Here is a 55,735-nt window from a genome sequence, read left to right as displayed (position 1 = left end):
GGCACGTGCAGCTGATGTCGCCGACGGTGCGGAAACGCACCAGCGCGGTTTCGCTGGTCTCGCCTTCACGCATCGGCGTGAGTGGCGTGACCGGCACCAGCAGGCCGTTGCGGCGCACGATCTCGCGTTGATGGGCGTAATAGATCGACGGCAGTTCGAGCTGTTCGCGGGCGATGTACTGCCACACGTCGAGTTCGGTCCAGTTCGAGATCGGGAACACGCGCAGGTGTTCGCCATTGTGCAGACGCGCGTTATACAGGCTCCACAGTTCCGGGCGCTGCGCCTTCGGATCCCATTGGCCGAATTCGTCGCGGAATGAGAAGATCCGTTCTTTCGCACGGGCCTTTTCTTCGTCGCGGCGCGCGCCGCCGATCAGCGCGGTGTACTCATGTTCGGCGATCGTTTCGAGCAGCGTGACGGCTTGCGCGGCGTTGCGCGAATCCGTTTCGCGACGCAGACGCACGGTGCCGCGCCTGATCGAATCTTCAACATGACCCACCACCAGCTCAGCGCCGATTTCTGTCGCGCGGCGATCGCGGAAGTCGATCACTTCGTCGTAGTTGTGGCCGGTGTCGATATGCACGAGCGGGAACGGCAGCACGGTCTTGCGGTTCGCGCCGAGGCCGAATGCCTTCAATGCGAGGTGCAGCACCACGACCGAATCCTTGCCGCCCGAAAACAGCAGCGCGGGCTTGCTGCATTCGGCGACCAGTTCGCGCAGGATGTGAATCGACTCGGCTTCGAGCCAGTCGAGGTGATCCATCCGGTTCGCCGTGTTGGCAAGCGGAGCGTTGAGCGTGGAATCGAGCGTGGTGCTCATGTTTGGGTCCTTCGTTGGTTCGCTCGGCGGCGGTTGCTCGCCGAGCGGATGTATTCAAATCGGTATGTGCGGTGTTCAGGCCAAAAGCCAAGGCCTGAATTCACCGAGACTTCATCGTTACGTCAAGCAGAAGCGTTTTCGCTGCTGCTGAAAGGGATCGGCGTAATCGTCGTGATGTGCAGCCCGCATTCCTTCGTATCGCGCGACTCCCACCACCAGCGCCCTGCCCGGCTGTCTTCACCGGGACGGATCGCACGCGTGCAGGGTTCGCAGCCGATGCTCGGATAACCGCGCGCATGCAGCGGATTGACCGGCACGTCGAAGGCTTTCAGGTAGTCCCACACCTCGGTCTCGGTCCAGTCGGTCAGCGGATTGAACTTGGCGATGTTGCGCGCGGCGTCGTGCTCTTCCTCGTGCAATTCGGCACGCGTCACCGACTGCTCGCGGCGTTGGCCCGTCACCCATGCGCTGACGTCCGACAGCGCGCGGTTCAGCGGCTCGACCTTGCGGATCTCGCAGCAGCGCTTGCGCAAATCGACGCTTTCGTAAAACGCGTTCAGACCGTGCGACCCGACATATTCTTCAACCGCGGCAGCCTGCGGATGAAACTGTTCGATCTCGTAGCCGTAGCGCTCTCTCACGCGATCGAGCATGCCGAGCGTTTCCGCATGCAGACGGCCCGTATTCAGCGAGAAGATGCCGATCTTCACGCCTCGCGAGAGGATCGCGTGCGTCAGCAGCATGTCTTCCGCAGCGAGGCTGCTGGCGAGCTTCACGTTCGCGTGACGCGCGGCGATCGAATCGAGCAGCGCGTCGAGCCGCTCGACCTTCGCAACGAGTGCTGGCGTGAGCGATTGGGCGCCGCTCATGCTGAGGCCTTTTCCAAAGCCGCAGCCGCGCGGCGGCGGAACAGCGGCGAAGGATTGTCCACCGCGCCCTGATACTGCACGCTGAATTCGTCGAATGCCTTGAGCGCGTCGTTGAAGTCTTTGTCTTCACGCAGCGCGTAAGCGTCAAAACCGCAGCGGAACATGAACGTCAGCTGATCGCGCAGCACGTCGCCGATCGCGCGCAGTTCGCCCTTGTAGCCATAACGCTCGCGCAACAGGCGGCCGATGCTATAGCCACGGCCGTCGCGGAACACCGGGAAATCCACGCCGATCAGCGCGATTTTGTCGAAGTCGCCGACGATATCCGCCGGTTCGCTGTCCGGCGCGAGCCACACGCCGATCTCAGCCGCGCTGCGCGAAGCGGTCAACGCATCGCGCGCGGCCTGCCACAACGCGAGCGGCACCAGCACCTTGCCGGCCGGCAATGCATCCACTGCGGGCAAACTGCCGTCTTCCGCTGCGCGCACGACCGTCCAGTCATCGTTGACGATCGCGCGATTCTTGATGATAGAAGCCATCTGTTCAGTATCCTTTTTCGCGGTTACGCGTGAGCCGGTTGACGCGAGGCGTACACACGTTCCTTGAACGGGGCGATGCCGATGCGGTTGTACGTTTCGATGAAGCGCTCGCCCTCGAAGCGGTTTTCCACGAACGTATCGATCACTTTGCTCATCACGTCCGGCATCTCTTCCGCCGAGAACGACGGGCCGATCACGCGGCCGAGATGCGCGCCGGTCGCGCCGGTGCCCTGCTCGCCGCCGAGCGTCACCTGATACCACTCGGAGCCGTCCTTATCGACGCCCAGAATGCCGATGTTGCCGACGTGGTGGTGACCGCACGCGTTGATACAACCCGAGATGTTCAGCGACACATCGCCGAGGTCGTACACATAGTCGAGGTCGTTGAAGCGCTCCTGGATCGCCAGCGCAATCGGAATCGACTTCGCATTCGCGAGCGAGCAGAAATCGCCGCCCGGGCACGCGATGATGTCGGTCAGCAAGCCGATGTTCGGCGTCGCAAAACCTTGCGCCTTGGCCTTTTCCCACAGCGCGAACAGATCGCGCTTTTTCACGTTCGCGAGAATCAGGTTCTGTTCGTGCGACACGCGGATTTCGCCGAACGAGTACTCGTCGGCCCAATCGGCGACCGCTTCCATCTGCGCGTCGGTGGCGTCGCCCGGGGCGATCGTGGTGGGCTTCAGCGACAAGGTCACCGAAGCATAGCCCGACACCTTGTGCGGGCGCACATTGCGTTCGACCCAACGGGCGAACGCACGGTTTTCCAGCAGATGATTCTCGAACGATGCATCCGTATCCGGCAGCTTGTCATACACCGGCGGCTGAAAGTATTGCGACACGCGATCGACTTCCGCTTGTGTCAGCGTCGAAGAACCGTCCTTCAGGTGCTGCCATTCTTCTTCGACCTGCGCCGAGAATTTCTCCGGGCTCAACGCCTTCACGAGAATCTTGATGCGCGCCTTGTAAATGTTGTCGCGGCGGCCGTAGCGGTTGTACACACGCAGCACGGCTTCGCAGTACGTCAGCAGGTGTTGCCACGGCAAATCCCGACGGATGATCGCGCCGATGATCGGCGTACGGCCCATGCCGCCGCCGGCCAGAATATCGGCCACCAGCTCGCCCTGCGCGTTCTTCCTCAGATACACGCCCATGTCGTGGACCTGCACCGCCGCGCGGTCTTCCTTCGAGCCCGACACGGCGATCTTGAACTTACGCGGCAGCCACGCGAATTCCGGGTGGAACGTCGACCATTGACGCAGAATTTCAGCCCACGGACGCGGATCGACCACTTCATCGGCCGCCACGCCGGCGAACTGGTCCGCCGTGATGTTGCGGATGCAGTTACCCGAGGTCTGGATGCCGTGCATCTGCACGGCGGCGAGCTTGCGGAGAATTTCCGGCGTTTCTTCGAGCTTGATCCAGTTGTACTGGATGTTCGAGCGCGTCGAAAAATGGCCGTAGCCGCGGTCGTGTTCGCGCGCGATCTGCGCGAGCACGCGCATCTGGTCGCTGCGCAGGTTGCCGTACGGGATCGCTATGCGGTGCATGTACGCGTGACGCTGCATGTACAAGCCGTTCTGCAGGCGCAGCGGACGGAACTCCTCTTCGCTCAATTCGCCCGACAGCCGGCGGCGAACCTGGTCGGCGTATTGCGCGACCCGTTCGTCGACGATGGTCTGGTCGTACTGATCGTATTGGTACATTCGGGGACCCCAATTTTTTGCGTGACACAGCGTTCAGGTGACCGGCGTACCGCTTACGCCGCGCCCTGGATACCCCCTTTGTCAGGTCAGACGAGTCAGGGTTTAGACCCATCTCTCATTTGCTTATGACAAATACAGATATCCATATTGAAAAAGATGGACAGATCGTAATAAACTCCCCTTATATTTCAAACGACTAAAAAATTCTTTTTATATGCGGAGGGGTTATATATGAACCTGCACCAATTCCGCTTCGTCCGCGAGGCCGTGCGGCAGAATTTCAACCTGACCGAAGCGGCCAAAGCCCTATATACAAGCCAGCCGGGCGTCTCCAAGGCGATCATCGAGCTGGAAGACGAGTTGGGCGTCGAAATCTTCACGCGGCACGGCAAGCGCGTGCGCTCGCTGACCGAGCCGGGGCGCATTATCCTGCAGTCGGTCGAGAAAATCTTGCAGGAAGTCGAGAGCCTGAAGCGAGTCGGTAAAGATTACGCCGCCCAGGATCAGGGCAATCTGGTGATCGCGGCCACCCACACCCAGGCGCGCTACTCACTGCCGGCCGCCATCGCCGAATTCAAGAAGCGCTTCCCGAAAGTACACCTTTCGATTTTGCAAGGTAGCCCGACCCAGGTCGCCGAGATGGTGCTCCACGACCAGGCCGATCTCGCCATCGCGACTGAAGCGATCTCCAACTACAAGGAACTGGTCTCGCTGCCGTGCTTCCAGTGGCACCACGTCGCCGTGATGCAGCCGGACCACCCGCTGCTCGACCGCAAGCTTTTGTCGCTGGACGATCTTACCCATTACCCGCTCATTACGTATGACAACGCGTTCGCCGGCCGCACCAAGATCAACGAGGCGTTTCGCCTGCGCGGCCTGCATCCGGACATCGTGCTCGAAGCGATCGACGCCGACGTGATCAAGACCTACGTCGAACTGGGTCTGGGCGTCGGCATCATGGCGGATATCGCGTTCAACGCCGAGCGCGACCGTCAATTGCGCGCGATGCCGGTCGGCCATCTGTTCGGCAGCAACGTGACGCGGGTCGCGCTGAAACAGGGCGCCTACCTGCGCAGCTATGTGTATACGCTCGTCGAACTGCTGTCGCCGAGCATGAACCGCAAGCTGATCGAACAGGCGCTGAAAGGCGAACACGAAACCTACGAGCTTTGACATCACCACGCTTCCCGCCACGGAGACCTTTCGATGACGTCGCATAAAAACAAACCACGGACCACACTACGCGGCCTGGCCGCTCTCGGCGCGCTCCTGCTCGCCACTGCCGCACACGCCGACCTCAAGGTCGGTATCGACCTGTCGAGCACCGGCCCCGCGGCCGTGATCGGCATCACCAGCAAGAACGCGATGCTGATGTGGCCCAGCACGATCGCCGGCCAGAAAGCCGACTATATCTTCCTCGACGACGCGTCCGACCCGGGCGCCGCGGTCCGCAACATCCGCAAGCTGATCAACGAAGACCACGTCGACGTGATCGTCGGCCCGAACATCACGCCGGCGGCGATGGCCGCGCTCGATCCGGTCGCCGAAAGCCAGACGCCGATGATCACGCTGATCGGCTCGGCAAGCGTGGTCGAGCCGCAGGAAGGCAAGAAGGTGTGGGCCTACAAGATGGCGCAGACCGACAGCGCGATGGCCGACGTGATGACGCGCTACATGTCGAACCACAACGTGAAGACGGTGGGCTTCATCGGTTTCGCGGACGGCTACGGCGAAAGCTGGCTCAACGAATTCAGCAAGTTCGCCGCGTTGCGCCACATCCAGATCGTCGCGACCGAGCGCTTTAACCGCACCGACGCCAGCGTCACCGGCCAGGTGCTGAAGCTGATGGCCGCCAAGCCCGACGCGATCCTGATCGCGGGCGCAGGTACGCCGACGGTGCTGCCGCAACGCACGCTGGTCGAGCGCGGCTTCAAGGGCCCGATTTATCAGACGCATGGCATCGCGACGCCCGAGTTCATCAAGCTGGGCGGCAAGGATGTGGAAGGCACGCTGTTCCCGACCCAACCGGTCGTGGTGGCGCGCACGCTGCCGGCAGATCATCCGGCGAAGAAGGCGGCGCTCGCGTTCGTCGGCCAATATGAAGCGAAGTACGGCCCGGGCAGCGTCACGCAGTTTGCCGGCGATGCCGCGGGCGTGTATCCGCGTCTTCAGGACGCCGTTGCGCGCGCGCTGAAGACGGCCCAGCCGGGCACGCCGGCTTTCCGCACGGCGTTGCGCGACGAACTGGAGCATGCGCATGAACTGGTCGTGCCGAACGGCGTGGTGAACACCAGCGCGAAGGACCACGTCGGTCTGGATCAGCGCGCCAGCGTGATGGGCGTGATCAGGAACGGCAAGTTCACGTATCTGAGTCAATGAGCGAGTCGAAAAGCATGCGCGCCACTCGATCAGACCCGTTCGGGCGCCGCGCGGCATGCACGCCGCACGTACCATGCTGGCGGCCCGCTTGCGTGAACGCGGCGAACAACGTGGACCGCTCGGCCAGATGGCGATCGGCGGCGTGACGACATAGTCGATCCTGGCGCTGGCGATGGTGCGAGTGGTGTGCACGGTGCTGGACGATTGGGCGGACTGGCTGCGGCGCACGTTCCGCCGCAGAGCCACCGTGAAGCAATGACGCTTACCGCTTCCGAAGTTGTTACAGTAGAAGTCTTTCCCCGACCCAGCAGTCCCACATCATGCGCACCACCCGAGCCATTCACGCCGTCGAGCGATTGAAAACCCGCAGCGGCAATCCGCTGTTCGCGGCGATCAGCTTGTCCGGCGGCCTGTTCTACCTGGTCGACAAATCGAGCGGTACCGACAGGAAAGTCTCCGATCCGCTGACGCTCGACGACTTCGTCAAGTTCGTCGACGGTTTCGGGCCGCCGAAACCGCGCAAGGCGAGCAAGCTGGATATCGCTTTCGAAGAGCAGATCAGGAAGAGCAAGGGCGGTTGAGTCGCGCTTGTCGTCACGCTTTTTGCGTTCTCCTCAAGGCTCGCCAATGTCCCGCCACTGCCCGTTGGCCGCATGGCTCGCCAGCACCGCGTCGATGAAACGCAAGCCGGCCACGCCGTCGTCTACCGTTGTCAGCAGTCGGCTTTCCTCAGGAAGCGCTTCGCCCGCGTCCAGCGCCTCGATCTGCAACGCCGCATCTTTGTACAACTGCGCAAACGCTTCCAGATAACCTTCCGGGTGTCCGGGCGGCACGCGTGTCGCGTGTGCGGCGATCGCGCTATGCACACGACCGCGTGTCACGCGCTCTGCCGAACCGCCCAACGGTGTGAGCCAAAGCTCATTCGGATCCTCCTGATCGAAACACAATCCCGCCCTGGTTCCATACACCCTCAAGCGCAACGCGTTCTCCGCGCCGCTCGCCACCTGACTCGCCCACAACATGCCGCGCGCGCCGTTCGGATAGCGCAGCATCGCCTGCACGTGATCGTCGATGCGGCGTCCCGGCACGAAGGTATGCAACTCTGCGGATAACGATAACGGCGTCATTCCCGTGACGAATCCGGCGAGGTGATACGCGTGCGTGCCGATGTCGCCGAGACAGCCGGCGGGACCCGCTAACGATGGGTCCGTGCGCCAGCCCGCCTGCTTGTTCATGCCGCTCGTTTCTATCGGCTCGGCGAGCCAGTCCTGCGCATATTCGACTTGCACCACACGTATGTCGCCAAGCTCGCCTCGTTCGACAAGCTCACGAGCGTGACGCACCAGCGGATAGCCGGAGTACGTATGCGTCAATGCAAACAGCTTGTTCTTCTTGCGAGCGAGCTTCGCCAACGCCTCGCCTTCGGCCAGCGATATCGCTAACGGTTTATCGCAGATCACGTGAATCCCGGCTTCGAGAAAAGCCGTCGCCACCGGCGCATGCAGATGGTTCGGCGTGACGATCGCAACCGCGTCGATACCGTCGTCGCGCGCGGCTTCGGCACGCGCCATTTCGCGCCAGTCCACATAGCTGCGAGCGATGCCGGCTTCATCGGCGCTCGCTTGCGCTCGCTGCGGATCGGACGACAACGCACCCGCCACCAGTTCGAAGCGGTCGTCGAGCCGCGCCGCGATCCGATGCACCGCGCCGATAAATGCGCCCTGTCCGCCGCCGACCATGCCTAATCTGAACCTTCTTCGTGGCATCACCCTCGCTCTCCTTTGCGATCGATCGCAATCAAATGCCGAGCACGCGTTTTAACTGGTCCGCGTCCACGCCGCTGCCCGCGAAATCGTCGAACGCATGCTCGGCCACGCGAATGATGTGCCGGCGAATGAACTCCGCGCCCTCGCGTGCGCCGTCCTGCGGATGCTTCAACGCGCACTCCCATTCCAGCACTGCCCAGCCGGGAAAGTCGTACTGCGCCATCTTCGAGAAGATCGCGCCGAAATCGATCTGGCCGTCGCCAAGCGAGCGAAAGCGCCCCGCGCGTTCGACCCAGCCGCTGTAGCCGCCATACACGCCTTGCCTGCCGTTCGGACGAAATTCCGCGTCCTTCACATGAAACGCTTTGATGCGCGCGTGATAGATGTCGATGAACGCGAGATAGTCGAGTTGCTGCAACACGAAGTGGCTCGGATCGTAGAGGATATTCGCGCGCGAGCGCTGCTTCACTGCGTCGAGAAAGCGCTCGAAGGTCACGCCGTCGTGCAGGTCCTCGCCCGGATGCAGTTCATAGCACAAATCGACGCCGGCTTCGTCGAAGGCGTCGAGAATCGGGGTCCAGCGGCGCGCGAGTTCGTCGAATGCGGCTTCGACCAGGCCTGCCGGACGTTGCGGCCACGGGTACAGATACGGCCAGGCCAGCGCGCCGGAAAACGACACATGCGCATTCAATCCTAAACGCTGCGACGCCTTCGCCGCCAGCTTCATCTGCCCGATCGCCCATTGCGTGCGCGCAGCGGGATTGCCGCGCACATGCTGCGCGGCAAAGCCGTCGAACAACGCGTCATAGGCCGGATGCACGGCTACGAGCTGCCCTTGCAGATGCGTCGACAGTTCGGTGATCGTCACGCCCGCATCGTCGACGATCTCCTGCAACTCGTCGCAATACGTCTGGCTCGCCGCCGCCTGTTCGAGATCGATCAGGCGCGCGTCGCACGGCACCTGAATGCCCTTGAAGCCGAGACTCGCGGCCCAGCCGGCCAGATGCGCGAGGTTGTCGAACGGCACCTCGTCACCCATGAACTGAGCCAGAAAAATCGCCGGCCCTTTGATGGTTTTCATCGTACGGCTCCTCGAACGAGGTCACGCTCGCATCGTCCATGCCACTCACCCGATGCGAGCGTGCCCCGGATACCCATCAGAACGGCGAGTCCGGAAAATAGAACTGCTGCGCGTTTTCCTTCGTGATCAGCACGGACGGAATGATCGTCGTCGGCGGCAGCTTGTCGCCCTTCAGACGCGCTTCGGCGGTGAGCTTGATGGCGTCGTAGATGAATTTCGGCGAGTACGACACGTCGGCCTTGATCATCGGAGCGCTGTCCATCACGTTCTTCACCATGCCCTTCGAACCCGCACCGCCGAACACGATCTTGATGTCGGCGCGCTTGGCCTGATCGATCGCCTTCAGGACGCCTACTGCCATATCGTCGTCGGCGGCCCACACGGCGTCGATGTGCTTGAAGCGCGTCAGGTAGTCCTGCATCACCTTGAACGCGTCGTCGCGATTCCAGTTCGCGTACTTGGCGTCGAGTATCCTGATGTTCGGATACGCCTTCAGCACACCGGTAAACGCGGTCCAGCGTTCGTTGTCGAGCGTCGTCGGGATGCCTCGCAACGCGACGATGTCGCCTTTGCCGTCGAGCGCCTTCGCCAGGTATTCGGCGGGAATCTTGCCGAACGCAGTGTTGTCGCCGGCGACATAGGCATCTTGTGCGCTGGTGTCGGTCAGGCCGCGATCGACCACCGTCACGTAGATGCCCTTTTTCTTCACCTGCGCGACCGGCTGCGTCAGCGAAGCCGATTCGAACGGGAAAATCACCAGTGCGTTGATCTTGTTGACCGTCACCAGATCCTGCAACTGGTTCGCCTGTTCGGGCGCGCCCGCCGCGGTCTTCACGATCACTTTCAGATCGGGATGCGCCTTCTCCAGATCGCTCTTCGCCTTGTTCGCCCACCAGACGATGCCGCCAGTGAAGCCATGATCGGCTGTCGGAATCGCGACGCCCAGCGTGACCTTCTCATCGGCACGCGCGACGCCTGCCGTGCCCAGTATTCCCAACGCCAGCATGCCGGCGCTAACCGCTCGAATGATCTGCTTCATGGTTGTGTCTCCTATGTCGATCAGAGTTAGCGCTTTAGCTGTCGACCAGAGTTCGCGCTTTAGCGCGTTACTCTGGTCCCATGCAAAGCACTTACACTGATCCCATGCAACATTGTTGCGTTATGAGGCGTTCATGCGCCCCGATTCTGGAACCAGCCGCTGCCTTTGCTATTCCATCCTTTGAAGCCCACTGCCTACCGCCGTCCGCGCTGCAAGAACGCGACGACGATAATCACCACGCCCTGCACCGCCGCGTTCAGATACACGCTGATGATGCTGGTCAGATTCAGAATGTTCGCGATCACCGAAAGCAGGATCGCGCCGATCACCGTGCCGATCACGCGCCCTTCGCCGCCTTTCAGCGCGGTGCCGCCGACGACTACCGATGCGATTGCCTCGAGCTCCCACAGCAAGCCGGTGGTCGGCGTGGCCGAGCCGAGCCGCGGCACGTACAGCACGGTCGCCACGCCGACGCAGATGCCGAGCAGCACGTAGGTGACGATCTTGACCTGATCGACGCGAATCGCCGCATAACGCGCGACCTGTTCGTTCGAGCCGATCGCCTGCACATGCCGGCCGAACGCGGTGCGATTCAGGATCAACGCGCCGCCCGCCGCAACCACGAGAAACACCCAGATCGGCACAGGCACGCCGAACAGGCTCGCGTAGTAAACCGGCCCATAGAGATCGGACAAGGCGTTATCCAGGGTCAGCGCGCCACCATCGGCGAGCCACGTCAGCACCGCGCGAAAAATGCCTAACGTGCCCAACGTGACGATGAACGGTTCGATCCGTCCTTTGGTAATCAGCAAACCATGCGCGCAGCCGAACAATCCGCCGAGCACCAGCGCGAACGCGATGCCTAGCGCCACGATCAGCAACGGCGCGAACCTATGCCCGCCGACACCGGCCGCCAGCCCGTTCATCAGCCAGATCATGCTGCCCGCGATCAGCGCCGCCATCGAGCCGACCGACAGATCGATACCGCCCGAAATGATCACGAAGGTCATGCCGACCGCGATGATGCCGATGAACGACGTGCGCGTGAGCACGTTCATCAGGTTGTCGAGCGTCGCGAAATCGCGGTTGAGCAGCGTGCCGGCGACGCACAGCACGACCAGCCCGGCGAGCGGCCCAAGCGCATACAGACGATGCGCGAACCGCAACGCGCGGCCGGATGGCGCGGCTTCAGTGGGTGCCGGTCGCATGGGCGATCAACTCCTCTTCGGTCAGATGGTCGAGCGTGAGCGTTGCTTGCAGGCGTCCCGCGCGCATCACGGCGACGCGGTGGCACAAGCCGATCAGCTCGATCAGTTCGGATGAAATGACGATCACCGCGCGGCCCTGCGCGGCGAGACGATGGATCAGAAAATAGATGTCGCGTTTTGCGCCGACGTCGACGCCGCGGGTAGGCTCGTCGAGCACGATCACGTTCGGCTCGGGTTGCAGGAACTTGGCGAGCGCGAGCTTCTGCTGGTTGCCGCCGGAGAGCATGCGCGCGCGGCTCGTCAGATCGCCGGTGCGGATGCCGAAGTCGCTCACGGCTTGGGTCAACGCCGCGCGCCCCGCTTTCAGATCGAGCAATGGATGCGCGTAGCGTTCGAGCGTCATGAGCGTGACGTTGTCCTGCAGGCTCAGGTTCACGTGCAGGCCTTTGCCTTTGCGGTCTTCGCTCAGATACGTGAGGCCGTGGCGCATGGCGTCGCGTGGATCTTTCAGATCGGCGCGGCGGCCCGCGATTTCGATGCGGCCCGCCGTGCGTTTGCGCAAGCCGATGATCGCTTCGAACGCTTCGGTGCGGCCCGCGCCGACAAGTCCCGCAAAGCCGAGCACTTCGCCGGCGCGCACGTCGAAGCTCAGATCCTCGACCCAGTTCGGCACGGCGAGGCCTGCCACTTTCAACGCGATCGGCGTGTCGGCGGGCACTGTGATCTTCTCGGGGAACATATCGGACACGTCGCGCCCGACCATCAGATTCGCCATCTGCTGCCGCGCCAGCGCCGCCGTTTCGCCGCGCGCGACGAAGCGGCCGTCGCGCATCACGATCACTTCATCGGTGATGCGTTCGACTTCGTCGAGCTTGTGTGAGATATAGATGATGGTCACGCCGTCGGCTTTGAGCTTCGCCATCAGCGTGAAGAGGCGTTCGGTTTCGGACGGCGTGAGCGTGGCGGTCGGTTCGTCCATGATCAACAGGCGCGCGCGGCGCGACAAAGCCTTGGCGATCTCCACCATTTGCTTTTCAGCGACGATCAGTTCGCGCACCTTCGTGTCCGGTGCTTTCTCGAGGCCGACTTGCGCAAGATAACGCTTGGCGTCGGCACGCATCGCGGCATCGTCGACGAACCAGCCGCGCCGCTTCTCGTGGCCGAGATACATGTTCTGCGCGATCGTCAGATGCTCGGCGAGATTGAATTCCTGGTGAATCAACACGATGCCGGCGGCTTCCGCATCGCGCGAGCCGATGAACTGCTGCGCGTGGCCGTCGACCAGCAAGGTGCCCGACGTCGCCGTTTCATAACCGGCCAGGATTTTCATCAGCGTCGATTTGCCCGCGCCGTTTTCGCCGAGCAATCCGTAGATACGCCCCGGGCTCAACTCGAACGACACGCCGTGCAGCACGCGCACCGGGCCGAAGTCTTTGCGGATATCGTCGAAGCGGACGGCGAGGCTCATCGCTTACGCGCTCCCGCGAATCACGAGCCGATGCGGCAGCAGCACGCCCGGCACGTTGGCCAATGGATTCGCGAGCCGCTGCAGCAGCAGGCGCGCGGCGGTCTCGCCGAGTTCGCGCATCGGCTGCGCGATGGTGGTGAGCGGCGGATCGATTTGCGCAGCGAGGGAAATATCGTCGAAACCGACTACGGCGATGTCGTCCGGCACACGCTTGCCGACGCTGCGCAAGCCGTGGATCACGCCGATCGCCAGCGTGTCCGACACCGCGAAGATCGCGCTCGGCGGCAGCGCCTGTTGCACCAGCGTCGCCGCGGCCGATGCGCCCGCTTCATAGTCGATACTGTTCAGATTCATGCGCCAGTTCTCGTTCGGCGCGATGCCCGCTTCGCTCAACGCGTCGAGATAACCCTGCTGACGCTGGCGCGCATAGAGATAATCGACATCGGAATTGATCAAACCGATGCGCCGGTGGCCGCGCGCGAGCAGATGCCGCACCGCGTCGCCCGCGGCCCGGTAGTTGTCGATGCCGACGTACGGTACGCCGACCGCCGGATCGAACTCGCAGCACGCGACCCACGGCAGCGCGCTGGATGCCTCGCCGAGCGCCTGCTGGATGGCCGCCGGATCGAGGCAGATCGCGCCGTCCGCGCGGCGGCGCCGCAGCAGATCGAAATAACTGCGCTCGCGGCCCGGGTCGGCGCCCGTGTCGCATAGCAGCATGAAGTAGCCGTGCTGGCGCGCGACGCTGTCGATGCCGCGCACAATTTCAGCGTAGAACGGGTTGCCGACGTCGGGCACCATCGTCAGCAGCAGGCGGCTTTCGGCGGTGCGCAGGTTGCGCGCCAGTTCGTTGACGCGATAGCCGCTCGCGTCGACGGCGGCCAATACCTTGTCTCGCGTGGCGGGCCGGACGTTCTCGTGGCCGTTCAGCACCCGCGACACCGTCGCCACCGACACCCCCGCCTGCTCGGCGACGCCGGCAATCGACATGCCGACGGACGGCTGGAGCGGTTGCGCCTCGCGCGCCTCGCGCGCTTTGGACACCGTCTTGGACAACGCTTTGGACGACGTTTTGGACAAGTCAGCCTGCCTCGAAAATGTAATCGATTACATTCTTGGGCGATGCGAGCGCGAATCGCAAGGACGAATCGCTAGGGATTAACACGGAGAGCGGCAGGCGGTGGCGAGTCGCCGCACTGCCCGCGACGGCGCGTGATCGCACCGCGGTTTGGTACAATCCCGCAGTTACCCTGCCTGCCCCGGCTTCCAACGGATCCCGACAAGCGCTGGGCAGTGGCAAAAATCGCCAAACCAAACCGCCGAACCCACCATGAATATCGAGCAAGCGCGTTTCAACATGATCGAACAGCAGATCCGCCCCTGGGAAGTGCTCGACCAGGACGTGCTGAATCTGCTCTCGATCGTCAAGCGTGAAAACTTCGTCCCCGACGTGTACCGCGATCTGGCCTTCGTCGACTTCGAAGTGCCGCTGCCGGCTGGCCAGCACATGCTGGCGCCGCGCGTCGAGGCGCGCGTGCTGCAGGAACTGGCAGTGAAGAAGCACGAAAGCGTGCTCGAAATCGGCGCCGGCTCGGGTTACATGGCGGCCCTGCTCGCGCATCGCGCGCAGCATGTGCTGACGGTCGATATCGAACCGGAACTGGCGGAACTGGCCAGGCACAACCTGACCGCCAACGGCGTGCTGAACGCCGAAGTCGCCACCGGCGACGCATCGCGCGGCTGGGCCGACGCGGCACCGTACGACGTGATCTGCGTGTCGGGCGGCCTGCCGGTGCTGCCGCAGGACATCCTCGAACAACTGAAGGTGGGCGGCCGTCTGGCGGCTTTCGTCGGCACCGCGCCTGTTATGAAAGCGCAGATCATCACGCGCATCGACGAGACGCAATACCGCATTGCCGACGTATTCGAAATTTACGTCGAGCCGCTGATCAATGCGGTGCAACCGCCGCGCTTCAAGTTCTAAGTCATCTGCAACCTGACGTTTCGCTGGTCCGCCGCAATCTGAACTGGATGTCTTGCTGATGCAAAATCTGTCCGCTCCCGCACTCGCCGAATGGCTCGCCGATCAATCGCGCCCCGCGCCCGTGCTGCTCGACGTGCGCGAGCCGTGGGAAATCCAGACGGCGTCGATCGCCGGCGCCGTGTCGATTCCGATGCGCGAGATTCCCGCGCGCAGCGAAGAACTCGACGACGACGCGCAAATCGTCTGCGTCTGTCACCACGGCGCGCGCAGCGCCCAGGTCGCGATGTTCCTCGAGTCACGCGGCCACACCAACGTCTTCAATCTGCAAGGCGGGATCGACGCGTGGTCGCGTCAGGTCGATCCGTCTGTTCCTGTCTATTGACCGTACGGTCTCGATGAAGCGCCAGCTGGCGCCGGTCGGTGATGGGGCGTTTATCGCGCTGCCGCGGGTGCCGACCGTGCCGCATTCGGGTGTCGCGGCTAAAGGCGCCGCCGGGAAGCCTGGGCGGCAGGCCGTGCAGGACGCTGTCGCGACTCAGTAACGCTCCCTCTGCTTTCCCTTCTTTATGCAAGTGGCTTCTGACGCGGCGCCATTTGGTTGTTCGCCTATGGTGTTGGCCTTTCCTTGCTTTGTTATTGGTCTATTAGCGTTCCCCCTGTGCGGGGGAGCACCTACTTTTCTTTGCCTGCCGCAAAGAAAAGTAGGCAAAAGAAAGCGGCTTCACACCGCTAACTTTTAAGCGGGTCTCCCGGCTTGGAGGGGATAGTGGAACATCTGGAATCGGTGTTTCCGCACACTCCGCGTAAGTGACTAGGCCGTCATTCTTCCGGCGGCGCTGCGCGCGCCGTAGCGGTACTTCACAAAACCGCCAGCCGATTTTGACGCCTGCGTTTTGTCTTGTGCGGGCAATGTTTCATTTGCTAAGGCCACCGCTTCTTCCTGTTCCTTGCCATTTTTGACTCCGCAACCCGGAACAGTTTGCGACAGCCCTAACACCTCGCTTTCATTGGGACGCTTCTCGTAGCCGCCGAGGAAATTTCTTACGGTTTCCTGAGCATCGCCCGGGCACCATGCTCCGACCATTTTTGGGGGAGCAGTGTGATGAGATTTCTGAAGATCGCGATGCTGGCCGCAACGCTGTTGCCGCTCGCCTCGCATGCAACGTTGGGCGGCGCGCCGAGCGCCGGCACATCCGCTCCAACGATGCTGCGCGCCATGCCGCAATCCGCCGCCGGAACAGCCGCGGCTAAAACGACAACTACAGCGCCCTTCACCATGCGCGAGTGGCGCGACACCAACGGCGTCACGATCCGCGAATACGTGCTGCCCAGCAATGTCGTGTTCGCCGTCACCTGGGAAGGACCGATACGCCCCGATATGACGGCGCTGCTCGGCAGCTATTTCCCCAACTTCGTCGCCGCCGGCGAAAGCCGCGCGCGCGGCACCGGTCCGCTGATCGAAGGCAACGGCGACTTCCGCATCGAATCGGCGGGCCGCCTGGGACATTTCTTCGGCATCGCGTATCTGCCACGCCTGATGCCTGCGAACGTCCGTCCGGGCGATCTGCAGTGAACGACGCATCGATTTCGCGGAAAACATCAAGATGAAGACACTCAACAAGACACTCTGGGTCGCGCTGACCACGCTGGGCCTGACACTGTCCGCCTGTGGCGGCGGAGGCGATGGAAACGGCGGCAAAAACGGCGGCGCCATTGGCTGGTCCGCCGATCCCGACTGGATCCAGAAGCCGGACGGCTCAGGCAACGCCGGCAATTCGGAGAATACGTCGAGCGACAACAGCAATACTGTGCCGATTCGCGTCGACAACTCGATGGGCAGCATCAACATGCTTTCCGCGACGATCACCGTGTGCGTCCCCGGCACGCAAGGCGCCAGCCAGTGCACGACGATCGATCGCATGCTGGTCGATACCGGCTCGGTAGGCGTACGCATTATGGCCAGCGCACTCCCGACTCTAGGTTCCCAGTTGCTCACGCAAGCCGGCGCCCTCGACGATGCAACCGGCGTCGCACCGATCGCCGAATGCATGCCGTTCGGCTCCGGCACCACATGGGGCTCGGTGAAACGCGCCGACATCAAAATCGGCAGCCGTACGGCAAGCAATATCCCTATCCAGTTGATAGGCGACGGTGCGTACGCCATCCCGGCGGACTGCGTCGCGCACGGCGGCCCGGACCTCGGCACCGCCGAACGACTTGGCGCCAACGGTATTCTCGGCATCGGCCACGGCACGCATGACTCGAAAGACGCGCTGACGATCCCGCTGCCGGGAAATTACTACTATTGCACGGCTGCGAACGCCTGCTTCAGCACGCGCATGTCGATCAACAAGGAGGTGATGAATCCCGTCGCCGCCTTCTCCAGCGATAACAACGGCACGATCATCCGCCTGCCGAAGCTGCCTGCGGGCGGCCAGGCAAGCGTCGCCGGCGAACTCGTATTTGGCATCAGCACGCAGCAGAACAACAAGCTGCCGGCGAATGTGAACATCCTGGCGGTGGATAAGTTAGGCGAGTTTACAACTCAGTACCAAGGTCGCGTGTTCAACTGGAGCGCGATCGACAGCGGCACTAACGGATTCGCGTTCCAGGACGATTCGATCCCCGTCACGTCGGACTGGTACACGCCGCCAACCGCGCTCAATCTGGTGGCAACAATGGAAGCCACCAACGGAACAGGCACGCCCGTCAACATGCCCTTCACGATCGACAACGCCGTCAACATGGCGGCGAACGGATACGCCGCCTATGACAACGTCGGCCGGCACTACTCCAACTACAGGATGTTCGTTTGGGGTCTGCCGTTCTTCTACGGGCGCAGTGTGTACACGGTGATCGGCAACAGCACGATAGGCAAGCAAACCGGACCGTTCGTCGCGTTCTGACAACTGCGCTTCCGTGGCACAGGAGGCGGCGCCTCGAAGCGCCGCCTCCTGGCGTTATTTCTGATCTCTCGTTGAGACCTCATGGAACGCAAGAAAACGTGAAGACTTTCAATAAGACGCTTTGCTTCGCCATCCTGACTGCTAGCGTGACTATGTCCGCCTGTGGCAGTGGTGGCGGTGGTGGCGGTGATAACAACGACGACGCGAACGCGACACAGAACAACGACAAGCCGGCGCCAGTTACGCCGGCGCCCTCGCCGGCTCCGGGTTCGTCGCCTACTCCTACACCAAGTCCTACGCCGAGTCCGAACCCTGCACCAACTCCGACTCCAACTCCGAGCCCGAGCCCTGCTCCAACACCTACTCCGACACCAACGCCGACTCCGAGCCCGCCCCCCACGCCTACTCCAACGCCCGCGCCAGCGCCGAGCCCGGCTCCGACGCCCACGCCCGTCGCAGATGTCAATACCGTCCCGATCACCGTCGAGCGTTGGACGGGAAACTACGCCAACATGCCGTACGTGAGCGTCACCATCTGCATCCCTGGTATGCAGGGCAGCAACCAATGCGCAACGGTCGATCACATGCAGCTCGATACCGGCTCGGTCGGCGTGCGGGTACTGGCGAGCGCACTGGGTTCGGCGCTTGCCGGCCGCTTGCCGGCACAGTCCGGCGCCACCAATGATCCGACCGGCGGCGCACCGATTGCCGAATGCGCGGCATTCGGCTCGGGGTACACGTGGGGACCGATCAAACGGGCCGACGTAACGATAGGCGGCAAAATGGCGGGCGATCTGCCGGTGCAGGTGATCGCCGACGGCACGTACGCAACGCCGTCAGATTGCGTTTCACGCGGCGTCAACAACCTCGGTACGGCGACTGCGCTCGGCGCCAACGGCGTGCTTGGCATCGGTCCGGCGCAACGCGACTACCCGGCTGCGGCACAAGCCGTCTTACCGGCGGTCTACTACTACTGCACATCCGCGAGTTCGTGCACGAATACGCGGGTGCCGCTCGATACACAAGTGATGAATCCGGTCGCCAACTTCACCTCCGACAACAACGGCACGATTATCCGTCTGCCCGCGTTGCCCGCAGGTGGCCAGGCAAGCGTCACGGGCGAACTGGTGTTCGGCATCGGCACGCAGCAGAACAATGCGATGCCGTCGACCGCGAATATTCTGGCGCTCGACCAGTATGGCTATTTTCCCACCACGTATAAGGGCCGATCGTTTACCAGCGCCATCGACAGCGGCTCCAATGCGAACATCTTCGCGGATTCGACCGTCCCCTACTTGGGCGACTGGTATATGCCGCCGACTACGCTCAGCCTGTCCGCTAACCTGACTGGTGTCGACAAAGCTGCCACGCCAGTCACCGTGCCGTTCTCGCTTGCCAATGGCTGGGGCTTGCTGGCGAACCAGTACGCGGCCTACGACAGCCTTGGTTCGCCGTCGGCGGGGATATTCATCTGGGGACTGCCGTTCTTCTTCGGCCGCAACGTCTACACCGTGCTCAACAACGCGATGATCGGCAAGCAGGCGGGTCCGTTCATCGCGTTCTGATAGTCGACGATCACACGCACACGAACCAAACAGAAGGCCGGCGCCGCGAGGCGCCGGCCTTCCGTCTTTCCAGCAAAAGACTGCGTGCCGCCCAATCGCTAATCCGTCTCCTTCAACACTTCAGCAACGGTCCTGAATATCTCCGCGATCTGCGCCTCCTCGATAATGAGCGGCGGCGAGAACGCCAGAATATCCCCGGTATAGCGCGTCAGCACACCCTTCTCGTAGCACCGCACAAACACATCGTAAGCACGCGCGCCAGGCGCACCATCACGCGGCGCCAACTCCACCCCACCCACCAACCCAAGATTGCGCACGTCGATCACGTGCCGCTCACCTTGCAGCTTGTGAATCGCTGTCTCGAAGATCGGCGCCATCCGCGCGGCCCGTTCGAACAGCTGCTCGCGCTCATACAGATCGATCGTCGCACACGCCGCGGCCGCGGCAATCGGGTGTCCCGAGTACGTATAGCCATGAAACAGTTCGATCCCGCCCGGCGCGCCATTCACGATCGAATCGTGAATCCTTCCGCTGGCGGCGACGGCGCCCATCGGCGCTGCCGCATTGTTGGTGCCCTTGGCCATCGTCAGCAAATCGGGCGTTACGCCGAAATATTGCGCGGCGAATGGGGCGCCCAGACGCCCCCACCCTGTAATCACTTCGTCGAAGATCAACAGGATGCCGTGCTTGTCGCAGATCTCGCGCAGCCGCTGCAAATAGCCTTGCGGCGGAATCAGCACGCCGGTCGAACCCGCCACCGGCTCGACGATCACCGCCGCAATCGTCGACGCGTCGTGCAGCGTGACAAGCCGCTCCAGTTCGTCGGCGAGATGCACGCCCCACACCGGCTGTCCTTTGGAGAACGCCGCCTCCTTGATGTTCAGCGTATGCGGCAAATGATCGACTGACGGCAGCAGCGCGCCTGAAAACGCCTTGCGGTTCGGCGCAATGCCGCCCACCGAAATCCCGCCGAAGCCGACACCGTGATAGCCACGCTCGCGGCCGATGAAGCGTGTGCGCTGCCCTTCGCCACGCGAGCGATAGTAGGCCAACGCGATCTTCAGCGCGGTATCGACGGCCTCCGAACCCGAGTTCGCGAAGAAGATGTGCTTCAGATCGCCCGGCGTATGCCGCGCGATTTTGGTGGCGGCCTCGAAAGCCTTCGGGTGCCCCATCTGGAAAGTCGGCGCGAAATCCATTTCGGCCGCCTGGGCCTGCACCGCCGCCACGATCTCGTCGCGGCAGTGCCCGGCGTTGACGCACCACAGGCCCGCGGTGCCGTCGAGAATGCGCCGGCCGTCGTGCGATGTGTAGTACATGCCCTTCGCGCTTGCGAGCAGCCGTGGCGCGCTCTTGAACTGGCGGTTCGCGGTGAAGGGCATCCAGAACGCGGACATATCGGGTGAGTTGGCGGTGGCGCGCTCTTTCATGTCGGGTCTCCTCGCGTGGGTGGTCTTCCAGTGTAGGCAGAGCGCGACGCATGCACAAAGGGGCGGCGCTCATGCACCGCGCGCGCACGCTGGCGGATCGGCACGCTTCGTTGCAGCGCCACACGCACCGCAACGAGGCGCGCAGGCTACGTGTGCACCACTTTCGCGCCGCAGGACGCATACCACCCATGCCCGGCCGCCGCGCCGCAGCACGCAAGAAGCCGAGTTCACGCCGGATGCGTCGCTTGGCATGTGCCTTGCAGTACACAAGCGGCAAGTCATGCGGGATAAGCCCTGCTGGCTGAAATCGACGCCCATAAACATTCACCATCAATGGCAAGGGGATATACATGAAACGTCGCAGTCTGTTGAAGTTCGGCTCCATGTCGGGCGCACTGGCGCTCGCCGGTCAGGTTCCGTTTGCCAAGGCGCAATCCGGCAGCGGTCCGATCAAAGTAGGCGTTCTGCATTCCTTGTCAGGCACGATGGCGATCTCGGAGACGTCGCTCAAGGACACCGCGCTGATGACCATCGCGGACATCAACAAGAACGGCGGCGTAATGGGCCGTCAACTGGAGCCGGTGGTGGTCGACCCGGCATCGAACTGGCCGCTGTTCGCCGAAAAGGCGCGCCAGCTGATCACCCAGGAGAAGTGCGCAGTCGTGTTCGGCTGCTGGACTTCGGTGTCGCGCAAATCGGTGCTGCCGGTATTCGAAGAACTCAATGGCCTGTTGTTCTATCCGGTGCAGTACGAAGGCGAGGAAATGTCGCGCAACGTGTTCTACACGGGCGCCGCGCCGAATCAGCAAGCGATTCCGGCAACCGAATACCTGATGAGCAAGGAAGGCGGCGGTGCGAAGCGTTTCTTCCTGCTCGGCACCGACTATGTCTATCCGCGCACGACCAACAAGATCCTGCGCGCCTTCCTGAAGTCGAAGGGCGTACAGGAAGCGGACATTCAGGAGGTCTACACGCCGTTCGGCCACAGCGACTATCAGACCATCGTCGCGAACATCAAGACCTTCTCGCAGGGCGGCAAGACCGCGGTGATCTCGACCGTCAACGGCGACTCGAACGTGCCGTTCTACAAGGAACTGGGCAACCAGGGGCTGAAGGCATCCGATGTGCCGGTCGTCGCGTTCTCGGTCGGCGAAGAAGAATTGCGCGGCATCGATACGAAACCGCTGGTCGGCAACCTCGCGGCGTGGAACTACTTCATGTCGCTGCGCAATCCGGCCAACGAGAAGTTCAAGAAACAATGGGCCGCGTGGGTCAAGGAAAACAATCTGCCGGGCGGCACCAAGCGCGTGACCAACGATCCGATGGAAGCGACCTTCGTCGGCATTCATCTGTGGAAGCAGGCTGTCGAGAAGGCGAAGAGCACGGATGTAGACAAGGTGCGTGTGGCGATGGTCGGCCAGACGTTTGCCGCACCATCGGGCTTCACGCTTGAAATGGACGGCAATCACCATTTGCACAAGCCGGTGATGATCGGCGAAGTGCGCGCCGACGGCCAGTTCAACGTGGTGTGGCGCACCAAGACCGCGATCCGCGCGCAGCCGTGGAGCCCGTTCATCGCCGGCAATTCGAGCAAGCCGGATGTGGTCAGTTCGATTCCGGCGTTCCTGAAGCGCTCGCGGGTTGCCTGACGGGACGGCGCGGCCATACGTGTCTATCCACGATGCCGCGCCGCCCTGCCGGTTCTTCTTCAAAGGCCACCATGGCGTTTTCATTCCTGAAGTTCGCACGGCGCAGCATCGGCAGCCTGGGGCTCGTGCTGCTGGCTAGCGCGCCGCTCGCCGCCTTCGCGCTGAGCCCGGCCGATGTCGCGCCGCTCGCCGGCGACGACTTCGACGCGAAATCCGCGGCCATCGACAAGCTGATCGCCAATCACGACAAAGCATCGCTCGCGGTGCTCAAAGCGCTGTCCGACGACAGTGCGCTCGCCACCGATGCCGGCGCCGTGCTCCTGCAAGACGGCGACACCGCACGCGATGCCGTCACCGGCAAGACCGTCGCCGCCGGCGACGCTCAACCGGTCACGCTGAACAATCTGCTGCGCTCGAAGGTGGCAGGCGCGCTGTCGGGTCTGCAACTCGACTCGCCCGATACGGCGACGCGCGCCGCCGCCATTACCGCGCTGTTGCAAAACCCCGATCCGTCGATCAAACCGCTCGTCGACGCCGCTCGTGCGAAGGAAACCGATCCGGCGCTGAAGAAGCGTCTCGACACGCTGTGGGCGATGACCGCCTTGCACGACGCCGATCCGGCCAGGCGGCTCGAAGCCGTGCAACTCGTCGCCGCGCGGCACGATCTCGACATGAACGAGTTGCTGCGCCCGCTCGTCGCGAAGAAGCCGGACGGCACTTTCAACGAAGCCGACGACCGCGTACGCGCCGCCGCGCAAAGCGGCATCGACGAACTCGATGCGATCCAGCGCCGCAGCCAGATCGCCGGCACGCTGTTCGCCGGCTTGTCGCTCGGCAGCGTGCTGTTGCTCGCCGCGCTCGGCCTCGCGATTACCTATGGGTTGATCGGCGTCATCAACATGGCGCACGGCGAATTCCTGATGATCGGCGCGTACGCGACATACGTCGTGCAGAACCTGTTCCAGCGGTACGCACCCGGCGCGTTCGACTGGTATCCGCTGCTCGCGGTGCCCGCGTCGTTCGTGGCCGCCGGGCTGGTCGGCATCGTGCTCGAGCGGCTGGTTCTGAAGCATCTGTACGGCCGCCCGCTCGAGACCCTGCTGACCACCTTCGGTATCAGCCTGATTCTGATTCAGGCCACGCGCATGCTGTTCGGCGCGCAAAACGTGCAGGTGGTCAATCCGGCGTGGATGAGCGGCGGCGTCACCGTGTTGCCGAATCTGATCTTGCCGTACAACCGCCTGGCGATCCTGGCGTTTTCGATGATCGTCGTCGGCATTGCGTGGGCCGTGCTGACCAGGACGCGCCTCGGCCTCTTCGTGCGCGCCGTCACACAGAATCGGCGGATGGCGGCGTGCGTCGGCGTGAAGACGGCGCGGGTCGATTCGTATGCGTTCGCGTTCGGCGCGGGCATTGCCGGTTTGGGCGGCTGTGCGTTGTCGCAGATCGGCAATGTCGGCCCGGACCTCGGCCAGAGCTACATCATCGATTCGTTCATGGCGGTGGTGCTCGGCGGCGTCGGACAACTGGCCGGCACGGTCATCGGCGGCTTCGGACTCGGCCTGGTCAGCAAAGCGATCGAACCGTTCTGGGGCGCGGTGCTCGCGAAGATCGCGGTGCTCGTCCTGATCGTGTTGTTCATCCAGAAGCGTCCGCAGGGCATGTTCGCCCTCAAGGGCCGTAGCGCGGAGGCATGATGACGTCTGCGACTACCCCGGCTCACGTTTCGTCAACGGGCTCGGCCGCGACCGCCGGACGCGAGGCGCAATCCGGCTTCGCGCTCGGCTTGCCGCCGCGTCCCGCGCTGCTGTCGCGGCGTGCGTGGCTCGCGCTGATCGCGCTGATCATCGTGTTCGGCCTCGGCGTGCCGTTCGCCACGCTGGTGGTGCCGGAGACGAGCGCGTTCCATCTGTCCGCGTACGCGATGACGCTGACCGGCAAGTTCATGTGCTACGCGATCGCCGCGCTCGCGCTCGATCTCGTGTGGGGTTACTGCGGCATTCTGAGCCTCGGGCACGCATTGTTCTTTGCATTGGGCGGCTACGCGATCGGCATGTACCTGATGCGCTCGATCGGTCACGAAGGCAAATACGGCAGCGATCTGCCGGATTTCATGGTGTTTCTCGACTGGCATCAGTTGCCCTGGTACTGGCAATGCACCCAGCATCTCGGGTATGCACTGCTGCTGGTGGTGCTGGTGCCGGCAGTGGTCGCGTGGGTGTTCGGCTTCTTCACGTTCCGCTCGCGCGTGAAGGGCGTGTATCTGTCGATCATCACGCAGGCCATGACGTTCGCCGCGATGCTGCTGTTCTACCGCAACGAAACCGGCTTCGGCGGCAACAACGGCTTCACCGATTTCAAGCGCATCGGGGGTTTTCCGATCACGCATCCGGGCACTCGTACTGCTCTCCTGCTGATCACGTTTGCCGTGTTGATTCTCGCGTTTATCGGCGCACGGGCGATCGTCACGTCGAAGCTCGGCCGCGTGGTCACCGCGGTACGCGACGGTGAAACGCGCCTGATGTTCCTCGGCTACAGCCCGTTGGCGTACAAACTGTTCGTGTGGACCGTGTCCGCCGTGTTGTGCGGGATTGCCGGCGCTTTGTATGTGCCGCAGGTCGGCATCATCAATCCGGGCGAGATGTCGCCGGGCAACTCGATTGAAATGGCGATCTGGGTCGCCGTGGGCGGACGCGGCACCTTGATCGGACCGATCATCGGCGCGTTCGCGGTGAATGGCGCGAAGAGCTTTTTTACGGCGAACTTCCCCGAGTATTGGCTGTTCTTTCTTGGCCTGATCTTCGTGTTGGTGCCGTTGCTGTTGCCGAACGGCATCATGGGGTTGATCGAACTCGTGACGCGCAAGAGGAACCGCTCATGAACGAAAACCCGATGGTTCCCGATCTTGCCTTGCCTGAAGCACCTGCTGAACGGTCGTTGAGCGGCGTCGCCAGCATGGGACACGCGGTGGTGCCGGGCGAGATCGATATTTCGCACGGGACGATTCTGTACCTCGAGGATGTGACCGTCAGTTTTGATGGTTTTCGCGCGCTGAATGCGCTGACGTTGTCGATCGATGCCGGTGAATTGCGTTGCATCATCGGGCCTAACGGCGCGGGTAAGACGACGATGATGGATGTCATCACCGGGAAAACGGAACCGGATTCGGGCAAGGTTTTCCTGGGGCAGTCGATTGATTTGACGCGGATGAACGAGCCTTCTATTGCGCGTGCGGGAATTGGGCGGAAGTTTCAGAAGCCTACTGTGTTCGAGCAGCATCCCGTGTGGGAGAACCTTGAGTTGGCGATGAAGGCTGACAAGGGTTGGTGGGCTTCTTTACGCGCCCGGTTGGATCGCGAGGCCCAAGCTCGCATTGAAGAGACCTTGGCTTTGATTGGACTTGAGAGTGAGGCTCGACGGCTTGCCGGCGAGTTGTCGCATGGGCAGAAGCAGCGGCTCGAGATTGGGATGTTGCTGATGCAGCAACCGGCACTGCTTTTGCTCGATGAGCCTGCGGCGGGGATGACCGATGACGAGACCATGCAGTTGGCTAATTTGCTCAATCAATTGCGGGGAACGTGCTCGATGATGGTTGTGGAGCACGATATGGAGTTTGTTGCGGCTCTGTCTGGCGACACCGGGAAAGTTACCGTCATGGCCGAAGGGCGGGTTCTTGCTCACGGCACGCTTGAGGAAGTCAAGAAGGATGAGACGGTTATCGAGTCGTACCTGGGGAGGTGATCTGGTTTTTTGCCATCGGCGGCGGCATGGTTGTGTGCCTACGGCGTTGCCAAAGGTAAAAAAGCAAAAGCCTCGCAGAATCAGAGGAACGGTCCAAATGTTAGAAGTAGAAAACCTGAACCAATACTACGGCGGCAGCCACATCCTGCGAGATGTGAAACTGACCGTGCCGGACGGCAAACTAACCGTCCTGCTGGGCCGCAACGGCGTAGGCAAAACCACGCTTCTAAGATGCCTGATGGGCGTCGTCCAAACCAGGAGCGGTTCAATCGCCTGGCGTGGAACGCCAATCACAAAACTCCCGACTTACTCGCGAGTAGAGCAAGGCCTGGCCTACGTCCCGCAAGGCCGTGACATCTTCCCACGGCTGACTGTCGAAGAAAACCTGTTGGTAGGCGCCGCCAGCAAAAAAGCCCCCAAAAAAATCCCCGACCGCATCTACGACCTCTTCCCGGTACTAAAAGACATGCGCACCCGTCGCGGCGGCGACCTCTCCGGCGGACAGCAGCAACAACTCGCCATCGGCCGAGCCCTCATGAGCGATCCGCAATTGCTCATCCTCGATGAACCCACCGAAGGTATTCAGCCATCGATCATTCAGGACATCGGTCGCACACTGCGTCAACTGGTCGAAGAAATGGGCATGACCGTCCTGCTCGTCGAACAGTATTACGATTTCGCCAAGGAAATCGCCGATCGGTATTGGGTGATGAGCCGCGGTGAAATCGTCGCGGGCGGCGAAGGCGCTAACATGGATACGGATGGGGTGCGCGCACTCATCGCCGTCTGACGAAGACGGTCACCGCAGCGTGCTATTCTCGCCGCATCACTACGGCAATGCGTCGGCCGTTGCTTGACGCGCGCCAGCACGCTCGGCCTCTATACGTCCATTCGCATGTCGCTTCACGAAAATCACGCCACGCTCGCCACCGCACACTCCGCCGCGCAAAATACCGCGCACTCGCAATGGCGCGCACGTCTCGAACTCGGCTTCGTCAAAGATGGCGAGCGGACCACGCTCAAGCATCGGCGGCATGAAGGGCCGTTGCGCGTGCAACGGCCGCTCTATCCGGAAGGCAATGCGATCTGTCATGCGGTGATCGTGCATCCGCCAGGCGGGATCGCGGGCGGCGATCAGCTGGATATCGATGTCGCGGTTGGCGACGGCGCGCATGCCGTTATTACTACGCCTGGGGCGACCAAGTGGTACAAGTCCAATGGACGCGTGGCGCGGCAGAATATTTCCGTGCGCGTCGGCGAGCATGCGAAGCTCGATTGGCTACCGCAGAACAATATCGTGTTCGATAGTGCGAACGCTCAGCTTGAATTCACGCTGACACTTGCTGAAGGGGCTACCGCGATTGGGTGGGATGCGACGCAGCTTGGACGGCAAGCGGCCGGTGAACGGTGGTCGGATGGGCAGTTGCGCGCGGTTTCGCGGATCGTTGGCGCGAGTGGCGAGTTGTTGTGGCTCGAACGCGCGAGTCTTGGTGCGGATGATCCGCTAAGGTATGCCGCACAAGGGCTTGCCGGATTTCCTGCGTATGGGACGTTGTGGGCCGTTGGACCTGCTTGTGATGATGCGCTTGCTGAGGAGCTGACTGCCCAGTTGCCGTTCGACGATGCGCTGCGGGCGGCGGCTTCTTGTGTCACTTCCGGGGTTTTGATTGTGCGGGCTGTTTCCCGGTCTATGGAAACGCTGCAGCGGGCTTTGACTCAGTGCTGGTTGCAGCTGCGGCCCGTCGTGCATGGGGTCGAGGCGGTGCCGCTGCGGATCTGGTCGACTTGATCTGCGCGCCGCGACCATGCATTGATTGCAACGGTGATGAATGCACCGCCGCAATGAGAAAAATCCGATTTTTGCAAAACGTCGTGCGAGCGCATCACTTTTGCAATCCTTACCATTTTTGAGACATTGCTTTCAGCTAGATTTCTCAGCTATTACAAATAGCTGAGAAAAAAATGAACAATCGAGCTTACCGGCTGGTCTTCAGCCGGTTCCGGAACATGCTCGTCGCTGTGGAAGAGACGGCGAGCGGTGCCGGCAAGACCCGTCAGGGAGAGACAACGGGCGCAGCGCCGGCCGTCTCATCCGGCGATCGGGCCACAACCCAGTTCACGCTGCGTCACGCCGCCTTCGGCGTGTTCGTGCTGGGCGGCGCCATGTCGGTTCATGCGCAGATCGTGGCGGGCGGTGCCAATGCGCCGTCCGTGATCCAGACACAAAATGGCATCCCGCAGGTCAACATTTCAAGACCGTCCGGGGCTGGCGTTTCGCTGAATACGTACGGACAGTTCGATGTCCAGAAAAACGGCGCAATCCTGAACAACTCGCCGACGATTGTCAGCACGCAGCAGGCTGGGCAGATCAACGGCAACCCGAATTTCGGGGCGGGCGAGTCCGCGCGCATCATCGTCAACCAGGTCAACAGCAGCGCAGCGAGCCAGATCAACGGCTATCTCGAAGTTGCGGGGCGACGCGCCGAGGTTGTGATTGCCAACGGCTCTGGCATTTCGGTCAATGGTGGCGGCTTTCTGAATACCTCGCGCGCCATCCTGACGACGGGCACGCCGAACTTCGCCCCCGATGGTTCGCTCGTGGGTTTGAATGTGACGGGTGGCAACATCACCGTGCAAGGTGCGGGGCTGGACGGTTCGACCGTCGATCAGGTTGACCTGCTCGCTCGCGCGGTGCAGGTCAATGCGGCGATCTACGCCGGAAACGCCCTCAATGTAGTGGCGGGCGCAAACAGCGTCAACCATGACACGCTCAACGCAACGCCGATCGCAGGCGACGGACCCGCGCCGGACGCATCGATTGACGTGAGCCAGCTGGGCGGAATGTATGCAAATCGCATACGCCTGGCCTCAAATGAGTTTGGCGTCGGCGTTTCGACCCGTGGCGTGATCGCCGCGCAGGCGGGCGATCTCGAACTGCTCGCGGATGGGCGGGTGGTACTGGCTGGCAGCACGAGCGCGAGCGGCAACCTGACCGTGCAGGCCCGTGAGGGCATCACGAACAGCGGCACGACGTACGCCCAGCAGTCGCTAGCGGCCACCACCGCAGGGGACCTTAGTAACAGCGGCACGCTCGCCGCGCAGCAGCACCTGACGGGCCACGCAGCCAGCGTGGCGTCAACCGGCACGCTCGGCGCCGGGATGAACAGTGACGGCTCGCTCGCGCAGGCGGGCGACCTGAACCTCACGGCTGACGATGTGCTATCGGCGCACGGCAACAACGTGGCAGGCGGCAACGCCACGCTTTCGGGCGCGGCGCTGGACCTCGCCGGCAGCCAGACGCAGGCGCGCGGCAATGTGGCGCTCACCGCGGGAAGCGGGAACATGAATCTCGCCTATGCGACGACGGGCGCAGGCGGCACGCTGACAGCGAACGCGAGTAGCGCGCTTGTCAACGATGGCGGCAACCTGTCGAGCCAGGGGGCGATGCAACTGACCGGGGCCAGTGTTTCCAATGCAGGAGGCCAGATCGTTTCGCAGTCCACGCTTGACGCGGGCTCGGATGGCGCAATCAACAATCGCCAGGGCGTGATACAGGCGGCCGGTCGCGAGAGCGTGAAGGGTGCCTCGCTGGACAATACGGCGGGCCGTATCGTCTCGCTGAACGGCGATGGCCTTTCGGTTGTCACGACGGGCGCGCTCGTCAATGCCACCGGCACCACCGCGACCGGAGAAACCGGTGGCGTGGTCGGTTCGAACGGCGGGCTCGATGTTGGGGCTGGAATCCTGTCGAACCAGGGCCAGCTCACGGCGCAGGGCGATGCGAGCGTGCGTGCGCAGACCTTCGACAATCACGACGGCAGCGTCAGCGCGGGCGGCAGCCTCACCACGACGGTGGCTGGTGCGCTCAGCAACCAGCGCGGCACGCTGACAGGCGCAGCAACAGCGGTGTCGGCTGCCTCGCTCGAGAACAGCAGTGGCGACATTGACGGCGACCAGGTGAGCGTGAGAACGACCGGCGATCTGGTGAACCGTGGCGGCACGATCCGCCAGTTCTCGCAGTCCGGCCAGACGATTATCGCAGGCGGCGCGCTGGACAATACCGGCGGCACGATCGCCAGCAATGCATCGAACCTGAACGTATCGGCGCACACGCTGACCAACGACAGCGGCGCGATCCAGCATGCAGGTAGCAGTGGGAGCACAGCCTAACGACGGCACGGACTGGCAGCCCTACGGCATCAATCAGGCAGGACAGCAGGTATGGGCGCAGAGTCTGCCGGCGGGTGATCCAGATCTTCAGGCGTTCATCGCGAGCAATACGAACGGCAGGAGCGCCCCGAACGGAATGACCTATCAGGCCACGACAACGGGTTCCAATACGGGACTGGTGAGAGCGCCGGACTTCGTGAACTTCCAGATTGATTACTTCGTGGGCAGTGCGTGGGGCACATTCTCGCGGGACGGGAATTCATTCTTCGGTTACGGTGTAAATATGGCGTTACCAAACACAGTTAACGCTGCGGCGAGTGTTCAATTCGGCTGGCTAAATCAAGCGACAGTTAGGCCGGGTCAGACGAATAATTTCTTGTCCGGATATGCGGGTAATGGAACCGCGGCATTTGGTGCTGTGGGCGGCGGCGTTGTTTATTCGCCTGGTAATGGAACTGCAACAACTGTCGGCGCGGGCGTTGGTGTGAACGTTGGAAAATCAAACAATCCAGCGAGTACCGGTATGGGCTACACAGTGGATCAGGGCAAAACAGGGATCAGGTGGTAACTATGCCAAGCTTCCCAGGACAGACTCCAAAGACGCGAGCCCAGAAAATCGTCTGGTGGTGCGTCTTCACGGCGATGATGAGTTTTATCGTGTACGTGGTATTCAAAAACATCTTCTTCCGTTAAAACAACAACCCCGGCCGCGGCCGGGGTTGTTGTTTGCGGAGTAGTTCAATCCGGCGTGATGACGAGCCTGCCGTGCTGGACCTCGATCCTCACGCGCTGGCCGGGTGGGAAGCCGGCCTGTTCACGCATCCAGAAAATTATCTGGTGGTGCGTCTTCACTGCGATGATGGGTTTTATTGTGTATGTGGTGCTGAAAAATATCTTCTTCCGTTAAAGCAACAAACCCGGCGCTGGCCGGGTTTGTTGTTTGTGGGTTGTTCAGTTGCGTTTGCTGCGTCTTTGAAGCATGGCGTCGGCCTCTGGCGCGATCATGTACCGGCCGGCGACCCTGTAGTCATAGTCCGGGATGATGGTGATGTGGCCGCAGCGGTGATCGACGCTGAACATGACCTGCTGTCCGGGCAGGAAGCCTGCCTGTTCGAGCAGCGTATCGGTGATCTTCATCCACGGAAAGGCGGAATGTTTGCCGTGTTCCTGCGTGCTGTCTGTGGCAGGCCCTTCCTCAAGTGCACGTCATGGCGCGATTTCCGGTGTGTTCTGAATCGCCCGACACTCGCTGAGTGATGGGGTGAGTGGGTTTCACCGTCGCAAGCCCGCACGCGCACCACAATAAGGCACAAAAACGCCCCACTGCGGTGCGAGCCCCGTCTCCCTCCCGGCTACTCCCCACCGCACCGCCATGGCACAAACCTTGCTTCAAAACCTCCCACGATGCTGCCGCGTCCTGACGGCAGCCGACCGCTCGCCGCCACCACCGCTCAACCACTATGACCCGATCGACCCTCCGTCCCGCGCGCCGCGCCTGGCTCGCCGCACTGTTGCTCTCGCCCGTTCTCGCACTCAACGCACCCGCCGCTCACGCGGATACGCTCGATAACATCGCCAAAGCCGGGGTACTCAAGGTCGCCGTGCCGGAAGACTATCCGCCGTTCGGCTCGGTCGGCGCGGACATGAAGCCGCAAGGCTATGACATCGATACCGCCACCCTGCTCGCGAAATCGATGAACGTGAAGCTCGAACTCGTGCCGGTCAACAGCGCGAACCGCATTCCGTATCTGCAAACAGGCAAGGTCGATCTGGTCATCTCGTCGCTCGGTAAAACGCCGGATCGCGAGAAGGTCATCGATTTCTCAACCGCCTATGCGCCGTACTATCAAGGCGTGTTCGGTCCCGCCGACATCAAGGTCGCAAGCCCCGCCGATCTCACCGGCAAAACGGTCGGCGCCACGCGCGGCGCACTCGAGGAAATCGGTCTCACGCAAATGGCGCCAAACGCCACCATCAAACGTTTCGAAGACAACAACGCAACCATCGCCGCGTTCCTCTCGGGTCAGGTGCAGTTGATCGCCGCCGGTAACATCGTGGCCGCCGCGATCCTCGCGAAGAATCCGCCGCGTCGTCCGGAACCGAAGTTCGTCATCAAGAACTCGCCGTGCTTCGTCGGCATGAACAAGAACGAAGGCCGCCTGCAGCAGAAGGTCAACGCCGCTATCGCGCAAGCGAAACAGGACGGCACACTCAACTCGATGTCGAAAAAATGGTTCGGCGCACCACTGCCGACAGATCTGTAAGCGCATCGTTAGCTGGCCTTGATACCGTGGTCGGCTAATCCGGCATTGCACCTGTCGTGGACGCATCCCGTGTGCAGCACACAATGCGTCCACGACTTGCAGCGCCTGTCACTGTCGCCGCCTGCCCCTCGGGACAGGCGCAACCCTAAGCACATAATCGATGAAGCTGACACCTCGCGAGAAGGACAAGCTGCTGATTTTCACCGCCGCGCTGCTCGCCGAACGGCGCCGCGCGCGCGGTCTCAAACTGAATTATCCGGAGGCGATCGCCTTCATCACCGCCGCGCTGATGGAAGCCGCCCGCGACGGCAAAACCGTCGCCGAGGTCATGCACTACGGCACCACGCTGCTGACGCGCGCCGACGTGATGGAAGGCGTGCCCGAGATGATCCCTGACATCCAGGTCGAAGCCACCTTCCCCGACGGCACCAAGCTCGTCACCGTTCACCATCCGATCCCGTAAGGCAGGCCCCATGATTCCCGGCGAACTCCTCGTCGACGACGGCGAACACGAACTCAACGCGGGCCGCGCCACCGTCACGGTGGTCGTATCGAATACCGGCGACCGGCCGGTGCAGATCGGCTCGCACTATCATTTCCACGAAGTGAACGCGGCCCTGTCGTTCGATCGCGAAGCAGCACGCGGCTTCCGGCTGAACATCGCGGCAGGCACCGCCGTGCGCTTCGAGCCCGGCCAGGAACGCACCGTCGAACTGGTCGAACTGGCGGGCGAGCGCGTCGTCTACGGCTTCAACGGCAAGGTAATGGGCAAGCTTTGACGCGTCACTCACGCGCACCTGCTTCGACCGCCCTGCTCTTTCCCGGACCCACACCATGACATTACGCATTGGCCGCCGCGCATACGCGGAAATGTTCGGCCCCACCACCGGCGACCGCGTGCGCCTCGCCGATACCGAACTGCTGATCGAAGTCGAGCGCGACTTCACGACCTACGGCGAAGAAGTGAAATTCGGCGGCGGCAAAGTGATTCGCGACGGCATGGGCCAGTCGCAGCGCGTGCACGCCGAGGTGGTCGATACCGTCGTCACGAACGCGGTGATTCTCGATCACTGGGGCATCGTCAAAGCCGACATCGGCGTCAAGAACGGCCGCATCGCCGCGATCGGCAAAGCCGGCAACCCGGACATCCAGCCGAACGTGACGATCGCGATCGGCGCGTCCACCGAAGTGATCGCCGGCGAAGGGTTGATCGTGACGGCGGGCGGCATCGATACGCACATTCACTTCATCAGCCCGCAGCAGATCGAAGAAGCACTCGCGAGCGGCGTGACGACGATGCTCGGCGGCGGCACCGGTCCAGCCACAGGCACGAACGCGACGACCTGCACGCCGGGTCCGTGGCATCTCGAACGGATGCTGCAAGCGGCCGATGGTTATCCGATGAATCTCGGCTTCCTCGGCAAGGGCAACGTGAGCCAGCCGCAGCCCGCTTTGGAGCAGATCGCGGCGGGCGCGATCGGTCTGAAGCTGCACGAAGACTGGGGCACGACGCCCGCCGCCATCGACAATTGTCTCTCTGTCGCCGACGACACCGACACGCAGGTCGCGATTCACACGGATACGTTGAACGAAGCGGGTTTCGTCGAAGCGACGGTTGCCGCGTTCAAGGGCCGCACGATCCACACGTATCACACGGAAGGCGCGGGCGGCGGCCATGCCCCGGACATCATCAAGGTGTGCGGCGAAGCGAACGTGCTGCCCTCGTCCACCAATCCGACGCGCCCGTACACCGTCAACACGCTCGACGAACATCTCGACATGCTGATGGTCTGCCATCACCTGGACCCGTCGATCGCGGAAGACATTGCGTTCGCCGAATCGCGCATCCGCCGCGAGACCATCGCGGCCGAAGATATCCTGCACGACCTCGGCGCGCTGTCGATGCTGTCGTCGGACTCGCAGGCGATGGGCCGTGTCGGCGAAGTGATCATCCGCACGTGGCAAACCGCGCACAAGATGAAGGTGCAACGCGGCGCGCTGCCTGAAGACAATGCGGACAACGCGCGCCACGACAATTTCCGCGCGAAGCGTTATGTCGCGAAGTACACGATCAACCCGGCGATCACGCACGGCATTTCGCATGAAGTCGGCTCGATCGAGCCGGGCAAGTGGGCCGACCTGGTGTTCTGGGAGCCGGCGTTTTTCGGCATCAAGCCGTCGCTGATTCTGAAGGGCGGCATGATCGCGATGGCGCAGATGGGCGACCCGAACGCGTCGATTCCGACGCCGCAGCCGGTGCATTATCGCGAGATGTTCGCGACGCGCGGCGGGGCGTTGGGCCGTACATCGCTGACCTTCGTCTCGCAGATGGCCGCCGATGCGGGCGTCGGCGAACGCTACGGCCTGAATAAGCGTATCGTTGCGGTGAAGAACTGCCGCAACATCACGAAGGCCGACATGATTCATAACGCGTGGCGCCCGGCGATCAGCGTCGATCCGGAAACGTATCAGGTGATCGCCGACGGTCAGTTGCTGACCTGCGAACCCGCGACGGTGCTGCCGATGGCGCAACGCTACTTCCTGTTCTAAACCATGCGCACTATCGACAAACTGATCGCGCCGCATCTGAAGCTCGCACCGGTTCTGGTGAAGCGCGCGCCGACCTTGACGCTCGCTTTCGACGACCGCCGCAAGAGCCGTCTCGCGGCAACGCTCGATAACGGCGAAGAAGTCGCGTTGCTGCTGCCGCGCGGCACGGTGCTGCGCGACGGCGATGTTCTGGTCGCCGACGACGGCGGGTTGGTTCGCATCGTGGCCGCGCCCGAGACGGTGCTTTACGTTCGCGCAAAAGATGCGCTGACGCTGACGCGCGCCGCCTATCACCTCGGCAATCGCCACACGCCGGTCGAAGTCGGCGCGGATTATCTGAAACTCGAATACGATCCGGTGCTGGCCGATATGCTCAAGCGCATCGGCGCGACGGTCGACCAGATGTCGATGCAGTTCCAGCCGGAATCCGGTGCATATGGCGGCGGCCACAAGCACGGTCACGACGAGACCTTCGCCGAAGACTATGCGCTCGCGCAGCAGGTGTTCGGCGAGCATCACGGGCACGAGCACTCGCACGATGATGAGCATGGTCACGCACATGATCACGCGCATGGTCATGAACACGGTCACAGCCACGCGCAGGGTCACTTGCATGAGCATGACCACGGCAGCGACCATTCGCACGATCACGGCGATCACGATCACGTCCACGACGAATCATGCGGCCACGGGCATCACAATCATCATGCGCATCGCTGAACTCACGGCGCTGCTGCATCTCGCGTCGCCGGCGCTGCCGATCGGCGCGTTCAGCTACTCGCAGGGTCTCGAAGCCGCCATCGAAGCGCAACTGGTCACCGATGCCGATTCCGCTCGCGACTGGATCGCCAGCGGTTTAACGGACGTGCTAGCGCACGGCGAGCTGCCGTTTCTAGCGCATCAGATCGAACGCTGGCGCGTGCACGATGCTGCGGGTCTCACTGAAGCGAATAGCGAATTTCTGGCCAGTCGGGAATCGGCCGAACTAAGGCGCGAAACGGAGCAGATGGGCTGGTCGCTGCGGCAGTTGTGCGTGTCCCTGGAATGGGGCGATGCATCGAGGCGCACGACGCTGGCTTCGATGACGCCTTTGGCCCAACCCACGGCTTTTGCGTTCGCAGCGTATGCACACGACGCAGCCGTCGACGCCGCCCTCGCCGCCTACGCGTTCAGCTGGGTGGAGAACCAGGCCGCCGCCGCGCTGAAAGCGGTGCCGCTCGGCCAGCTCGCCGGCCAACGGATCATCGTCGCGTTGCGCGGACCGATCGACGCCGCCGTCACGCGTGCACTCGCCACGTCACCCGAAAACATCAACACCTTCGCGCCGCAATTAGGCATTCTGTCGGCGCGTCATGAGTCACAATACTCGCGGCTCTTTCGCTCATAACAAAGATCCATCATGAACGCACCTCATCACCCCGCGCTTCGTACGAAGAAACTGCCGCCGCTGCGCGTGGGCGTCGGCGGCCCGGTCGGCTCGGGCAAGACCACGCTGCTCGAAATGCTCTGCAAGGCGATGCGCGAACAGTACGACCTCGTCGCGATCACCAACGACATCTATACGAAAGAAGATCAACGTCTGTTGACGGTAGCGGGCGCATTGCCGGCCGAACGGATCATGGGTGTGGAGACGGGCGGCTGCCCGCACACGGCGATTCGTGAAGACGCGTCGATCAACCTCGAAGCCGTCGACCGCATGCTGACGCGCTTTCCCGACGCGGACATCGTGTTCATCGAATCGGGCGGCGATAACCTGGCGGCGACGTTCAGCCCGGAGTTGTCGGACCTGACGATCTATGTGATCGACGTCGCCGGCGGCGAGAAGATTCCGCGCAAAGGCGGACCGGGGATCACGAAGTCGGACCTGCTGGTGATCAACAAGACGGATCTGGCGCCGATGGTCGGCGCGAATCTCGACGTGATGGCGTCCGACGCGAAGAAGATGCGCGGCGAGCGCCCCTTCGTGATGTGCAATCTGAAGGCGCTCGATGGGCTGGATGAGGTGGTGAAGTTTATCGAGAAGAAGGGATTGTTGAAGGTTTGAGCTTCACTCACCCGGATGGCATTCGAGCAGGAATGCCATCATTTCGGTCCCATCCTTCGACAGATAGAAGCGCACCATCTTTTCGTTGAAGTCGCCCGCGCGCTGCGCCGGGACGCTGATGGCGTCGATGCCGTTCGACATGAGCACGCCGTTCATCATGAAGCGTGACGTGCGCTTGTTGCCGTCGAAGAAGAATTGCTGCAACGCGCCGAACAGGAAGAACGCGCAGCCACGTTCGAAGGCATTCGAGACCTGATCGGTCAACGCGCGGGTTCCCGCAGCAAAAACCCGGTTAAGTTCGGGAGCACCCGCCACGGTCGGCAGCGGCGTATATCGCCCTGCCTCACCCAACGCTACGTCGGGCGTGTACCGGGTTTCATCTCCTTCACCGCGGAACACGCCCCACTCCAACGCCTCGTTACGTGCAACCAGACGATGCAGATCGCAAAACGTCGCTTTGTCGAGCGCAAAACTACCGTTCTGTACGATCGCCAGCAAACGTTTCGAACTCTCCGCGAGGTTCAGGACTTGCTCCTGATCAGAGATCTTCCGTCCGCCCACCGTTACGCCATCGAGCAGTGTCTTGACCTCGGGGAACGTAAAAGGATTACCTTCGAGCACGCTCGCATCCCACACGAATTCCGGCAGCATCCGATGAAAACGGAAGCACACCCGTTTGATCGAATGGGTCGGCATGTCTTGCGGAATCGCGGCGCGGTCCCATTGGAAGCCGAGGTCGGTGAAAAGCGTCATGGCAGATCGTGAAGAATGCGGTTCGAGTCACAGGGCGGTCGGCGCTCAAGCCCGGTGTTGGCAGAATATACGATTTATCGGCACACAAAGCGATAACGCGAGCGCCACAATTTGCGGCGCTCGAATCGCTACTCCGGCAACACCGCCATCAACACATCCACCGTCCGCGCCGTGGCCCCGCGATGGCGCGCGGCAAACGCCGAGGCCGCCCCACCCATCGCCAGCCGCCGTGCCTTGTCGCCGAATAGTTCGCGCAGCACGCGCGCCAGATCGGCCGGGTCTTGCACCTGCACCGCCGCGCCGGCCGCGACCGCATCGGCGGTGGCTTGCGTGAAGTTGAACACGTGCGGCCCGATCAGCACCGGCACGCCCACGGCGCACGCCTCGATCAGATTCTGGCCACCCAGCGGCAGCAGACTTCCGCCGATGAACGCCAGATCCGAAGCGGCATAGTAAGCGCCCAACTCGCCCATCGAATCGCCGAGCAGCACGTTCACGTCTGACGGCAAAGCAGACGTACCACCCGCTGCGGCGCCAGCAGCAGAAGCCACAGCAGCAGCCGGTGCCCACATCGAACGCCGCTCCATGCGCAACCCAGCCTTCTCGACCAGCGCCGCCACTTCGTTAAACCGCTGCGGATGACGCGGTACCAGAATCAGCAACGCATTGTCGACGCCGAGCGCCGCGAACGCCTGCAGCACCAGCGCCTCTTCGCCTTCGCGCGTACTCGCCGCGACCCACACCGGCCGCGCACCGATCGCCGCGCGCCACGCATGACCGCGCGCCGCCAGTTCGGGCGGCGTGTTCATATCGAACTTGAGATTGCCGAGCACCGCGACATTGCGCGCACCCAACGCCGTGAGCCGCTCCGCATCCGACGGACTCTGCGCCAGCACACGCGCAAAACCGCCGAACACGTCCTTGGTCGCATTGCCGAACTTGGCCGCCCGCTTGAACGAACGCGCTGACATCCGCGCATTGGTGAGCACCAGCGGCACATCCGCGCGACGGCATTCATCGATCAGCGTCGGCCACACTTCGGTTTCCATCACCAGCCCGAGCGATGGCCGCCACGTCCGCAAAAACCGCCGCACCGCGTGCGGCATGTCGTACGGCAAATAGCTGCGCAACACGCGGTCGCCGAAAATCTGCTCGCCGGTTGCACGCCCGCTCGGCGTCATATGCGTAAGAAGAATCCGCGCGTCGGGCCGCGCCTTCATCAGCGCGTCGATCAGCGGTTGCGCGGCGCGCGTCTCGCCCACGGATACCGCATGCACCCAGATCAGCGGCGCGTTGTCTTCCTGCAGCCGGCCACGCGCGTAACCGAAACGCTCGCCAATATGCTCGCGATAGCCGCGCTCCTTGCGCGAGCGGATCAGCAAACGCAACACGGCAAGCGGCGCGACGATCCACCAGAGCGCGTTATAAATCGCCCTCAGCATCGGCGCTCCGCTTTTCGCCGCGTGTGTTTCAGCCCGCCTGGCAAGGAGAGAGCGGCGCTCAAACCAGCGCCCTGCCCTTCAGGCGCTCGAGAATGCCGAGCGGCGCGCATTCCGGCTGCGCCATCGCCTTGACCGGCAGGAAGAAAGTCTGTTCCAGCATGAACTGGCCGGACATCACCGCATGCGACGTGTGGTCGGAGAAACACACCCACACGCTGCCCGGCGGAAACGGCATGGTCTCTTGCGGGCACGACTTCTGATACGCGAGGTCGGCCTTCATGCCGTCGTGCAGATTCAGCATCAGGTGGTCGTATTCGCTGCGCGGCGATTTGGTCACGTGCAGCAGATTCAAAAGCCATGCGGAGCCGGGCATCTGCGGTTTGATGCGCGGCAGGAACCGTTTGGCCATGTCCTCGAACGGCTCGCCGACGCGCCACACGCGCGGCACGCCTTGCGGATTGACGTTGGTGAACACCCGCAGGATGCGCTCGCCGTAGTTCGGCCGCGACGGGAATGCGTCCACATGCAAACGGCTATCGTCCTTGCGCCAGGAGGTCTGGCGCGTTTCCACTTTATGCAGCCGCAGGCTCGTCGGCGCGACGCGCAGCTTGCCGTTGTATTCGGGAAAAAGTCCATCGACCAGCGTGCGCGCATTGGCCTGATAACGCGCGATCAACGCGCGTACCGCCGATTGCGTGACGGCGTCGCCGGCCACGCCGTGCAGCGCGCCGCCATTCGGTTCGAGGCTGATGTTCTTGCGGTTCGGATCGGCGAGCGCCGGATCGAGCAGCGCCTGCTCGCCGCCTTCGACCGCAAAGCGCAGATTCGGGAAATACAGCACTTTGCCGCGTTCGACGGCGGCCAGCAGCGTCTCGCGCGGCACGGACAGGTTGCGCCCGTGCCAGTCAGCGGTGGCAACTTCGATGATCTGGGTTTCGTTCATGGTCGCCCTTGAAAACGGATGAAGCGTGAGGCGAAGCGCACGCCGCGTTACAGCAGGCCGAAACCGGCCAGTGCGGACTTCACCTGTTGCAGCGTGGGCGGCTGCCCGGCCGTGCCGAGATTGACGACGTTCGGCGACCAGTAGCCGCCGGTACGCCACGCGGTGGCGAAATTGTACAACTCGACCGTCGGCCGCTTCAGCGCCGCCGCGATATGAACTAGACCTGTGTCAACCCCGACCGTCGCGGCCGCGCCTTCGATCAGGCCGACCACCGCCGGCAACGACAGGCGCGGCGGCACGATCGCCGCGGCGCCGAATTCCCTGGCCAGACGTTCGCTGGTGGCGCGCTCTTCTTCGCTGCCCCACGGCAACACGATCGACGCGCCGCGCCGCACCAGCGACTGGCCCAGTTCGATCCACGCGGTATCGGGCCATTGCTTGTCGGCGCGGGAGGTGGCGTGGACGAACACCACGTACGGCACCGGCAGGTTCAGATTCGCCTCCGACAACGCCAGCGCCGCGCGCCCGGTGTCGAGACCGAAATCGATATCGTCGGTGGGTTGCGGCTGCGGGTCGTTCAGCGCCGCGGCCACCAGCTGGCGCGTGCGTTCGACCACGTGCGTGCGCGGCTCGATCGGCACGCGCTTGTCGTAGAAGAAACGCACCGGCCATTCGAAGCCCGCGCCGTCGGTGCGGTTCGCGAGGCCGACCAGCGACCCGCGCGCCATCCGCGCGACCCATGCGGTCTTGATGAGCCCCTGGCAGTCGATCACCAGATCGTAGTTCTCGGCGGCGAGCGCGCGGCGGAACGCGCCGATCTCGCGCCAGTTGTCAGCCGAAAAGAGGCGCTTGCGCCAGCGCCGCAGCGACACGGGAATCGCCCGGTGCACGCCGCCCACGAGCTGCACGAGCCCCACGAAGCTCTCTTCGACGAGCCAGTCGATCTGCGCTTGCGGATGGCGGCGCAGGATGTCGGCGATCACCGGCATGTTGTGAACGACGTCGCCCAGTGACGACACCCTCACTATTAGTATCTTTTGCACGCTCAAGTGTGGGAAAACCGGCTATCCGGCCCGAAGATGCGTTGAGAGAGAGCCCCCGAACCTGTCGCTTCGCGCCAGGCCCCCGAGGGGGCGAGTAAACTTTGGATGGCAATTCTAGCGCGCCACGGGTCGATGGCATGAAAAAACGCGGCGCGGTAAGTGAAACCCGCGCCGCGTTCGACAGCGGCCTGCGGTTCAATTCGAACCGCGCCGCCGCTGGAGCCTTTAGAACGGCAGCTTCGCGTCGGCCTTCTCCGCGAGGATCACGCGGCGGAAGTCTTCCTGGATGCGCTTGAGCGCTGCGTCGTTATCGGCCTCGAAACGCATCACGACCACCGGCGTGGTGTTCGACGAACGCGCGAGACCAAAGCCGTCCGGATACTCGACGCGCAGGCCGTCGATCTTCACGACGTCGTCCGCGCCGGTGAACTTCGCGTTCTGCTGCAAGCGCGCGATCAGTGCGAAGTTTTCGCCTTCTTCGAGCTTCAGCTGCAGTTCCGGCGTGGAATGCGAGTTCGGCAGCGAGTTCAGCAGTTGGCTCGGATCGGCCACGCGCGTGAGGATTTCCAGCAAACGCGCGCCGGTGTACAGGCCGTCGTCGAAGCCGTACCAGCGGTCCTTGAAGAACACGTGACCGCTCATTTCGCCTGCCAGCGGCGCGCCGGTTTCGCGCAGCTTCGCCTTCACGAGCGAGTGGCCGGTCTTCCACATCAGCGGTTCGCCGCCCTTGTCCTTCACCCACTTGGCCAGGTTGCGCGTGCACTTCACGTCGTAAATGATCTGCGCGCCCTTGTTGCGCGACAGCACTTCTTCGGCGAACAGCATCAGTTGGCGGTCCGGATAAATGATCTGGCCGTCTTTGGTGACGACGCCGAGGCGGTCGCCGTCGCCGTCGAACGCGAAACCGATTTCAGCGTCGGTTTCCTTCAGCGCGCGGATCACGTCCTGGAGATTCTCCGGGTGTGCCGGGTCCGGGTGGTGATTCGGGAAGTTGCCGTCGATCTCGGTGAACAGTTCGACCAGTTCGCAGCCGAGCTTCCGGAAGAGCCTGGGCGCCAGGCCGCCCGCCACGCCGTTGCCGGTGTCGACCACGATCTTGATCGGGCGCGCGAGCTTGACGTCGCTCGCGATGCGGTCGAGATAGGCATCGGCGATGTCGTACTCGGTGTAGGTGCCGCTGCCGGTAGCGAAGTTATCGTCGACGATGCGCTGATGCAGCGCGAGAATCTGCTCGCCGTAAATGGCCGCGCCGCGCAGCACCATCTTGAAGCCGTTGTAGTCCGGCGGATTGTGGCTGCCCGTCACGACGATGCACGAATCGACGCGGCGTTCGCCGCCTTCGAGCTGCAACGGCACGCTGGCCGCGAAGTAGCCGACCGGCGTGGGCACCATGCCGACGTTGACCACGTCGACGCCCGCCGCGCGCAAACCGTCCGATAGCGCCTGGATCAGCTCGGGACCCGACAGGCGGCCGTCACGCGCGACCACCACGGCGTCGCCGCCTTGCGCCCGCACTTCGCTGCCGAACGCGCGGCCGATCGACCGGGCTGTGTCGGCATCGAGCGTCTTGCCGATCACACCGCGAATGTCATACGCCTTGAAAATAGATTTGGAGATCATGTTGGCTCACTTGCGTGCAATGGAAAATTTTGACCGACACTTCGCCTATTGATCGGTAAATTGCTCGTTAACCGATCGGTACAACTTCGCGAAGCGCCCTTGCCGGAAGCGATCCGGTTCCAACTTATAATTGCGCTTTTCGGACTTGCCTTATAGACGCCTATTCTAATGCTTAGACGCCCTCCTTTTGGAAAGTTGCCGCGACAGTCGGCCAGGTGGGCAACGGCGCGCGCTGCCGCCGCGCGGCTTGCGACGCTCGCGCCACGCAGGCAATTCGCGCAACCGGATTGGCGAGCGTCGACCGGATGCTGACGCTCAAACGCTTCGCCAACCCCGACGTCACGCGCGCCTTTACCAATATCGTCTGGCTCGGGCTGGAGCGGCTCACGCAGATCGGCGTCGCGATCGTAATCAGCGGCATGCTGGCGCGCTACTTCGGACCGGACATCTTCGGCAAATGGCAGTATGCGAACACGCTGCTGCTGGTGCTTGCGCCGGTCACCTGGGTGTGCGGTGCGGAGATTCTGGTCCCCACCATCGTCAACCGGCCGCCGGCTCAGCTCGGCACCGTGCTCGGCAGCGCCTTCGCGCTACGCATTGCCGTTTCCGTGGCGGCGCTGCTGCTGACGTGGCTCGGCATCGCGTTGCACTTCTTCGAGCCGCTGGTTGGCGCCATGCTCGCCGGCCTCGCGGTGACCATGCTGTTTCGCGAACCGTTCGTCGGCGTGATCAATGCGTGGCTGCAAAGCATGACGTACAGCAAGCCGCAGTTGCTCACCAGCATGAGCACCGCGGTGCTGAAGGCAGGCTTCGTCTATCTGCTGGTGCGCGCCGCGGCGGCGCCTGCGCGCTTCGGCTGGCTGTGGGCACTCGAATCCGCGGCGATCGGCGCCGTTCTGCTGATCTACTACGTCCGCCGGCATGGCGGCAAGCTCGGCTGGCACCTCGACCGTTCGCTGTTTCGCCACTTCGCGAGCGCGGGCACGGTGTTCTGGCTCGGGCTGATCTGTATGTATCTGTTCCTGAAACTGGACCGGCTGATGCTCGAACGAGCGATCTCCTTCGCCGACCTCGGACGCTATTCGGCCGCACAACAGTTGAACGAAAACTGGATCACGCTCGCACTGATGCTCGCGCAGACGATTGCGCCCGCCTTCGTCTATCGCGTGCAGGACGCCGCGCAACTGCGCCGTAACATGTGGCGGCTCACCGCGATGACCGCCGCGTTGATGGTGAGCGGCGCGATCGTGCTCGATCTGCTGGCGGGCGTCATCATCCGCCGCGTGTTCGGGCCGGACTTTGAAGGCGCGATCGAGATCTTCCGCTGGGCCGTGTGGCTCTCCGTGCCCGCCGGGATCGAAGCGATCGGCAATCTGATCGTGCTGAAATATCAGGCCAAATTCGTGTTGCTGTCGAAGTGGCTGCTGGCGCTGGCGGTCGCCTTCGTCGTCAATCTGCTGGCGATTCCCCGGCTGGGCCCATATGGCGCGCTGGTGGGTCTCGCGGTCGGTTATCTGGCTGCTGCGTCGGTCAATCTCTACTACATCCGCTTCAAATTGCGCTCATGACGAATTCATCCGCCGCCGCGCAGATTTCCCTCGACGACGTCGCGGTCCTGATGCCCGCATACAACGGCCAGGCCGACGTCGATCTCACGCTGGCCTCGTTCAGCGAAAGCGCCCCGGTGCACGTGCTGATCGTCGACGACGGCAGCACGCCGCCGATCTCCGCGCCGGCGATCGCCAACATGCATATCGAAGTGCTGCGCATGGCGCAGAACGGCGGTATCGAACGCGCGCTGCAAACCGGTATCGACGCCCTCGCCCAACGCGGTTTCCGCTACGCCGCGCGCATCGACGCGGGCGATCGCAGCGTGCCGCAACGCCTCGCCAAACAGCGCATGTTCATGGAACTGCATCCGCAGGTGGCGGGCCTCGGCATGTGGACGCAGGTCGTTACGCGTGAAGGCAAGCCGCTGTTCATGCTGAGCCCGCCCGCCGAGCCGAAGGCGATTCGTCGTCTGCGATTTTTCCGCTCGTGCCTCGCTCACCCTTCGATGATGCTGCGTATCGACGCGGTCCGCGCGGTCGGCAACTATCGCGCGCAATACCGCTCGGCGGAAGACCTCGATCTGTTCGTGCGTTTGATGGAGCGTTACGACTGCGCGAATCTGCCGGAACTCGGGCTCTACTACGAGCTGAACGAAGGCGGCATCAGCGCGACCAGACGGCGCCGTCAGGTGAGCTCGACGCTGCGGCTGCAACTACGCTACTTCAACCCCGCCAATCTGTACGACTGGCTCGGCCTCGCCAAAAATCTGCTGCATCTGGTCACGCCTTACCACGCGTTACAGCGGGTCAAGCGCACGCTGCTCGCAGCGCGTGCGAGTCATTAATCCCTTCCACCGTCGAGCCCGTTCCCGCATGAAGCTTGCCTTGAAGTCGACGCCCGCGCTGCGCATTACACTCGTCTGTAACACCGCGTGGGCAATCTATACGTATCGGCAAGGGCTGATCCGCGTGCTGGTTGGACGCGGCATCGACGTGACGGTGCTTGCGCCGCGCGATCGCACCTTCGAACTGCTGACCGCGATGGGGTGCCGCTGCATCGAATTGCCGGTGGCGTCGAAAGGCACCAGTCCGCGCGAAGACCTGCGGACGCTTTTGGTGCTGTATCGTTTGTATCGAAGCATCCGCCCGCACGTCGTGTTTCATTACACGATCAAGCCGAATATCTACGGCTCGATTGCGGCGAAACTGGCAGGCGTACAATCGGTGGCGGTGACGACCGGGCTCGGCTACGTGTTCATCCAGCAGAGCCGCGCTGCGCAAGTCGCCAAAAAACTGTACCGTTTCGCCTTCCGTTTCCCGCGCGAAATCTGGTTTTTGAATCGCGACGACCAGGCAGCGTTTGTCGAGCAGAATTTGTTGGTGCATCCTGAACGTGCGCGTCTGTTGCACGGCGAAGGCGTCGATCTCGAACAGTTCGCGTTCACGCCGCTGCCCGAGCGGGCGGAATTCAAGTTTGTGCTGATCGGGCGGCTCCTGTGGGACAAGGGCGTCGGCGAATATATCGAAGCTGCGCGGCGTTTGCGTGAACGTTATCCTCAGGCGCGCTTCCAACTGCTCGGACCGGTCGGCGTCGACAACCCGAGCGCGATCACGCGCGAAGAAGTCGCCGCCTGGGAACGGGAAGGCATCGTCGAGTATCTCGGAGAGGCACACGACGTGCGGCCTTTCATCGCCGATGCGGATTGCATCGTGCTGCCGTCGTATCGTGAAGGTGTGCCGCGCACGTTGATGGAAGCCTCGGCGATGGGCCGGCCGATCGTCGCGGCCGATGTGCCGGGCTGCCGCGAAGTGGTGGCCGACGGCGTCAATGGCTGGCTGTGCGAAGTGCGCAATGCGGACAGCCTCGCAGCGAAACTGGCGCAGATGCTCGACATGAGCAGCGCCGAGCGCCGCGCAATGGCAGAACGCGGCCGACAGAAAGTCGCAGAAGAATTCGACGAACGCGTGGTCGTCGAAACATATAAAGACCTGGTGCAGAAAATGACGGGTGTTTTACTCTAACGGAGCAACGGCATGACCACGAAGGGCACGATTCTGGTAACGGGCGGCGCGGGATTTATCGGCTCGCACACTTGTGTCGAACTGCTGAGCGGCGGTTTCGACGTCGTGGTAATCGACAATCTCGTGAACAGCAATCGCGAATCGCTGCGGCGCGTAGAGAAGATCACCGGCAAGGCGTTGGCCTTCTACGAAGCCGACGCGCGCGATGAAGCCGCGCTCAACCGTATCTTCGACGCGCATCCGATTACGGGCGCGATTCACTTCGCTGCCTTGAAGGCGGTGGGCGAATCGGTCGCCAAGCCGATCGAGTACTACAGCAATAACGTCGGCAGCGTGCTGACCTTGCTCGGCGTGATGCGCGATCGCAACGTGAAGCAGTTCGTGTTCAGTTCTTCCGCGACGGTTTATGGCGTGCCGAAGAGTTCGCCGATCGACGAATCGTTTCCGCTTTCCGCGACCAATCCTTATGGGCAGTCGAAGCTGATTGCCGAGCAGGTTTTGCGCGATCTGGAGATTGCGGATCCTTCGTGGCGGATCGCGACGCTACGCTATTTCAATCCGGTTGGCGCGCACGAGAGCGGCTTGATCGGTGAAGATCCGGCTGGCATTCCTAACAATCTGATGCCATATGTGGCACAGGTTGCCGTGGGCAAGCTCGAGAAGCTGCGGGTGTTCGGCGGCGATTATGAAACGCCTGACGGCACCGGCGTGCGCGATTACATTCACGTGGTGGATCTGGCGCGCGGGCATCTGGCGGCGCTCGATGCGCTGGTCACGCGCGATGCGAGTTTCGTCGTGAATCTTGGAACGGGGCAAGGGTACAGCGTGCTGGACGTGGTCCGCTCGTTCGAAAAGGCGTCAGGCAAACCCGTGCCGTACGAGATCGTGGCGCGCCGTCCGGGCGATGTGGCTTCGTGTTTTGCCGATCCGGCGGCGGCTGAGCGGATCATCGGCTGGCGCGCGGCGTTCGGTATCGAGCGGATGTGCGCCGATCACTGGCGCTGGCAGTCGACGAATCCGAACGGGTTTGTATGACCTGCACCATCGCTAGCACCGCTGTCGCCGGAACCTGATAACACGGGACATATGCCGGGCAGCCCGGGCATCGGCGTTCAGCGCCGCCAGGCAGCCGACTGCTTCAGTGCGCCCTTCAGCGTCAGCGTCGCCGCGAGGCCGCCGCTGGCGCGGTTATGCAGCGATAGCGTTGCGTCCATCGCCTGGGTCAGCTGGCGCGCGATCGCCAGCCCCAGCCCGGTGCCACCGGTATGGCGATTGCGCGACGTTTCCAGCCGGTAGAACGGTTCGAATACCGCGTCGAGCGATTCCGCCGGTATGCCGGGGCCATGGTCGAGCACCGCGATGCTGACGCCGCCGTCCGGTAGCCCCGTGACTTCGATTGCCGCCGATCCGCCGAACTTCAGCGCGTTGTCGATCAGGTTGCCGACGACCCGGCGCAATGCCTGCGGCCGCGTGACCACGGCGATCGGCAGGCGGCTCGCGAACGCGACGTCCTTGCCGGCATCGACATAGTCGCAAACGAGGCTATCGAGCAACGCGTCGAGATCGATACGGCACGGCGCCTCCGCGGTGCCGTGCAGCGTTCGCGCGTATGCGACGCCCTCCCTCACCAGCTCTTCCATTTCCAGCAGATCCTGACGCAGCTTCGCGCTTTGCGCGCTGTCGTCCATCACGTCGACGCGCAGCCGCATGCGCGTGATCGGCGTCTGCAGATCGTGCGAAATGGCGGCGAGAATCTGCATGCGTTCGGCGGTGTACGTCGCGATGCGGTCCTGCATCGCATTGAACGCCCTCGCCGCGCGCGCTACTTCGGACGGGCCGTCTTCGGACAGGCGCACAGCCTTCAGGTCGGGCCCGAGCGTATCCGCCGCCTGCGCGAGCTGATGCAACGGACGCGTGGCGAGCCGCACCGCGAGCCAGCAGCACGTGGCGAGCACCGCCAACTGCAACGCGAGCACGAGCGGTAGCCAGCCCGACAATGGCACACCGGACATCGGATGAATGTCGATGGTCAACGGCGTGCCGTCGCTCAGTTTCAAATGCGCCTGCAGATGCTCCGGTTTGCCGGGAATAGTATTCGCCGTCACGGGATACGCTTTGCCGACGCCATCCGCGATCGATTGGGCGACGCGTTCGGAGAGCTGCGCATCGACCGGGGTGCCGGCAACGCCGGGCCCGAGGATGAACCGGTAGCTGCGCCGCGCGAGCCGCGGTAGCCATTCGGCACGCTCGCCGGCGGGCAGATGATCGAGCAGTGCCACCGAACTGACCACCTCGCGTTCGATGTAACCCATCATCATGTTCGTGGTGGCCTGATCGCGTTCTGTCATCGTGAGCCAGAACGACAGCGTCTGCGCAAGCGCCAGGCCGACGCAGAGTATCAACGCAAGGCGCGCGAACAGCGTGCGGGGCCAGTGCCATCCCCGAAGCGGCTTCATTGCGGCACCTCGACGGCGGTCACCGCCGCCGAGAACACATATCCTTCGTTGCGCAGCGTCTTGATGTAACGCGGCTCTCGCGCAACGTCCTGCAGCCGCTGACGCAGCCGGCTGACCAGCAAGTCGATCGAGCGGTCGAATGCATCGGCTTGCCGGCCCTGGGTCAGATTGAGCAGTTGATCCCGCGTCAATACCCGCTGCGGATGGTCGAGGAATACGCGCAGCAGACGGTACTCTGCCCCGCTTAGCGCGACCATCGTGCCGTCCGCATCGAGCAGATGGCGCGCCGTGGTATCGAGCCGCCAATCCCCGAAGGCCAGCATATGAGCCGCCTCCGCGACCTGCATGCCGGGCGGCAGCATGCGCGCGCGGCGCAGCACGGCCCGGATGCGCGCGAACAGTTCGCGCACCGCAAAGGGCTTGGCGAGGTAATCGTCGGCGCCCATTTCCAGCCCGACAATGCGGTCCGTCTCCTCGCTGCGCGCGGTCAGCATCAACACCGGCACCGAGCGGAATTTGCCTGCACGCAGCTCGCGGCAGAGCACGAGTCCGTCCTCGCCCGGGAGCATCAGGTCCAGCACGATCAGATCAGGCGCGCCGTACTCGAGAGCGTTGCGCATCTCGCGGCCGTTGGCAGCCAGCGAGACGCGCATGCCGTTCTTCTCCAGGTAGGCGGCAACCAACTCGCGGATGCCGCGGTCATCGTCCACGATCAGGATGTGGTCGGTCTTTTCGGACATGGGTTTATTCCTTGCGGCGCTTTCCGCGTTGAGGCGACGTCCGCTTTATAGCGCAACGCCCGCGTCGGTTTGTGTCGCAGTGTATCTGGGCGCTGTGCAGATACAAAACATTGCACACGCCCGGCATGACGGACACAAGCCAGATACGTCCGGACGTTCCAATGCAGTCATTGCCAATCACAGGAACGCCCATCGTGCACAACCTCCTCGAAACGCCGCTCGCGTTGCTGGCCGGGCTGCTCACCATTGCTTCGCCCTGCATCCTCCCGGTGATGCCGATTCTGCTCGGCACCTCCGTCGACCGTCCCGACCGTACGCGGCCTCTTTTCATCATGGCCGGCTTCATCCTCACGTTCGCGTCCTTCGCGATGATGCTCGGCGCCGTCTCCAGCGCGGTTCACGTGGCGCAGCAGGCGCTACGCGACACTGCCCTCGCGCTGTTGGCACTGTTTGGCCTGCTGCGCCTGTGGCCTCGTCCCTACGAATGGCTGGTGGCGCGCATCGTGCAGCCCATGTACGAAAAGCTGGTCAGCGCAACCGGCGTTCAGCCCCCTGGCGGCAATACGGGTGGCTTCGTGCTCGGCATGTCGCTGGGCGCGGTATGGACGCCCTGCGCGGGGCCGGTGCTCGCATCGATCCTGGTCCTCGTGGTCAAGGCGCAGGATCTCAAATGGTCCGCCCTGCTACTGACGTTATATGCCGTCGGCGCGGCCATTCCGATGCTCGCCATCATCTACGGCGGACAGTACATGACCCGTCACATTCGTCTGGTAGCGCGCCACGCGCAACGTCTGCAGCAACTGTTCGGCGTACTGGTGATGCTGACCGCGCTTGCGATCTACCTGCAGTACGACGTCCTCGCCTACGCCTGGATTTCCGCTTTCCTCCCTTCCCTGAAAGGACTTTGACATGCTCTCGCGAATCAAGACCCTCACTGCCTCAGCAATGTTTCTCGCCATCGCGGCCACGAGCAGTGCCGCAATCGCCGCTACGCCGGGCGTCGGCAATATCGCCCCGGAATTCACCGGCATCGGGAAGTGGCTCAACAGCGACCCGCTGACCATGCAGCAATTGCGGGGCAAAGTGGTACTGGTCGATTTCTGGACCTACACGTGTATCAACTGCATTCATACCCTACCCTACGTCAAGAGCTGGTATCAGAAATACAAGGATCAAGGTCTGGCAGTGGTCGGTGTGCACACGCCGGAGTACCCGTTCGAGCGCGACACCGACAACGTCAGGACTGCAATCAAGCGTTTCGACATACGTTTTCCCGTCGCGCAGGACAATCAGTACGCGACGTGGAACGCCTACACGAACCAGTACTGGCCGGCGTTCTATCTGATCGACAAGAAAGGACAGGTGGTCTACAGCCACTTCGGCGAAGGCGATTATGCACAGACCGAAGCGGCAATCCAGAAGCTGCTCGCGCAGAAGGAATGACGTCTGCGGCCGGACAGGGTGTCGAACCGTTCGGCATCAGGGGTGCGCCACTGAGGCGGTGCCGGCGCGAGCCTCACGCCGCACCTCCTGCGGCGGTAGGCCAAACCCGCGCATGAATGCTTCGCGCATATGCCGACGATCGCGAAACCCCGTCTCTTTCGCGATCACTTCCAGCGAGTGCCGGCTCTTCTCGATCATCAGCCGCGCGGCTTCGAGCCGCAGCCCTTCGATCGCCTTCGCAGGCGACTGCCCCGTCTCCAGGGTGAACACGCGGCTGAACTGCCGCGGGCTCAGATGTGCCGTATTCGCGAGCTCCTCGACGGTGAGCGGCCGGCTCAGGTTCTTGCGTGCATAGTTCAGTGCGTTCTGGATGCGGTCGGATTTCGGCGCGAGATCGAGCATTTCCGAATGCTGCGACTGGCCGCCCGAGCGCCGCTGATGCATCACAAGCTTGTGCGCGACCGAACGCGCCACATCGGCGCCGAGGTCCTTCTCGACCATCCCGAGCGCGAGGTCGAGCCCCGCGGTCATGCCCGCCGATGTCCAGATCGGCCCGTCGACAATGTAGATGCGATCTTCCTCGACGCGGATGTCCGGAAACCGGCTCATCATCTCGCGGGCATAGGCCCAATGCGTGGTTGCGCGCCGGTTTGCGAGCAGTCCCGCTTCAGCCAGTACAAAACCGCCAGTGCAGATGCCGGCGATGCGCCGCGCGCGCATAGCCGCCTTGCGCAGGAACGCTAGCACTTCGGCGGGTGCCGGCGAGGTGAGCGGTATGTTGACGCCCGCCGCGATCCACGTGTCGATCGCGGTGCGCCCACCGAGCGGCCGCGTGCCTACGGACATGCCGAGCGAGGAGCGCACCTCGCCGCCCGCCACCGAAAAGTTCTCGATCCGGTAAAAGGCTTCGCCCGCCACAACATTCGCGTATTCGAAAACCGACTGTGACGCAAGCGCCATGACCTGGAACCCATCGCTCAACAAATATCCGATCCGGTGCATGTCCGCCCTCCGCTGTTCATCAAGTCGAACATTCGCTGCGAAGAAATGTCCTTAATCACGACCATATACGTCATTTGCGTCGGCGTCAATCCGGACCACAATTGATTCACGCAATCACCGACGAACTTCCAACCGGAGCACATCATGACGCAAGCACATCAAGGTACGGCGCTTATTACGGGAGCATCCACGGGCATCGGCGCGGTCTATGCCGAGCGGCTCGCAGAACGCGGCTACGATCTGATTCTCGTGGCGCGCAGCCGCGACCGACTCGTGAGTCTCGCCGAGCGCATCACGGACGGAACGCGCCGGTCCGTCGAGATCATCGACGCCGATCTCAATGACCCGACTTCACTCGCCACGGTGGAAGCGAAGCTGACGGAAGACGCGAGCATCGCGCTGCTCGTGAACAACGCGGGTGTCGGCACGCATACGCCGTTGCTCGACAGCGATGTCGACGCCATGACGCGGATGATCGATCTGAACGTTACCGCACTCACCCGCCTCACGTACGCCGCAGTGCCGGGCTTCGTCTCCCGTGGCAAGGGCGCGATCATCAACATCTCGTCGATCGTCAGCATCGCACCGGAGACCCTGAACGGCGTGTATGGCGGCACCAAGGCTTTCGTGCTTGCGTTCAGCCAGTCGCTGCATCACGAGCTCGCCGTCAAGGGCGTGAAGGTACAGGCGGTGCTGCCCGGCGCCACGGCTACCGATTTCTGGCAGACCGGCGGCTTGCCGCTCGAGAACCTCAATCCGGCCATCGTCATGTCCGCAGGCGACATGGTTGACGCGGCGCTCACCGGCTTCGATCGGGGCGAGTTGGTCACGATTCCATCCCTGCACGACGGCGCGAAGTGGGATGCCTTCGAAGCCGCGCGCCAGGCGATGTTGCCGGAACTGTCGACCAACACACCCGCACGCCGCTACACCGCTGACAGCTAAAAAGACCATCCAGGACGCACAGAAACGAGCGAGCGAACAAAGCGTTATCGACGCGATACGCAAACGGTGCATGTAACCGTGGGCGCCGCAAAGTCGTGCACTCTTCTTCAAAGAGAATCACCACGGCGTACGCGGGCCCTTCGTATCGCAATGTATCCACGAAGCCGCCGATACACAGGCTTACGAAACGCCCGGTTCACGACACACGCCAGATACGCCGACGCGCTCAAATGCATCAACGACGGATCGCGACGGGCTGCCACGAAGCCGATGCGTCCCGGGCGTTTCCCAAACCTTCATCGTTTCAAGGAGAACAGCATGAAAACTTCGATCATCGCTTTGGCTTTTGCCGCATTCGCCGCTTCGGGCGCAGTTCAGGCCGCCGAGAGCGCCACTATCTCCACTGTCGCGCAGACGGAGCAAGCCGGTACGAGCCGCATCGGTGCGCCGCCGAAGACGCGTGCCGACGTGCGCCACGAATTGGTGCGAGCGCAGCAGGACGGCCAGCTCGCCAGTCTCCGCACGCTCTATCGCGGAAGCTGAACCTGCTCATTGACATACTTATCCGAGGTTCCATCATGACTCGAATCGACAAAGTGCTGTACACGGGCAAGACCCACACCACGGGCGGACGCGACGGCGCATCGCGCAGTTCCGACGGACGCCTCGACGTCAGGCTCTCGGCACCAGGATCGACGGAAAGCGGGACGAATCCCGAGCAGATGTTCGCGGCCGGCTGGTCCGCCTGTTTCATCGGCGCGATGGGACTGGCGGCCGCGAAGATGAAGGTCGCGCTGCCTGCCGATACCGCCGTCGACGCCGAGGTCGATCTGCGCACCACCGATGGCGCCTACTTTCTGCAGGCTCGGCTGAACGTCAGCCTGCCGGGTGTGGAGCGAGAAGTCGCCGAGGCGCTGGCGCGCACCGCACACGAGACCTGCCCGTATTCGAAGGCGACGCGCGGGAACATCGATGTGGTCATCAGTGTGGTCTGAATGCGGCGATGCGGGCGGTGAAACTTCCGCCTGACGCATGAACGGCGGCCGGCGTGATCTGTGGGGCCCATTCGCGCCGACTTTCAGCCGATTGCCGAAGCATCCGCGTGCGTCCCATGACTCAGCCGTTCCACGTGCTGCGCCCCATCAAATACTGATCGACCCAATCTCAAAGGAGAAACAGCCAAGCCGGACGAGATGAATCCTCGACGTCGCCGCCTGCTGCAGACGACTATTGCAGGCGTCGGGCTGCTGGAACTTGGACTCAGCGGACTCGCCAACGCGCAATCGGCCGGAAACACGAGCTACGCCAAGGCCAGTGCCTCTACCCGCGTCGCTTCATTCGACACTATTCGCCAGGTCAACGCCGGAGCGCTCAGCATCGGCTATGCGGAAGTGGGACCGAACAACGGCCCGGTCGTCATCCTGCTGCACGGATGGCCCTACGACATCTATAGCTTCGTCGACGTCACGCCACTGCTCGCAGCCGCCGGCTATCGCGTGATCGTGCCGTATCTGCGCGGCTACGGCTCGACGCGCTTCCTGTCCGCCGATACGCCGCGCAACGGGCCGGAACATCAGCGGTGGTATCGGGCACAACCTTCCACAGGAAGCGCCGAAAGCGTTCGCCGATGCGGTCATCGGCGTCGCGCGCATGGCGTCCTGATGGCGGCATCATCGAACAGACCGCTTCCTGTCGAACGCTTGGCAGCATTCCGCGCGACCGGGCTCAGGGGTCGGCGAATAACGGGCTTGTCTGTCGCCAAGGTCGCCTTGCAAATTTACCGGGTGGCGTAAATGTTGCCAGTCCGCATGTGCCGAATCGGCGCACAGTCGCGCCTGTATTCACGCGCATGCGGCACCTGGCGGACCTTTGCGCCAGCGGCATGGAGGTTGCTCAGACACTGATGCTCGACTGTGCTGGCCGCATGGAACGTACGGTTGAACGCCCCGTGATCTGAAAAGGAACGGGCAGGCAACCTCGGCAAAGGGTGTGTAACGGTGAGGATCAGACGCGCAATTCTTGCTGTACGTGGCGGCCATCATGTCCGAGCGACCCCGGGATCGATGGAAACGTTCAGCATGGCAAAACAACCGGCGAATCGGGGTTTCCACGGAGTCGCAAAGGAGAAGTTCCATGTTGGAAACGCTTTTGATCGTCGTGCTGGTGCTCGTGTTGATCGGCGCCATACCGGCCTGGCCGCACAGCCGTTCGTGGGGCTATATGCCCAGCGGCGTATTGGGCGTGCTGTTAGTCGTCGTGCTTGTGTTGCTGCTTCTGGGCCAGATATAAGCGCGAAAGTTCTTGTTGGGGGCTTCCTGTGCGCGACAATCGTTGCCGGGGGCTTGATCTGAACAAGCGCGACCGATCCGGGTCAGCGAGCGTGGTTACCTATCCTTTTTCAAGGAGCTTTGTCATGAACAAGGGTCAAGTGAAAGGGCGCATCGAAGAGGCAAAAGGTAAGCTGAAGGAAGTTGTCGGCGAGGCCACCGGAAATGAAACGACCAAGGTGAAGGGCAAGGTCGAACAGGTCGTCGGCAAGACACATGCATTGTACGGCGATGCGAAAGAGCAATTCAGGAAGTCCAGGAAGCGTCCATAGGG

The 55,735-nt window shown here is 62.8% G+C and carries 57 protein-coding genes and 1 pseudogene (1 of these 58 running past the window's edge); 37 read left to right on the top strand and 21 right to left on the bottom strand.

The window, feature by feature from the left end; translation table 11 throughout:
* The 4 genes from cysD to SB772_RS29775 form a co-directional block, all read right to left on the bottom strand.
* A protein-coding gene (gene cysD / locus SB772_RS29790) for a sulfate adenylyltransferase subunit CysD (protein ID WP_410836737.1) crosses the window boundary here: on the bottom strand, positions 1-820 show its 5' portion. Its footprint begins 143 nt before the window's first position; only the first 820 of its 963 coding nucleotides appear in the window; the start codon lies at positions 818-820; its stop codon lies beyond the left edge, outside the window.
* Between the two features lie 122 nt (positions 821-942).
* Positions 943-1,689, bottom strand: a complete 747-nt coding sequence (locus SB772_RS29785; RefSeq protein WP_410836736.1) for a phosphoadenylyl-sulfate reductase — start codon at positions 1,687-1,689, stop codon at positions 943-945.
* Entirely contained in the window at positions 1,686-2,228 is a 543-nt protein-coding gene (locus SB772_RS29780) for a DUF934 domain-containing protein (protein WP_410836735.1), read from the bottom strand. The genes SB772_RS29785 and SB772_RS29780 overlap by 4 nt, the downstream gene beginning before the upstream one ends.
* Before the next feature lie 23 nt (positions 2,229-2,251).
* Entirely contained in the window at positions 2,252-3,931 is a 1,680-nt protein-coding gene (locus SB772_RS29775; protein ID WP_410836734.1) for a nitrite/sulfite reductase, read from the bottom strand.
* Positions 3,932-4,162: 231 nt separating this feature from the next.
* Here SB772_RS29775 and SB772_RS29770 point away from each other — a divergent pair, with 231 nt between their 5' ends.
* The 3 genes from SB772_RS29770 (at position 4,163) to SB772_RS29760 (ending at position 6,891) form a co-directional block, all read left to right on the top strand.
* A complete protein-coding gene (locus tag SB772_RS29770) occupies positions 4,163-5,104 on the top strand; it encodes a CysB family HTH-type transcriptional regulator (protein ID WP_410836733.1) in 942 nt (313 codons plus the stop codon).
* Between the two features lie 33 nt (positions 5,105-5,137).
* The gene (locus SB772_RS29765) at positions 5,138-6,310 is read left to right on the top strand and encodes an ABC transporter substrate-binding protein (protein ID WP_410836732.1); all 1,173 of its coding nucleotides are present in this window, start codon (positions 5,138-5,140) and stop codon (positions 6,308-6,310) included.
* A gap of 320 nt (positions 6,311-6,630) precedes the next feature.
* Positions 6,631-6,891 carry a hypothetical protein gene (locus tag SB772_RS29760; RefSeq protein WP_410836731.1) on the top strand — a complete coding sequence of 87 codons (261 nt, stop codon included), beginning with the start codon at positions 6,631-6,633 and terminating at the stop codon, positions 6,889-6,891.
* Positions 6,892-6,924: 33 nt separating this feature from the next.
* Here SB772_RS29760 and SB772_RS29755 read toward each other — a convergent pair whose 3' ends face one another.
* From SB772_RS29755 to SB772_RS29730, 6 genes are all read right to left on the bottom strand, one after another.
* Positions 6,925-8,076 carry a Gfo/Idh/MocA family protein gene (locus SB772_RS29755; protein ID WP_410836730.1) on the bottom strand — a complete coding sequence of 384 codons (1,152 nt, stop codon included), beginning with the start codon at positions 8,074-8,076 and terminating at the stop codon, positions 6,925-6,927.
* Positions 8,077-8,107: 31 nt separating this feature from the next.
* Complete coding sequence (locus tag SB772_RS29750) at positions 8,108-9,157, bottom strand: sugar phosphate isomerase/epimerase family protein (protein WP_410836729.1); 1,050 nt, start codon at positions 9,155-9,157, stop codon at positions 8,108-8,110.
* 76 nt (positions 9,158-9,233) lie between these two features.
* Positions 9,234-10,196, bottom strand: a complete 963-nt coding sequence (locus SB772_RS29745; RefSeq protein ID WP_410836728.1) for a substrate-binding domain-containing protein — start codon at positions 10,194-10,196, stop codon at positions 9,234-9,236.
* Positions 10,197-10,390: 194 nt separating this feature from the next.
* A complete protein-coding gene (locus SB772_RS29740; RefSeq protein WP_410836727.1) occupies positions 10,391-11,404 on the bottom strand; it encodes an ABC transporter permease in 1,014 nt (337 codons plus the stop codon).
* A complete protein-coding gene (locus SB772_RS29735) occupies positions 11,385-12,872 on the bottom strand; it encodes a sugar ABC transporter ATP-binding protein (RefSeq protein ID WP_410836726.1) in 1,488 nt (495 codons plus the stop codon). Before SB772_RS29735 ends, SB772_RS29740 begins: the two co-directional genes overlap by 20 nt.
* 3 nt (positions 12,873-12,875) lie before the next feature.
* The gene (locus SB772_RS29730) at positions 12,876-13,862 is read right to left on the bottom strand and encodes a LacI family DNA-binding transcriptional regulator (protein ID WP_410836805.1); all 987 of its coding nucleotides are present in this window, start codon (positions 13,860-13,862) and stop codon (positions 12,876-12,878) included.
* A 340-nt stretch (positions 13,863-14,202) separates the two neighbouring features.
* Here SB772_RS29730 and SB772_RS29725 point away from each other — a divergent pair, with 340 nt between their 5' ends.
* From SB772_RS29725 to SB772_RS29715, 3 genes are read left to right on the top strand one after another with little or no spacing between them, the layout of a single operon-like run.
* Positions 14,203-14,856, top strand: a complete 654-nt coding sequence (locus SB772_RS29725) for a protein-L-isoaspartate O-methyltransferase family protein (protein ID WP_410836725.1) — start codon at positions 14,203-14,205, stop codon at positions 14,854-14,856.
* Positions 14,857-14,914: 58 nt separating this feature from the next.
* Complete coding sequence (locus SB772_RS29720; RefSeq protein WP_410836724.1) at positions 14,915-15,238, top strand: rhodanese-like domain-containing protein; 324 nt, start codon at positions 14,915-14,917, stop codon at positions 15,236-15,238.
* A 13-nt stretch (positions 15,239-15,251) separates the two neighbouring features.
* Positions 15,252-15,398 carry a hypothetical protein gene (locus SB772_RS29715; RefSeq protein WP_410836723.1) on the top strand — a complete coding sequence of 49 codons (147 nt, stop codon included), beginning with the start codon at positions 15,252-15,254 and terminating at the stop codon, positions 15,396-15,398.
* Between the two features lie 269 nt (positions 15,399-15,667).
* On the opposite strand, the gene SB772_RS29710 is transcribed toward SB772_RS29715, so the two are convergent.
* The gene (locus SB772_RS29710) at positions 15,668-15,940 is read right to left on the bottom strand and encodes a hypothetical protein (protein ID WP_410836722.1); all 273 of its coding nucleotides are present in this window, start codon (positions 15,938-15,940) and stop codon (positions 15,668-15,670) included.
* 18 nt (positions 15,941-15,958) lie between these two features.
* On the opposite strand from SB772_RS29710, the gene SB772_RS29705 reads away from it, so the two are divergent.
* The 3 genes from SB772_RS29705 to SB772_RS29695 all read left to right on the top strand — a co-directional run bounded on the left by SB772_RS29705 (position 15,959) and on the right by SB772_RS29695 (position 19,327).
* Positions 15,959-16,429 (top strand): DUF2844 domain-containing protein, encoded by a 471-nt coding sequence (locus SB772_RS29705; RefSeq protein ID WP_410836721.1) that lies wholly within the window; start codon positions 15,959-15,961, stop codon positions 16,427-16,429.
* Positions 16,430-16,460: 31 nt separating this feature from the next.
* Positions 16,461-17,762, top strand: a complete 1,302-nt coding sequence (locus tag SB772_RS29700) for a DUF3443 domain-containing protein (RefSeq protein WP_410836720.1) — start codon at positions 16,461-16,463, stop codon at positions 17,760-17,762.
* A gap of 152 nt (positions 17,763-17,914) precedes the next feature.
* Complete coding sequence (locus tag SB772_RS29695; RefSeq protein WP_410836804.1) at positions 17,915-19,327, top strand: DUF3443 domain-containing protein; 1,413 nt, start codon at positions 17,915-17,917, stop codon at positions 19,325-19,327.
* 98 nt (positions 19,328-19,425) lie between these two features.
* Here the strand turns inward: SB772_RS29695 and SB772_RS29690 are convergent, their stop codons facing one another.
* Positions 19,426-20,757: an aspartate aminotransferase family protein gene (locus SB772_RS29690; protein ID WP_410836719.1), complete on the bottom strand. Its 1,332-nt coding sequence runs from the start codon at positions 20,755-20,757 to the stop codon at positions 19,426-19,428.
* A 350-nt stretch (positions 20,758-21,107) separates the two neighbouring features.
* Between SB772_RS29690 and urtA the strand changes: the two genes are divergently transcribed.
* The 8 genes from urtA (at position 21,108) to SB772_RS29650 (ending at position 30,885) form a co-directional block, all read left to right on the top strand.
* Entirely contained in the window at positions 21,108-22,406 is a 1,299-nt protein-coding gene (urtA, locus tag SB772_RS29685; protein WP_410836718.1) for an urea ABC transporter substrate-binding protein, read from the top strand.
* A 71-nt stretch (positions 22,407-22,477) separates the two neighbouring features.
* A complete protein-coding gene (urtB, locus tag SB772_RS29680) occupies positions 22,478-24,103 on the top strand; it encodes an urea ABC transporter permease subunit UrtB (protein ID WP_410836717.1) in 1,626 nt (541 codons plus the stop codon).
* Complete coding sequence (urtC, locus tag SB772_RS29675) at positions 24,103-25,287, top strand: urea ABC transporter permease subunit UrtC (protein ID WP_410836803.1); 1,185 nt, start codon at positions 24,103-24,105, stop codon at positions 25,285-25,287. The genes urtB and urtC overlap by 1 nt, the downstream gene beginning before the upstream one ends.
* A complete protein-coding gene (gene urtD / locus SB772_RS29670; RefSeq protein ID WP_410836716.1) occupies positions 25,284-26,147 on the top strand; it encodes an urea ABC transporter ATP-binding protein UrtD in 864 nt (287 codons plus the stop codon). The genes urtC and urtD overlap by 4 nt, the downstream gene beginning before the upstream one ends.
* A 97-nt stretch (positions 26,148-26,244) precedes the next feature.
* Entirely contained in the window at positions 26,245-26,937 is a 693-nt protein-coding gene (urtE, locus tag SB772_RS29665; protein ID WP_410836715.1) for an urea ABC transporter ATP-binding subunit UrtE, read from the top strand.
* A 105-nt stretch (positions 26,938-27,042) separates the two neighbouring features.
* Entirely contained in the window at positions 27,043-27,936 is an 894-nt protein-coding gene (locus tag SB772_RS29660) for an urease accessory protein UreD (RefSeq protein WP_410836802.1), read from the top strand.
* Positions 27,937-28,109: 173 nt separating this feature from the next.
* Positions 28,110-30,317, top strand: coding sequence for a filamentous hemagglutinin N-terminal domain-containing protein (locus SB772_RS29655; protein ID WP_410836714.1), 2,208 nt, complete (start codon positions 28,110-28,112; stop codon positions 30,315-30,317).
* On the top strand, positions 30,289-30,885 hold the full coding sequence (locus SB772_RS29650; RefSeq protein ID WP_410836713.1) for a hypothetical protein: 597 nt from the start codon (positions 30,289-30,291) through the stop codon (positions 30,883-30,885). Before SB772_RS29655 ends, SB772_RS29650 begins: the two co-directional genes overlap by 29 nt.
* A 170-nt stretch (positions 30,886-31,055) precedes the next feature.
* Here SB772_RS29650 and SB772_RS29645 read toward each other — a convergent pair whose 3' ends face one another.
* Positions 31,056-31,103 (bottom strand): hypothetical protein, encoded by a 48-nt coding sequence (locus SB772_RS29645; RefSeq protein WP_410836801.1) that lies wholly within the window; start codon positions 31,101-31,103, stop codon positions 31,056-31,058.
* On the opposite strand from SB772_RS29645, the gene SB772_RS29640 reads away from it, so the two are divergent.
* From SB772_RS29640 to ureG, 8 genes are all read left to right on the top strand, one after another.
* Complete coding sequence (locus tag SB772_RS29640) at positions 31,083-31,574, top strand: hypothetical protein (protein WP_410836812.1); 492 nt, start codon at positions 31,083-31,085, stop codon at positions 31,572-31,574. The two genes, SB772_RS29645 and SB772_RS29640, sit on opposite strands and share 21 nt — an antisense overlap.
* Before the next feature lie 203 nt (positions 31,575-31,777).
* A complete protein-coding gene (locus tag SB772_RS29635) occupies positions 31,778-32,581 on the top strand; it encodes a transporter substrate-binding domain-containing protein (protein ID WP_410836712.1) in 804 nt (267 codons plus the stop codon).
* A 160-nt stretch (positions 32,582-32,741) separates the two neighbouring features.
* Positions 32,742-33,044, top strand: a complete 303-nt coding sequence (ureA, locus tag SB772_RS29630; RefSeq protein WP_054041799.1) for an urease subunit gamma — start codon at positions 32,742-32,744, stop codon at positions 33,042-33,044.
* A gap of 10 nt (positions 33,045-33,054) precedes the next feature.
* The gene (locus tag SB772_RS29625) at positions 33,055-33,360 is read left to right on the top strand and encodes an urease subunit beta (RefSeq protein WP_410836711.1); all 306 of its coding nucleotides are present in this window, start codon (positions 33,055-33,057) and stop codon (positions 33,358-33,360) included.
* 55 nt (positions 33,361-33,415) lie between these two features.
* A complete protein-coding gene (gene ureC, locus SB772_RS29620; protein ID WP_410836710.1) occupies positions 33,416-35,131 on the top strand; it encodes an urease subunit alpha in 1,716 nt (571 codons plus the stop codon).
* A gap of 3 nt (positions 35,132-35,134) precedes the next feature.
* Complete coding sequence (ureE, locus tag SB772_RS29615; RefSeq protein WP_410836709.1) at positions 35,135-35,851, top strand: urease accessory protein UreE; 717 nt, start codon at positions 35,135-35,137, stop codon at positions 35,849-35,851.
* Positions 35,838-36,518, top strand: coding sequence for an urease accessory protein UreF (locus tag SB772_RS29610; RefSeq protein ID WP_410836800.1), 681 nt, complete (start codon positions 35,838-35,840; stop codon positions 36,516-36,518). The genes ureE and SB772_RS29610 overlap by 14 nt, the downstream gene beginning before the upstream one ends.
* A gap of 12 nt (positions 36,519-36,530) precedes the next feature.
* Positions 36,531-37,175 carry an urease accessory protein UreG gene (gene ureG, locus SB772_RS29605; protein ID WP_341312988.1) on the top strand — a complete coding sequence of 215 codons (645 nt, stop codon included), beginning with the start codon at positions 36,531-36,533 and terminating at the stop codon, positions 37,173-37,175.
* A 3-nt stretch (positions 37,176-37,178) separates the two neighbouring features.
* Here the strand turns inward: ureG and SB772_RS29600 are convergent, their stop codons facing one another.
* The 5 genes from SB772_RS29600 to SB772_RS29580 form a co-directional block, all read right to left on the bottom strand.
* Positions 37,179-37,928 (bottom strand): Fic family protein, encoded by a 750-nt coding sequence (locus tag SB772_RS29600; protein WP_410836708.1) that lies wholly within the window; start codon positions 37,926-37,928, stop codon positions 37,179-37,181.
* Positions 37,929-38,056: 128 nt separating this feature from the next.
* Positions 38,057-39,370 (bottom strand): lipid IV(A) 3-deoxy-D-manno-octulosonic acid transferase, encoded by a 1,314-nt coding sequence (gene waaA / locus SB772_RS29595; protein WP_410836707.1) that lies wholly within the window; start codon positions 39,368-39,370, stop codon positions 38,057-38,059.
* Between the two features lie 58 nt (positions 39,371-39,428).
* Entirely contained in the window at positions 39,429-40,313 is an 885-nt protein-coding gene (locus SB772_RS29590; RefSeq protein WP_410836706.1) for a Kdo hydroxylase family protein, read from the bottom strand.
* A 47-nt stretch (positions 40,314-40,360) separates the two neighbouring features.
* A complete protein-coding gene (gene waaC / locus SB772_RS29585) occupies positions 40,361-41,362 on the bottom strand; it encodes a lipopolysaccharide heptosyltransferase I (RefSeq protein WP_410836705.1) in 1,002 nt (333 codons plus the stop codon).
* Between the two features lie 219 nt (positions 41,363-41,581).
* A complete protein-coding gene (locus SB772_RS29580; protein WP_410836704.1) occupies positions 41,582-42,976 on the bottom strand; it encodes a phosphomannomutase/phosphoglucomutase in 1,395 nt (464 codons plus the stop codon).
* 305 nt (positions 42,977-43,281) lie between these two features.
* Here SB772_RS29580 and SB772_RS29575 point away from each other — a divergent pair, with 305 nt between their 5' ends.
* Genes SB772_RS29575 through galE form a run of 4 tightly spaced genes read left to right on the top strand, consistent with a single transcriptional unit; the run spans position 43,282 to position 47,583 of the window.
* Positions 43,282-44,544 (top strand): oligosaccharide flippase family protein, encoded by a 1,263-nt coding sequence (locus tag SB772_RS29575; RefSeq protein ID WP_410836799.1) that lies wholly within the window; start codon positions 43,282-43,284, stop codon positions 44,542-44,544.
* Positions 44,541-45,371, top strand: coding sequence for a glycosyltransferase (locus tag SB772_RS29570; protein ID WP_410836703.1), 831 nt, complete (start codon positions 44,541-44,543; stop codon positions 45,369-45,371). The genes SB772_RS29575 and SB772_RS29570 overlap by 4 nt, the downstream gene beginning before the upstream one ends.
* 28 nt (positions 45,372-45,399) lie before the next feature.
* On the top strand, positions 45,400-46,548 hold the full coding sequence (locus SB772_RS29565; RefSeq protein ID WP_410836702.1) for a glycosyltransferase family 4 protein: 1,149 nt from the start codon (positions 45,400-45,402) through the stop codon (positions 46,546-46,548).
* A 12-nt stretch (positions 46,549-46,560) separates the two neighbouring features.
* Complete coding sequence (gene galE / locus SB772_RS29560; protein ID WP_410836701.1) at positions 46,561-47,583, top strand: UDP-glucose 4-epimerase GalE; 1,023 nt, start codon at positions 46,561-46,563, stop codon at positions 47,581-47,583.
* A gap of 77 nt (positions 47,584-47,660) precedes the next feature.
* Here galE and SB772_RS29555 read toward each other — a convergent pair whose 3' ends face one another.
* On the bottom strand, positions 47,661-49,004 hold the full coding sequence (locus tag SB772_RS29555) for a sensor histidine kinase (RefSeq protein WP_410836700.1): 1,344 nt from the start codon (positions 49,002-49,004) through the stop codon (positions 47,661-47,663).
* On the bottom strand, positions 49,001-49,744 hold the full coding sequence (locus tag SB772_RS29550; protein WP_410836699.1) for a response regulator: 744 nt from the start codon (positions 49,742-49,744) through the stop codon (positions 49,001-49,003). The genes SB772_RS29555 and SB772_RS29550 overlap by 4 nt, the downstream gene beginning before the upstream one ends.
* A gap of 194 nt (positions 49,745-49,938) precedes the next feature.
* Between SB772_RS29550 and SB772_RS29545 the strand changes: the two genes are divergently transcribed.
* Both SB772_RS29545 and SB772_RS29540 read left to right on the top strand, forming a co-directional pair.
* Complete coding sequence (locus tag SB772_RS29545) at positions 49,939-50,652, top strand: cytochrome c biogenesis CcdA family protein (protein ID WP_410836698.1); 714 nt, start codon at positions 49,939-49,941, stop codon at positions 50,650-50,652.
* A gap of 1 nt (position 50,653) precedes the next feature.
* Positions 50,654-51,187: a thioredoxin family protein gene (locus SB772_RS29540; protein ID WP_410836697.1), complete on the top strand. Its 534-nt coding sequence runs from the start codon at positions 50,654-50,656 to the stop codon at positions 51,185-51,187.
* Positions 51,188-51,223: 36 nt separating this feature from the next.
* On the opposite strand, the gene SB772_RS29535 is transcribed toward SB772_RS29540, so the two are convergent.
* Positions 51,224-52,189 (bottom strand): GlxA family transcriptional regulator, encoded by a 966-nt coding sequence (locus SB772_RS29535; protein ID WP_410836696.1) that lies wholly within the window; start codon positions 52,187-52,189, stop codon positions 51,224-51,226.
* 144 nt (positions 52,190-52,333) lie between these two features.
* Here SB772_RS29535 and SB772_RS29530 point away from each other — a divergent pair, with 144 nt between their 5' ends.
* The 6 genes and pseudogenes from SB772_RS29530 (at position 52,334) to SB772_RS29505 (ending at position 55,733) form a co-directional block, all read left to right on the top strand.
* Positions 52,334-53,134, top strand: a complete 801-nt coding sequence (locus SB772_RS29530; RefSeq protein ID WP_410836695.1) for an SDR family NAD(P)-dependent oxidoreductase — start codon at positions 52,334-52,336, stop codon at positions 53,132-53,134.
* 318 nt (positions 53,135-53,452) lie between these two features.
* Complete coding sequence (locus SB772_RS29525; RefSeq protein WP_410836694.1) at positions 53,453-53,677, top strand: DUF4148 domain-containing protein; 225 nt, start codon at positions 53,453-53,455, stop codon at positions 53,675-53,677.
* Between the two features lie 35 nt (positions 53,678-53,712).
* Positions 53,713-54,129 (top strand): organic hydroperoxide resistance protein, encoded by a 417-nt coding sequence (locus SB772_RS29520; protein ID WP_410836693.1) that lies wholly within the window; start codon positions 53,713-53,715, stop codon positions 54,127-54,129.
* Positions 54,130-54,327: 198 nt separating this feature from the next.
* Positions 54,328-54,705 (top strand): annotated as a pseudogene (locus tag SB772_RS29515) (alpha/beta fold hydrolase); the annotation flags it as partial.
* 562 nt (positions 54,706-55,267) lie between these two features.
* Positions 55,268-55,423, top strand: coding sequence for a DUF3309 family protein (locus tag SB772_RS29510; protein WP_410836692.1), 156 nt, complete (start codon positions 55,268-55,270; stop codon positions 55,421-55,423).
* A gap of 124 nt (positions 55,424-55,547) precedes the next feature.
* The gene (locus tag SB772_RS29505; protein ID WP_410836691.1) at positions 55,548-55,733 is read left to right on the top strand and encodes a CsbD family protein; all 186 of its coding nucleotides are present in this window, start codon (positions 55,548-55,550) and stop codon (positions 55,731-55,733) included.
* Positions 55,734-55,735: the final 2 nt, after the last annotated feature.

This window comes from Paraburkholderia sp. SIMBA_030 (assembly GCF_046535245.1).
Classification (GTDB): Bacteria; Pseudomonadota; Gammaproteobacteria; order Burkholderiales; family Burkholderiaceae; genus Paraburkholderia.
The sequence above is the reverse complement of the archived record's forward strand: the minus strand, read 5'-3'. Positions and strand labels throughout refer to the sequence as shown.

Excerpts from the sequence above, each read along its gene's own strand:
- SB772_RS29785 (WP_410836736.1), bottom strand. The coding sequence starts at position 1,689 with ATGAGCGGCGCCCAATCGCTCACGCCAGCACTCGTTGCGAAGGTCGAG.
- SB772_RS29780 (WP_410836735.1), bottom strand. The coding sequence starts at position 2,228 with ATGGCTTCTATCATCAAGAATCGCGCGATCGTCAACGATGACTGGACG.
- SB772_RS29775 (WP_410836734.1), bottom strand. The coding sequence starts at position 3,931 with ATGTACCAATACGATCAGTACGACCAGACCATCGTCGACGAACGGGTC.
- SB772_RS29770 (WP_410836733.1), top strand. The coding sequence starts at position 4,163 with ATGAACCTGCACCAATTCCGCTTCGTCCGCGAGGCCGTGCGGCAGAAT.
- SB772_RS29765 (WP_410836732.1), top strand. The coding sequence starts at position 5,138 with ATGACGTCGCATAAAAACAAACCACGGACCACACTACGCGGCCTGGCC.
- SB772_RS29760 (WP_410836731.1), top strand. The coding sequence starts at position 6,631 with ATGCGCACCACCCGAGCCATTCACGCCGTCGAGCGATTGAAAACCCGC.
- SB772_RS29755 (WP_410836730.1), bottom strand. The coding sequence starts at position 8,076 with ATGCCACGAAGAAGGTTCAGATTAGGCATGGTCGGCGGCGGACAGGGC.
- SB772_RS29750 (WP_410836729.1), bottom strand. The coding sequence starts at position 9,157 with ATGAAAACCATCAAAGGGCCGGCGATTTTTCTGGCTCAGTTCATGGGT.
- SB772_RS29745 (WP_410836728.1), bottom strand. The coding sequence starts at position 10,196 with ATGAAGCAGATCATTCGAGCGGTTAGCGCCGGCATGCTGGCGTTGGGA.
- SB772_RS29740 (WP_410836727.1), bottom strand. The coding sequence starts at position 11,404 with ATGCGACCGGCACCCACTGAAGCCGCGCCATCCGGCCGCGCGTTGCGG.
- SB772_RS29735 (WP_410836726.1), bottom strand. The coding sequence starts at position 12,872 with ATGAGCCTCGCCGTCCGCTTCGACGATATCCGCAAAGACTTCGGCCCG.
- SB772_RS29730 (WP_410836805.1), bottom strand. The coding sequence starts at position 13,862 with ATGTCGATTGCCGGCGTCGCCGAGCAGGCGGGGGTGTCGGTGGCGACG.
- SB772_RS29725 (WP_410836725.1), top strand. The coding sequence starts at position 14,203 with ATGAATATCGAGCAAGCGCGTTTCAACATGATCGAACAGCAGATCCGC.
- SB772_RS29720 (WP_410836724.1), top strand. The coding sequence starts at position 14,915 with ATGCAAAATCTGTCCGCTCCCGCACTCGCCGAATGGCTCGCCGATCAA.
- SB772_RS29715 (WP_410836723.1), top strand. The coding sequence starts at position 15,252 with ATGAAGCGCCAGCTGGCGCCGGTCGGTGATGGGGCGTTTATCGCGCTG.
- SB772_RS29710 (WP_410836722.1), bottom strand. The coding sequence starts at position 15,940 with ATGGTCGGAGCATGGTGCCCGGGCGATGCTCAGGAAACCGTAAGAAAT.
- SB772_RS29705 (WP_410836721.1), top strand. The coding sequence starts at position 15,959 with ATGAGATTTCTGAAGATCGCGATGCTGGCCGCAACGCTGTTGCCGCTC.
- SB772_RS29700 (WP_410836720.1), top strand. The coding sequence starts at position 16,461 with ATGAAGACACTCAACAAGACACTCTGGGTCGCGCTGACCACGCTGGGC.
- SB772_RS29695 (WP_410836804.1), top strand. The coding sequence starts at position 17,915 with ATGTCCGCCTGTGGCAGTGGTGGCGGTGGTGGCGGTGATAACAACGAC.
- SB772_RS29690 (WP_410836719.1), bottom strand. The coding sequence starts at position 20,757 with ATGAAAGAGCGCGCCACCGCCAACTCACCCGATATGTCCGCGTTCTGG.
- urtA (WP_410836718.1), top strand. The coding sequence starts at position 21,108 with ATGAAACGTCGCAGTCTGTTGAAGTTCGGCTCCATGTCGGGCGCACTG.
- urtB (WP_410836717.1), top strand. The coding sequence starts at position 22,478 with ATGGCGTTTTCATTCCTGAAGTTCGCACGGCGCAGCATCGGCAGCCTG.
- urtC (WP_410836803.1), top strand. The coding sequence starts at position 24,103 with ATGACGTCTGCGACTACCCCGGCTCACGTTTCGTCAACGGGCTCGGCC.
- urtD (WP_410836716.1), top strand. The coding sequence starts at position 25,284 with ATGAACGAAAACCCGATGGTTCCCGATCTTGCCTTGCCTGAAGCACCT.
- urtE (WP_410836715.1), top strand. The coding sequence starts at position 26,245 with ATGTTAGAAGTAGAAAACCTGAACCAATACTACGGCGGCAGCCACATC.
- SB772_RS29660 (WP_410836802.1), top strand. The coding sequence starts at position 27,043 with ATGTCGCTTCACGAAAATCACGCCACGCTCGCCACCGCACACTCCGCC.
- SB772_RS29655 (WP_410836714.1), top strand. The coding sequence starts at position 28,110 with ATGAACAATCGAGCTTACCGGCTGGTCTTCAGCCGGTTCCGGAACATG.
- SB772_RS29650 (WP_410836713.1), top strand. The coding sequence starts at position 30,289 with ATGCAGGTAGCAGTGGGAGCACAGCCTAACGACGGCACGGACTGGCAG.
- SB772_RS29635 (WP_410836712.1), top strand. The coding sequence starts at position 31,778 with ATGACCCGATCGACCCTCCGTCCCGCGCGCCGCGCCTGGCTCGCCGCA.
- ureA (WP_054041799.1), top strand. The coding sequence starts at position 32,742 with ATGAAGCTGACACCTCGCGAGAAGGACAAGCTGCTGATTTTCACCGCC.
- SB772_RS29625 (WP_410836711.1), top strand. The coding sequence starts at position 33,055 with ATGATTCCCGGCGAACTCCTCGTCGACGACGGCGAACACGAACTCAAC.
- ureC (WP_410836710.1), top strand. The coding sequence starts at position 33,416 with ATGACATTACGCATTGGCCGCCGCGCATACGCGGAAATGTTCGGCCCC.
- ureE (WP_410836709.1), top strand. The coding sequence starts at position 35,135 with ATGCGCACTATCGACAAACTGATCGCGCCGCATCTGAAGCTCGCACCG.
- SB772_RS29610 (WP_410836800.1), top strand. The coding sequence starts at position 35,838 with ATGCGCATCGCTGAACTCACGGCGCTGCTGCATCTCGCGTCGCCGGCG.
- ureG (WP_341312988.1), top strand. The coding sequence starts at position 36,531 with ATGAACGCACCTCATCACCCCGCGCTTCGTACGAAGAAACTGCCGCCG.
- SB772_RS29600 (WP_410836708.1), bottom strand. The coding sequence starts at position 37,928 with ATGACGCTTTTCACCGACCTCGGCTTCCAATGGGACCGCGCCGCGATT.
- waaA (WP_410836707.1), bottom strand. The coding sequence starts at position 39,370 with ATGCTGAGGGCGATTTATAACGCGCTCTGGTGGATCGTCGCGCCGCTT.
- SB772_RS29590 (WP_410836706.1), bottom strand. The coding sequence starts at position 40,313 with ATGAACGAAACCCAGATCATCGAAGTTGCCACCGCTGACTGGCACGGG.
- SB772_RS29580 (WP_410836704.1), bottom strand. The coding sequence starts at position 42,976 with ATGATCTCCAAATCTATTTTCAAGGCGTATGACATTCGCGGTGTGATC.
- SB772_RS29575 (WP_410836799.1), top strand. The coding sequence starts at position 43,282 with ATGCTGACGCTCAAACGCTTCGCCAACCCCGACGTCACGCGCGCCTTT.
- SB772_RS29570 (WP_410836703.1), top strand. The coding sequence starts at position 44,541 with ATGACGAATTCATCCGCCGCCGCGCAGATTTCCCTCGACGACGTCGCG.
- SB772_RS29565 (WP_410836702.1), top strand. The coding sequence starts at position 45,400 with ATGAAGCTTGCCTTGAAGTCGACGCCCGCGCTGCGCATTACACTCGTC.
- galE (WP_410836701.1), top strand. The coding sequence starts at position 46,561 with ATGACCACGAAGGGCACGATTCTGGTAACGGGCGGCGCGGGATTTATC.
- SB772_RS29555 (WP_410836700.1), bottom strand. The coding sequence starts at position 49,004 with ATGAAGCCGCTTCGGGGATGGCACTGGCCCCGCACGCTGTTCGCGCGC.
- SB772_RS29550 (WP_410836699.1), bottom strand. The coding sequence starts at position 49,744 with ATGTCCGAAAAGACCGACCACATCCTGATCGTGGACGATGACCGCGGC.
- SB772_RS29540 (WP_410836697.1), top strand. The coding sequence starts at position 50,654 with ATGCTCTCGCGAATCAAGACCCTCACTGCCTCAGCAATGTTTCTCGCC.
- SB772_RS29535 (WP_410836696.1), bottom strand. The coding sequence starts at position 52,189 with ATGCACCGGATCGGATATTTGTTGAGCGATGGGTTCCAGGTCATGGCG.
- SB772_RS29530 (WP_410836695.1), top strand. The coding sequence starts at position 52,334 with ATGACGCAAGCACATCAAGGTACGGCGCTTATTACGGGAGCATCCACG.
- SB772_RS29525 (WP_410836694.1), top strand. The coding sequence starts at position 53,453 with ATGAAAACTTCGATCATCGCTTTGGCTTTTGCCGCATTCGCCGCTTCG.
- SB772_RS29520 (WP_410836693.1), top strand. The coding sequence starts at position 53,713 with ATGACTCGAATCGACAAAGTGCTGTACACGGGCAAGACCCACACCACG.
- SB772_RS29510 (WP_410836692.1), top strand. The coding sequence starts at position 55,268 with ATGTTGGAAACGCTTTTGATCGTCGTGCTGGTGCTCGTGTTGATCGGC.
- SB772_RS29505 (WP_410836691.1), top strand. The coding sequence starts at position 55,548 with ATGAACAAGGGTCAAGTGAAAGGGCGCATCGAAGAGGCAAAAGGTAAG.